Origin of the sequence: Streptomyces sp. NRRL S-118, assembly GCF_000716335.1 — a bacterium.
Taxonomy (GTDB): domain Bacteria; phylum Actinomycetota; class Actinomycetes; order Streptomycetales; family Streptomycetaceae; genus Streptomyces.
The window spans coordinates 129630-173555 of record NZ_KL591013.1 but is presented as its reverse complement, the minus strand read 5'-3'; the positions used below and the strand labels follow the sequence as shown (position 1 = coordinate 173555).

Sequence of the window (43926 nt, the reverse complement as noted above, 5' to 3'; positions counted from 1 at the left end):
ACTGAGCTAGCGGCGCCTGCTGACCTGCACAACTCTACCGGACGCCCGGGGGTGGTCCTGACCATCGACGGCGGCATTCCGGCCTGTCAGGTGGTCGTTTTTTCCCTTTCAACCGCCAAAATGCGACATGCCGGGACGGTTGAGACACTGACGCCCGTACCGCAGTGAGGAGAAGATCGTGACGAGTGTGGAGGGGAACCGCATGGCCGCCGCCCTGGTCTTCGAGGAGTACGAGCCCGCCGCCGACTGCCCCTGCCCGGGCTGTGCCCGCCACCGGCGCGAGCTGGTCCTCGGGCTCGCCGTGCGCGCCGGCGGCCACCCCGCCGCGCACGGCGCCCGCCGCGCCCTGGTCCTGGCCACCGCCGCGGGCGTGGCTCTCGGTACGGGCACGGCCCACCAGGCCGCCGCCGTCCCCGCCGCCCACCCCGCGGGCCCGGCCGGCGCCACGGTCCGGGACGAGCCCGGGCGGGACACGCCGCAGGGGCAGGCGGGCCCCCTGCACGGCCGGCCGCTGCCCGGGCCGACGGCCAGTCAGGCCGGGCTGTCCGCCCCGTCGCTGCGCCGGACGACCCGCGCCGACATCATCAACCGGGCCGAGCGCTGGGTCGCGGCCAAGGTCCCGTACTCGTTGGAGGCGTACTGGACCGACGGCTACCGGCAGGACTGCTCGGGGTTCGTCTCGATGGCCTGGGGCCTGCCCGGCAACGAATGGACGGGCACCCTCCACCGGTACGGCACCGCCCTGAGCCGCGCGGAGCTCCAGCCCGGCGACATCCTGCTCTTCCACAACCCGGAGGACCCGAACAAGGGCTCCCACGTCACCATCTTCGGCGGCTGGACCGACGACACGCACACCTACTACACGGCTTACGAGCAGGCCCGGCCGCACGCCCGCCGGCAGGCCACGCCCATGGCGTACTGGAACAACTCCAGCCGGTACGTCGCCTACCGCTACAAGGGCCTGAGCGCCGCCCCCGTTCCCGCCGCGGGCTCCACGGGCAGCCGGGAGTCCTCGCCCTTCCCGGGGCCGGGGTCCTTCGGGCCCGGGGCCGACAACCGGTACATCACCCAGCTCGGGCGGATGCTCGTGACCCGGGGCGGCGAGCGGTTCTACCGGTCGGGGCCGGGGCCGCGGTGGAGCGACGCCGACCGCGGCGCCACCCGGGCGTTCCAGCGGGCGCAGGGCTGGACCGGTCGGGAGGCCGACGGGCTGCCGGGGCCGGACACCTGGCGGCTGCTGGTGGCGGGGCAGGGCCGGGACATCCCGGGCGGGGGCCGCGCCGCCGCGTCGGCGCCCGCGTTCCCGGGGCGCGGGCACTTCCGGCCGGGCCGGTCCAACGCCCACGTCGAGAAGCTCGGCCGCCGGCTGGTGCAGCGCGGGTTCGGCACGCACTACCGGTCGGGTCCCGACCCGCGCTGGACGGAGGCGGACCGGCGCAACGTCCAGGAGTTCCAGCGGGCGCAGGGCTGGCGTGGCGGCGAGGCCGACGGCTACCCGGGCCCCGAGACCTGGCGGCGGCTGTTCCGATGACCCATCGTGATCACGAGGAGCGAGTGGTGAGTACGGCGACGCCGGAAGGCGGGGCGGCGGGGCGGCGCGTCCCGGTGATCGGCAACGAGACGACCGGTCCCATCCCCGTCCACCTGCTGTTCCGGGACGACGGCGACGACACGGTCCCGGGGGTGGCGGGCGGCATCGGGGTGGTCGGCGGTCCTGTGGCGGCCGTGCGGGAGGGGACGCGCGAGGGGGGCAGGGAAGCGGGGCGCGAGGGGACGCTGCCCCGTCCGGCCGGGTCCGGGCCGCAGGCCCTGCCGGCGCCCGTGCGGGCGCGGCCCGTCCCCTCCGGTGGCCCGGCACTCGTCGAGCGGCCCGGTCCGGTGTTCCCCGGCTGGGCGGGGGTGGCCGTGGGGGCCGCCGCGCTCGCCGGGTGCGCGGCGGTGCTGTGGTGGGTGGGTGTGGTGCCACCCGTGGTGCAGCTGGTGCTGGGGCTGCCCGTCCTGCCGTACAACGGCATCGCGCTCGGCTGGTGGGCGCTGCTCGCGCTCGGCGTGCTCGTGGGGCTGTTCGCCTTCGGCGGGCTGGCGCGCGGGCGCGTCGGGTACGCGTGGGTGCTGACGCTCTTCGGCGACTACCGGGGCAGCGTGCGGCGCACGGGCCTGGTGTGGGTGAGCCCGCTGATGCTGCGGCGCCGTGTCGACGTACGGCTGCGGCACTGGCGCAGCGAACCGCTGGCGGCCGTCGACGCCAACGGCACCGCGCTGCGGGTCGTGGTGCTGGTGGTGTGGCGGATCCGGGACACCGTGCTGGCGGCGCTCGGGGTGGCGGACCACGAGCAGTACCTGCGGGAGCAGGTGGAGGCGGTGATGGCCCGGGTGCTCTCGCAGCTTCCGGCCGACGCGCCCCCTGCCTACGGCGGCGGGGCTCCCCTCCACGAGGACGCGCCGATGACCCTGCGGGACGCCGAGGTGGTGGGGGACGCGCTGACGCGGATGCTGTCGGCGGAGTGCGCGCCCGTGGGGATCGACGTCTTCTCGGCGCAGCCGACGCGGATCGAGTACGCGCCGGAGATCGCTGCCGCGATGCAGCGACGGCGGGTGGCGGCGATCGACGCCAAGCACCGGGACATGGTGCTGACGTCCGTGGTCGACGCGGTGGACGACATGGTCCACCGGCTGACCACGCGTGGTCTGGTCGAGCTGGACGACTACGACCGCAAGGCGCTGGTCAAGGACCTGACGGTGGCCTTCTACACGGGTCGCACCGGTCCGGTCGAAGGCGCGTGATTGGTATGGACATGTTCAACCGGCGTCCATACATTGGTACTTGGTCTAGACCGGAACCAGTACCACCGCAGCACTGAGTACCACCCGCACCACCACGCGCGCGTGCAGCACGGCTCACGGAAGATCCCCCACGTTCACCAGGAGCACCAGCATGCGAAATCGCAGGATCGGCGCGGCCGTGGTGGCCCTCGGCGTCGCCGGCGTCTCCCTCCTCGCCACCAGCAGCGCCAGCAGCCACGGCTACACCGACAGTCCCATCAGCCGCCAGAAACTCTGCGCCAACGGCACCGTCACCAACTGCGGCAACATCCAGTGGGAGCCGCAGTCGGTCGAAGGCCCCAAGGGCTTCCCGTCCGGCGGCCCCGCCGACGGGCGGATATGCGCCGGAGGCAACCCGCAGTTCGCCCAGCTCGACGACCCGCGGGGCGGCACCTGGCCGGCCACCAGGGTGACGGGCGGCCAGAGCTTCACCTTCCGCTGGCAGTTCACCGCCCGGCACCGTACGACCGACTTCAAGTACTACATCACCAGGAACGGCTGGAACAGCAGCGCTCCGCTCACCCGCGCCGCCCTGGACCCCCAGCCGTTCCTCACGGTCCCGTACAACGCCCAGCAGCCGCCGTCCACCCTCTCGCACCAGGGGACGATCCCCAGCGGCAAGACGGGCAAGCACCTCATCCTGGCGGTCTGGACGATCGCGGACACGGCGAACGCCTTCTACGCCTGCTCCGACGTCCAGTTCTGACGGGTGGTCGACGAAGGGACGGTGACCGTCCGCCCACCGCGCAGGTGGGGCTGGCCATACCGGTCGTACGCCCGCCCGGGAGATGGTGGCGCCCGGAGCCCCGCGCCTACCGTGACCCCATGGATCCCCGTACGCCCCGGACCCCCTGGCAGGCCCTGACCAGGGGCGACTACCTGCGCGGCGGCTGGCCCTGGCGGTCGGCCGGGTACCTGGCGAGCGGTGTGCTCGTCGGCGTGCCCGTGCTGGCCGCCCTCCTGGTGTCGGCCGCGTTCTCGCTCCTGCTCGTCGGCGTGCCGCCGCTGCTGTTCGCCGGGGTGGCCCTCGGCGGCCTGGAGCGCCGGCGGCTGCGGCTCGCCGACACCGAACCGGCCCCCGATCCGCACCGGGTGCCCGCCGAGCCGGGACTCGCCGCCTGGCTGCGCCTGCGGGTGCGGGAGCAGGCCACCTGGCGGGAGCTGGCGTACGCGCTGCTGCACGGGTTCGTGCTGTGGCCGCTGGAACTGCTGGCGCTGGCCGTCGTGCTCGGCGTTCCGCTGGCGATGGCGGCCGCCCCCGTGCAGCTCGCGCTGGACGGACAGGAGGTGCGGGTGCTCAAGGGACCCCTCGTCACCACCTACCCGGTGGCCTTCGCGGTGGCGCTCGGCGGGCTCCTGCTGCTGCCCGCGCTGCTGTACCCGCTCGGGGCGCTGGCCGGTGCGCGGGCCGCGCTGACGCGGGTGCTCCTCGCGCCGCGCGAGGCGGAGCTGCGCGACCGGATCGGCGAGGTCACCCGCTCCCGTGCCCGGCTGGTGGCCGCCTTCGAGGCCGAGCGCCGCCGCATCGAGCGGGACCTGCACGACGGGGCCCAGCAGCGGTTGGTCGCGCTGACCATGGCCCTGGGCCTGGCCCGGCTGGACGCGCCGCCCGGCCCCCTGGCCGATCAGCTCGACAGGGCGCACGACGAGGCGGGCCGGGCCCTGACGGAGCTGCGCGAGCTGATCCACGGCATCCACCCGCGGGTCCTCGCCGACTACGGTCTGGGCGCCGCGCTCACCGACGCCGCCGACCGGTCGGCCGTGCCCGTGGACACCGGCATCGAGCTGCCGCGCCTCCCGCCCGCCGTCGAGAGCGCCGCGTACTTCGCGGTCTGCGAGGCCCTCGCCAACGCCGGCAAGCACAGCGGCGCCACCCGTGTGCGGCTCACCGCCCGGCACGCGCACGACCGCCTGCGGGTCGAGGTGGAGGACGACGGCAGGGGCGGCGCGGCGGCTTCGGCGGGCACCGGCCTGACCGGCCTGGCCGACCGGCTCGCCGTCCTCGATGGCACACTGACGATCATCAGCCCGACGGGCGGGCCGACCGTGCTTCGAGTGGAGATCCCGTGCCGACCGCACCAGACAGCTCCCTCCGGATAGTCCTGGCCGAGGACAGCGTGCTCCTGCGCGAGGGCCTCATCGGCCTCCTCGCCCGCTTCGGCCACGAGGTCGTCGCGGCCGTCGGCGACGCGGACGCGCTGCGGGACGCCGTCGGGGAGCACGATCCGGACATCGTCGTCACCGATGTGCGGATGCCGCCCGGCTTCCAGGACGAGGGGCTGCGCGCGGCGGTCGCGCTGCGCGCCGAGCGGCCCGCGCTGCCGGTGCTGGTACTGAGCCAGTACGTGCAGCGCGCGTACGCCGCCGAGCTGCTGGACGCCGGCGACGGCACCGGTGTCGGCTATCTGCTCAAGGACCGGGTGGGCCGGGTCGGCGAGTTCCTGGACGCCCTGACCCGGGTGGCGGCGGGCGGCACGGTCGTCGATCCGGAGGTCGTACGGCAGTTGCTGCGCCGGCGCCGCGATCCGCTGGAGGCGCTCACCCCGCGCGAGCGGGAGGTCCTGGGGCTGGTCGCGGAGGGGCATTCGAACGGCGCGATCGCACGGCGGCTGGTGGTGACCGAGGCGGCGGTGGGCAAGCACATCGGCAACATCCTGGCGAAGCTGAACCTGCCGCCGGCCGAGGACACCCACCGCCGCGTCCTCGCGGTGCTCACCTACCTGCGGGCCTGACCCGCTCGGGTACGGACACGAAGAAGGCCCCCCGCTCGCGCGAGGGGCCTTCTTGTCGTCTGTGCGCCGCCAGGGACTCGAACCCCGGACCCGCTGATTAAGAGTCAGCTGCTCTAACCAACTGAGCTAGCGGCGCCTGCTGACAGAGTTAATACTACCTGGTCCGGGGGCTGCTCCCGACCACCGGCGCGTGAGCCGGGTCACATTCGGGCGGTGGAGGTTTAGAGCGCCAGCGACAGGACGACCGGAGCCGCTCTGCGGTTGAGGGCGTCGGCCGCCGAGCGCAGCCGGTGCGCGTGCTCGATCGGCAGGGAGAGCGCCAGGCAGCCCACGGCCGAGCCGGCCGTCAGCGGCACGGCCGCGCAGACCGTGCCCACGGCGTACTCCTGGAGGTCCAGCACCGGGACGGTCGGCGGCTGGCTGTCCCGCTTGGAGAACAGCACCTTCTCGCTGGTGATCGTCCGCGAGGTGAGCCGCGCGATCTTGTGACGGGAGAGGTGGTCCTTGCGGCTGTTCACGTCCAGCTGCGTCAGCAGGCACTTGCCGACCGCGCTGGCGTGCGCGGCGGAACGGAAGTCGACCCACTCGTTGACCTTGGGCGTGTGCGGACCGTCGGCCATCTGCGTGATCTTGACCTCGCCGTCGATGTAGCGGCTGATGTAGACCGCGGCGCCGACGGTGTCCCGCAGCTCGGTGAGGGTCTCCTGCAGTTTGTTCTGCAGGGCTTCGCGGCGGGTGGCGCCGGAGCCCAGCAGGACGAGGGAGTCGCCGACGACGTACGCCCCGTCCGAGACCTGCTCCACGTAACCCTCGCGGCGCAGCATGCGGAGCAAGGGGGCCAGATGGCCGGTGGGGAGCCCGGTCTCACGCGCGATCTGGACGTCGGTGACGCCACCGCCGTGCCGCGAGATCGTTTCGAGGACGCGCAGGGCGTACTGCACCGAATGGAACGGCGCGGTCGGCTCGGGCTTCAGCGCCACGGTTTCCCCCTACCAGGTTGTGACCGCATGCTTCTGTACCACGATAGCCGCCAAGAACCGTTTCAGGGGGCCCCGTTGACAGAAAAGTGTCCCGTCCCCCGGTCATACGCTGGGACGGGACACTCTGGCATATGCCAATGGCACACTTACCCGGAAGAGTGAGAGGTCAGAGCACTGCACCGAGGAAGTCGCGCGTGCGTTCGTGCTCGGGTGCGGAGAAGATTTTCTCCGGCGCGCCGGACTCGATGACCTTACCGGAATCGAACATGAAGACCTCGTCCGAGATGTCGCGCGCGAAGTTCATCTCGTGCGTGACGCACAGCATGGTGATGTCGGTACTCCGGGCGATGTCCCGGAGGAGATCCAGCACCCCGGCCACCAGCTCCGGGTCGAGCGCGGACGTCACCTCGTCCAGCAGCAGCACCTGCGGCCGCATCGCCAGTGCCCGGGCGATCGCCACCCGCTGCTGCTGACCGCCCGAGAGCTGCGCCGGCCGGGCGTCGCACTTGTCCGCGAGCCCCACCAGGTCCAGCAGCTCCCGCGCGCGCTGCTCCGCCTCGTCCTTGTCCAGGCCGAGGACCCGCACGGGAGCCTCCGTGATGTTGCGCAGCACGGACATGTTGGGGAACAGGTTGAAGTGCTGGAAGACCATCCCGATCTTCTTGCGCACCTCGCGCCGGTGCTTCTCGCCGGCCGGGAAGAGCCGGGCCCCGTTGACGCTGATGGTGCCGGCGTCCGGCTTCTCCAATGTCATCAGCATCCGCAGGATCGTGGTCTTGCCGGATCCGGACGGGCCGATGAGCGTGACGTGCTTGCCCGCCTCCACCGAGAAGCACAGGTCGTCCAGGACGGTGTTCCCACCGAAGCGCTTGGTCACGTTCTCGAAGCGGATGAGTTCAGTGGGCAAGGCGGCGCTCCAGGGCTCGGACGAGAAGGGATGCCGGATAGGCGATGAGGACGAAGGCGACACCGACGACCGTCAGCGGCTCGGTGTACTGGAAGGTCGCCGCGCTCTCCAGCCGGGACTGCTGGAGCAGCTCCAGCACGCTGATCGCGGCCAGCAGCGGCGTGTCCTTCAGCATCGCGATGACGTAGTTGCCGAGCGCCGGTGCGATCCGGCGCAGCGCCTGCGGCAGGATCACCGCGAGCCAGGTGCGGTGCCTGGGCAGGCTCAGCGCGGTGGCGGCCTCCCACTGCCCGGCCGGGACGGCGTCGATGCCGGCCCGGTACACCTGGGCGGTGTACGTCGAGTAGTGCAGCCCGATCGCGAGCGTGCCGGTGGTCAGCGCGGAGAACTGCACCCCCCACTCCGGCAGGACGAAGAAGAGGAAGAAGAGCTGCACCAGCAGCGGCGTGTTGCGGATGAACTCGGTCACCGCGTTCACCGGCCACCGCACGAACCTGCTCGGCGCGCGCAGCCCGGCCGCCCAGACCAGGCCGAGGCTGAACGAGATCAGCGAGCCGAGGACGAGGATCTGCAGCGTGACCAGCAGACCGTCCCAGAAGCGCGGCATGAAGTCCGCCACCGCGGACCAGTCCCAGGTCATGCGGCCACCACCCCTATGTTGGCCTTGGTCTTCCGTTCGAGGGCCTTCATGGAGCGGGTGATGACGAACGCGATCACGAAGTAGACCACCAGGATGACCGAGTAGATCTGCGCGCTCTCCTGCGTCGCCAGCCTCACCAGATAGGCGGCGAACGACACGTCCCCGACGCCCAGCAGCGACACCAGCGCCGTCCCCTTGAGCAGCTCCACGAGGAGGTTGCAGAAGGACGGGATCATCTCGGGCACCGCCTGCGGCAGCACGATCAGCCGCATCCGCTGCCCGGGCGTGAAGCTGAGCGCCACGCCCGCCTCGCGCTGCGCCGGGGGTACGGCGTTGACCGCGCCGCGGACGATCTCGGCCCCGTACGCCCCGTACGACAGACCGAGCGCGAGAACGGCCGCCCATATGGGCACCAACTGCCAGCCCAGCAGCGGCGGCACCACGAAGAACAGCCAGAACATCAGCACCAGTGCCGACATGCCACGGAAGATCTCCGTGTACGCGCCCGCCACGAAGCGGACGAACATCGAGCGGTGCGTACGGGCGAGGCCGACCGTGAAGGCGACGAGCGCGCCGAGCACGGCGCTGCAGACGAGCAGTACGAGGGTCGTCCAGATGCCGGGGAGCACCCAGTTCTGCCAGAGTCCCGCGGTCATCGGCACAGCTCCTCGGCGGTCAGCGTGGTCATCTCGGCCTGCGTGAAGCCGAAGCGGCGCATGATGCGGAAGAGTTCGCCGCTCTTCTTCATCCGGTGGATCTCGGCGTTGAACGCGTCTCGCAGGGCGTGGTCGGTGGCGCGGAAGGCGAAGCCACCGCCGTCGACCTTCCTCCTGCCGTCGACGACGGGTGCGAAGGGCACGGTCGCCTCGGCCCTGCCGCTCTTCTCCACCACCAGGCGGGCGGTGAGCGCGGTCGCCGCGAAGACGTCCACGCGGCCGGACTCGACGGCGTTCAGCCCGGCCACCTGGTCCTGGAGAATGACGGCGTCCTTCTCGGGGTACCCGGCCGCCACCGCGTAGTCGAGCTGCGCGTAGCCGGTGCCGGTGGCGAACCGCGCCCCGGCGCGCACCACGTCCTCGTACGACCGCAGGTTGCGGGGGTTGCCCTTGCGCACGACGAAGGAGTCGAGCATCTGGTACTCGGGGTCGGAGAAGATGACCTGCTCGCAGCGCTCCTTGTTGATGTACATCCCGGCCGAGACGACGTCGAACTGCTGCGAGTTGAGGCCGGGGATGAGCGAGGCGAAGTCGGTGGCGACCGGCTGGACCCGGTCGATGCCGAGCCGCCGGAAGACCGCCTTGGCCAGCTCCGGCGCCTCCCCGGTGAACTCGCCGTCGTCGTCGACGTATCCGTAGGGCACCTCGCCGGCGATGCCGAGGCGCACGACGCCCTGGGATCTGAGCCGGTCGAGGGCGTCGCCGGAGGCGACCCTGGCGCAGCCGGCGGCGCCCAGGGCGGCCGCGGCCGAGCCGAGCAGCAGGGTGCGCCGCCGCAGCGGTCCCGTTCTGTGTCGACGATCAGTTCGAGCCATGGGCGCGCCGCTACCCGTCTCGGGGCGGGGTATGCCTGTGCGAGGTGTATTCGACGTGAGCCCGGGCAGCCGTCACGGGCCGGTGCCGCATACAGGAGGGTGTGACATGACCACTGTCGGACTGCTCTACCCCGGGCACTCCGCCGAGGACGACTACCCCCGCGTCGAGGCGCTCCTCAACGGCCTCAACCTCCCCATCGTCCACACCGACATCGGCGAGGACGCCCACCGTGTCGACGTGCTCCAGGAGATGGGCTCCCGGGAACGGCTCGCGGCCGGCGTCGAGGAACTGCGGCTCTCCGGGGCGGAGTCCGTGGTGTGGGCCTGCACCAGCGGTTCCTTCGTGTACGGCTGGGAGGGCGCGCACGAGCAGATCCGCGCCCTCGCGGCCGCGGCCGGACTGCCCGCGTCCAGCACCGCGTTCGGCTTCGTCCACGCGGCGCGCGCGGTGGGCGCGGAGCGGGTGGCGGTCGCCGCCACCTATCCGGGTGACGTGACCGAGCTCTTCGTGCGGTTCCTGGAGGCGGCGGGGCTGGAGGTCGTCGGGAACCGGTCGAGCGAGATCGTGACCGCGGCCGAGGTCGCCGCGTGGGACCGCGAGCAGGTGGTGCAGCTGGTGCGCACGGGCGACCATCCGCAGGCCGAGGCGGTGCTGGTGCCGGACACCGCGCTGCACACGGTGGCGTACCTGCCCGAGCTGGAGGCGGCGGTGGGCAAGCCGGTGCTCACGGCGAACCAGGTGACGGTGTGGGAGGGCCTGCGCCTGGCGGAGCGGCGCGGCGCCTGGTCCACGGACCTGGGCCGGCTGTTCGCCCGCGAAGCCTGACGGCCCCTGGCCGGTCGGCCGCCCGGCCCGTGGGGTCGTGGGGCCTGACGCCTGGTCGGCGGGGCTGTGGTCCGACCGCGGCGTGCGGGTCGGCCCGTCGGGGCCTGATGTCCGGGGCAGCCCCGGGGCGGTGAGCCGGCCCGCGAGGGACCGGCCCGCGAGGAACCGGCGGCGCGGGCCGGGGCGGTCCGGTGGGTCCCGCGGTGGTCGGGGGCGGCTGCCGGGGTCTCAGGTGGGTCCCGCGGGGGTCGGGGGCGTCCGGTGGGTCCCGCAGCGGTCCGGGGCGGGTGCCGGGGCCTCCGGTGGGGGCGGCCGGACTCTCGTTCACCGCGCTTCGCGCGAGTTCGGTCGTCTTACGTCCGGCCACCCCCCCACGCTCCGGCCCCGTCCCCCTCACGTGGGCGTCGTGTCGGCGGGGGCCGGTCGGGCTTCCGGTTCCGTCGCGTGGGCGTCGTGCCGGCGCCGCGGGAATAAGCGGAGAGTGCCTCCTGTTGCTGTGTCGGCTGTACGCAAGCACATGTAGTGGAGGTTCCGACGGTGAACGACGACGCGATACGAGGCACGGCGCTCGGATCCGCACCCGTACCCCTGTCCGTGCTGGACCTGGTCACCGTCGGCAGTGGCCGTACCGCCGCCGACGCGCTGGGGACCAGCGTCGCCCTGGCCCGGCTGGCCGAGCGGCGCGGCTACCACCGGCACTGGGTCGCCGAGCACCACTCCATGCCGGGTGTCGCCTCGTCGTCGCCGGCCGTGATCCTCGCGCACCTCGCCGCCCACACCGGGCGCATCCGCCTCGGCTCGGGCGGCGTCATGCTGCCCAACCACGCGCCGCTGGTCATCGCCGAGCAGTTCGGCACCCTGGAGGCCATGGCCCCCGGTCGCATCGACCTCGGTCTCGGGCGGGCGCCCGGCACGGACGGCGCCACGGCCGCGGCCCTGCGCCGCACGGACCGCCTCCAGGAGGGCGCGGACGACTTCCCGCAGCAGCTCGCCGAGCTCGTCCGGTTCCTGGACGACGACTTCCCCGACGGGCATCCGTACGCGCGGATCCACGCCGTGCCCGGTCCGGTGCAGGGCCCGTCGGCCCGGCCGCCGATCTGGCTCCTCGGCTCCTCCGGGTTCAGCGCCCGGCTGGCGGGGGCGCTGGGCCTGCCCTTCGCCTTCGCCCACCACTTCTCGGCGCGGAACACGATTCCCGCGCTGGAGCTGTACCGGGACTCGTTCCGCCCCTCGGCCGTGCTGGACGCCCCGTACACGCTCATCGGCGTCTCCGCGCTCGCCGCGGACGAGGAGCGCGAGGCGCGCCGGCAGGTGCTGACCGGCGCGCTGTCGATGGTCCGGCTGCGGACCGGACGCCCCGGTCTCATCCCGACCCCGGAGGAGGCGGAGGCGTACGCCTTCACCTCCGTCGAGCGCGACTTCGTCGACGAGTGGCTGTCGAACGTCGTCCACGGCACGCCGGACGCGGTCCGGGACGGACTGGACGGCCTGCAGAAGCGCACGGGCGCGGACGAGCTCATGATCACGGCCAACGCCCACGGCGCGGAGGCGCGCCTGCGCTCGTACGAGCTGATCGCCGACGCGTACGACCTGCCGGGCGGCGGCGCGCGGTGACCCGCGCGGGCGCCGTGTGTGGTTCTTCCTCGGGAACGGCCGCACAAGCTCCCTAAGAGAGTCTTAAACCGCTCGTCACGCAGGTGACGGGCGGTTCTTTTCTGCCCTTGTACGCCTCTGACGAGGGCTTTCGGTGCGAAATTGGTCTAGTCCTCATTTGGTCCGGACCATTGACGCGCCGTTCACGCGGCGGCTATCACTGCTCCAACTCCCGTACCGCGCACCCCTCTCGGAGGCCGCACGTGCTCCACCGCAAACCCCTCGTCGCCGCGCTCACGAGCGCGGCGCTCGCCGCCGGCGCGCTCGTCGCGTCCGCCGGCGCCGGCACGGCCACCGCACAGGCCCCCGCCGCAGCCGCCGCCCCCTCCTCCGGCGGGGTGAAGATCGCGTACTACGACCAGTGGAGCGTCTACGGCAACGCCTTCTACCCCAAGCACCTCGACACCCGGGGCATCGCCGGCAAGCTGGACGTCCTCAACTACTCGTTCGGCAACATCCACCCGACCGACCTGACCTGCTTCATGGCGAACAAGGCGGCGGGCGACGACGCCAACCCCAACGCCGGTGACGGCGCGGGCGACTCGTACGCCGACTACCAGCGCGGCTTCAGCGCGGCGGACAGCGTCGACGGCGTCGCCGACAAGTGGGACCAGCCGATCGTGGGCGTCTTCAACCAGTTCAAGGAGCTGAAGGCGAAGCACCCCCATCTGAAGATCAACATCTCGCTGGGCGGCTGGACGTACTCCAAGTACTTCCACGACGCGGCCAGGACGGACGCGAGCCGCAAGAAGCTCGTGTCGTCGTGCATCAAGCAGTACATCGCCGGTGACCTGCCGGTCGAGGGCGGCTACGGCGGGCCGGGCACCGCCGCCGGCATCTTCGACGGCATCGACATCGACTGGGAGTACCCCGGCTCGCCCGACGGCCACCTGGGCAACCACTACGGGCCCGAGGACAAGCAGAACTTCACCCTGCTGCTCGCCGAGTTCCGCAAGCAGCTCGACGCCTGGGGCGCGGCCCACGGCGGCAAGAAGTACCTGCTGACCGCGGCTCTCCCGGCCGGCCAGGACAAGATCAAGCACATCGAGACGGACAAGATCGGCGCGTACCTGGACTACGCGAACATCATGACGTACGACATGCACGGCGCCTGGGACGGCGACGGGCCGACGTACCACCAGTCCCCGCTGTACTCGGGCGCGGACGACCCGACCGACGCGATCAAGCCGGGCACCGAGAAGTACTCGGTCGACAACGCCATCGACTCCTGGATCGACGGCAAGCCGGCGTACGGCATCGCGGGCGGCTTCCCCGCGCACAAGCTGACGCTCGGGTACGAGTTCTACTACCGCGGCTGGAAGGGCGTCCCGGCCGGGACGAAGAACGGCCTCGCGCAGCCGGCGACCGGCGCGTCGGCGGCCCGTCCGGTCAGCCAGCAGGCGGGCATCGCGCACTACAAGGAGCTCGGCGGCATCGTCGACAACGCGGCGACCACCTTCTGGGACGACGCGGCGAAGGCGTCGTACTTCTACAAGGACGGCGAGTTCTTCACCGGTCTGGACAAGCGGTCGATCCAGGCCCGGGCGGACTACGCCCGCAACCGCGGCCTGGCGGGCGCGATGATGTACTCGCTGCTGGGTCTGGACGAGGGCACCACGCTGCTGAACCACATCGTGGCGGCGGTCGGCCCGTCCCCGGTGGACCCGGACCCGACGCCCACCCCCACGCCGACCCCGACCCCCACGCCGACTCCCACCCCGACCCCGACCCCGACGCCCGGCGGCTGCGCGGCGGCGGCCTGGTCCGCGACCACGGAGTACACCGGTGGGGCGCAGGTCTCCCACAAGGGCCGTACGTACAAGGCCAAGTGGTGGACGAAGGGTGAGGAGCCCGGCACCACCGGCGAGTGGGGTGTGTGGCAGGACCTCGGCGCCTGCTGATCCCGCCTCTCGCGCCACCCCCCACGACCACCGCCCCTGCCCGGCGAACACACCCGGGCAGGGGCGGTTCTCACGATCTCGCCCCGGCCGTGGCCACGTCGATCAGCTCGGCGATGCGCTCCGGGGTCACCGCCCGCGAGTACAGCCAGCCCTGCCCGGTGTCACAGCCGATGCGCCGCAGCCGGGCCGCCTGTCCGGACGTCTCCACGCACTCGGCCGTCACGGTCAGCCCGAGCCGGTGCGCCAGTTGCACCAGCGCCTCGACGATCACCTCGTCGGCCGGATTGGGGTGCTCCTCGTCCTGGAAGCCGCGTACGAACGAACCGTCCAGCTTCAGCACGGAGACCGGCAGCCGGCTGAGGTAGGCGAGGTTCGAGTACCCGGTGCCGAAGTCGTCGATGGCGATCTGCACGCCCATGTCGCTGAGCGCCTGCAACGCCTGGAGCGGCCGTCCGGCCGAGCCCATCACCGCCGACTCGGTGAGCTCCAGCTGGAGCAGGTGCGGCGCCAGCCCCGTCTCGGCGAGGATCTCGGCGACGTCCGCCACCAGGTCCGAGTCCCACACCTGCCGTACCGCGACGTTGACGCTCACGAACAGCGGGCGCTCACCCGGGTGGTCCTTCTGCCACTGCCGGGCCTGGCGGCAGGCGGTGCGCAGCACCCACCGGCCGAGCTGGACGATCGAGCCGTCCTCTTCAGCAATTCCGATGAACCGATTCGGCGCCAGTGAGCCGAACTGCGGGTGGTTCCAGCGCACCAGCGCCTCCACCCCCCGGACCGTCCCGTCCTCCATGCACACCAACGGCTGGTACTCCAGCGCGAACTCGCCGCGTTCGACGGCCGGCCGCAGGGTGGAGGAGAGCGACTGGCGGGTCATCCGGTGGGCGTTGCGCTCGGGGTCGAAGAGCGTCCAGCGGGCCTTGCCGTCGGCCTTGGCCCAGTACAGCGTCGTGTCGGCGGCCTGCATCAGGCCGGTCACGGTGGTGCCGGCGGCGGCCCGCTCCACGACACCGATGGAGGCCGACACCGACAGGCGCTGCCCGGCGAGGTCGAACGGCCGCTGGACGGCGGCCAGCACGGAGCGGGCGAGGTCGGCGAGCTGTTCGGTGCCGGTCGAGTCCTCGACCAGGATGGCGAACTCGTCGCCGCCGAGCCGGGCGACGAGATGACCGCCGCTGCGCGTGTAACCGTCGCTGTCGGCGCACTCGGTGAGCCGGGAGGCCACGGCGGCCAGCAGCCGGTCGCCGACCCGGTGGCCGAGGGTGTCGTTGACGGCCTTGAAGCCGTCGAGGTCGAGGTAGCAGAGGCCGATACGCCCTGATCCGCCATCGCCGTACCCGTCCGTGTACGCCTCCCCGTACGGCGGCCCCCCGTACGAGTCGCCGCCCGCGTCGTACGCGGCGTTCTCCAGCGCCGAGGCGAGGCGCTCGAAGAACAGCGTGCGGTTGGGCAGCCGGGTGACCGGGTCGTGCATCTGGAGGTGGCGCAGGCGTGCCTGGAGCTCCCGCCGGTCGCTGATGTCCGCGATGGACAGCAGCACGCGGCGGCTGTGCGGCACCGGCGCGACGGTCACCTCGGCCCACAGCGAGCGCCCGTCGGGGTGCTTGAGGCGGCGGGTGCAGCGGAACCGGGAGCGGCGGCCGCGCAGGACCTCGCGGTACGCGTGCCAGGTCCGGCTGTCGGAGGCGAGGTCGACGAGGTCGGCGGCGGCCTGCTCGCGCAGGGAGGCGGCGTCGGTGCCGAGGAGGGTGGCGAGGGCGTCGTTGGCGTTGACGACGAGGCCCTCGGGGTCGATGACGGCCATGGCGAGGTGGGCGGCGTTGAACGCGGCGCGGTAGTCGCGCAGTTCGGCGTCGCTCGGGCCGCCGTCTTCGTGACTCTGCGTGATCATGGGCCGGGCGGTGTCGGTCGGTGAGACTGTCGCAGCTCCCGGTCCTTCGGGGGTTCCGCTGGAGGTTCCGCTCACCGCTCGCTCCCGCAGGGCAGTTGTGACGCACAGATGTGGTCGGAATGGTCAGCCATCGAAAGTGTGCCGATCATAGAGGCTGTCGCGGTGACCGTTCCAGCGTTGCCACTGGGCGAGACGGGCGCGGAGGGTGTGAAGCGTCCCACCCCGCGCGCCGTCCACACCCCCGGACGATCGTTTCTGCACGGGTCTGGCAGGGGTGTGGTGGGGCCCGCCCTGCCCTGATCGGTTGTGACTGTCCGTGAACTACCGGTACGGGTGCGGCGCGTCGCGTCTCTCACCCATGTGGGGCAGCGGAACAGGGCGTATCACCATAAAACGTCACAGGGTGGTGGGACGTTCCGCATCCCCGCACCCCGGAGGTCGACGTGGAGAGTCAGCAGACACCCGAGGGAGTGGACCGCGCCCGCCTGCGGTCCGCCGCCGCGGGCTTCTTCTCTCTCCTGGCGCTCGCCGCGACGGGCCTGGTGGCCGGCCCCGCGGCCGCCGCGCCGGAGGCGGGGCCGTGCGCCCTGCCCCGTACCGGCGCCCACCACTCGCTGGGCCTGGACACCTGGAACGGCGCCTACCCGCGGCCGGTGCGCGACCTCGACGCGGTCATGCTCTTCCTGTCCTTCCCGGACGCCCAGCCGCTGACCCACCCGGACGAGATCGCCGCCGACCACTTCCCGGCCACCAGCCGGTTCTTCCAGCGGGCCTCGTACGGCAAGTTCACGCTCCGCCCCCACCTGCGGCGCGAGTGGATCCCGATGCCGCGTGCCTCCACCGCTTACGCCATACGGCGCGACTGGGCGCCGCAGCGGCGCATGAACTACCTGCGCGACGCGCTCGCCGCGGCCGATCCGCTGGTGGACTTCTCGCGGTACGACATCGTCTACCTCGTCGCCGACCCGGACGCGCCGGGGGTGGACTCCGACGCGACGAAGGTCGTCAACCTCGACTCCCCGCTGCACGCAGACGGCACGGAGATCCGCAGGGTCGTCACGGTGTTCGAGCGGCATCCGCCGGACCGCAACGTGCTGGCCCATGAGACCGGGCACGTCTTCGACCTCCCCGACCTGTACCGCCGCCCGATGGACGGAAAGGGCGACTGGGACACCCATGTGGGTGACTGGGACGTCATGGGCAGCCAGTTCGCGCTGGCCCCGGAGCTCTTCGGCTGGCACAAGTGGAAGCTGGGCTGGCTCGGAGCGCACCAGGTGCGGTGCGTGCCGGAGGGCGACCCCAGCATGCTCACGCTGGAACCGCTCGCCGCCGCGCCCGCATGGGGCGTCTCGGTCGGCACCCGGCTGGCCGTCGTCCGGACGGGCGAGCACAGCGCACTGGCGATCGAGGCGCGGGGTGCCACCGGCAACGACGTGGACACCTGCACCGAAGGCGTGCTGATCTACCGCGTCCGGGGCGAGGCGTCCTCCGGTGCCGGACCGGTCGAGGTGGTGGACACCCACCCGGGCACCGGCGCCTGCGTGGGCCGCTCGGTGTACGCGCCGCTCGCCGACGCGCCGCTGGGGGTGGGGGAGACCTTCACGGTGCCGGGGGAGGGCACGCGGGTGGAGGTGCGGGACCGGACGCCCACGGGCGCGTGGACCGTCCGGATCACCCCGCGGTGAGCCGTACCGGCAGCACGAAAGAGGCCCCTCGCTTCCGCGAGGGGCCTCTTTCCGTCTGTGCGCCGCCAGGGACTCGAACCCCGGACCCGCTGATTAAGAGTCAGCTGCTCTAACCAACTGAGCTAGCGGCGCCTGCTGACGTCGTAGACCTTAGCACCCTGTTCGGCGCGAGGAGAAATCGATAACGCCGCACCGCCCACAGCAGCACCTCGGGCCCCGGCAGCCAGGGGTGCCGGGAGTCCGGCGCCACCACCCAGCGCGTCCCGTCCGCCACGGCCGCCGGGGCGGGGGGCGGCACCGTCACCGCGTCACCCGGGCCGTGGCAGAGCACCGGCGGCACGGTGCCGCCCCACTCCTCCCAGCGCAGCAGGGACGGCAGCCGCTGGGCGGTGCCGGGCGCGGTGAACAGCAGCATCCGCCCCCGGTGGACGGCGACCGGCCCGGAACCGGGCCCTTCCTCCCACAGCCGGTCCAGCAGCCGGCGCCCGAAGACGGCCTGCACGCTCACCACGTCGAAGGCGCCGCCGCACGGCAGGACGGCGGGCGCGGAGGGGCGGGTCTCCCACAGGTCGAGCGTGTCCCGGGGGTAGGGGGCGGCCGACGCCAGCCACCGGGCGCCGTCGGAAGTGACGTGGCTTACGTTGCATGCGTCCATACCCATAGACCTACGCCTTGTGACGGCCCGGTCTCCCAGAGTTGCCGAAAACCGGGACGCTCGGGCGCGTGCGGGAGTATGGTTCGCCCGCTCGGCATATGCCGCATGACTGATGCCCGGGTGTTCTCCGCAGGGAAGCGGGCCCGGGTCTCACCGCGGCGGGCAGACCGGACCGTCCACCTTCCGGCCTTCGAGGTACATCGTCCGCTCCGTGGGCGTGAAGTCCCGGTGCAGGGCCCGACAAATACGGCGGATCGCCCCGGCGGGGTCGGGGGAGCTCAAACGCCACAGCCGGATCGTGCCGTCATCGCTGCCCGAGGCGAAGTTGCGGCCGTCCGGGCTCACGGTCAGTGCGTACACGCCGTACTCGTGGCCGATGAGCATCTTGTGCGGCCGTCCCGTGGCCATGTCCCAGAGGTAGACCTGGCCCTCCTTGGTACTGCTGATGAGCGTGCGGCCGTCGCGGCTGAAGGCCGCTGCGACCACGTACCCGTCGTGTCGCGCCAGAGTTCTGCGGGGTGCCCCGGTGGCGGCGTCCCACACGCCCACCGCCGAGTCCACCACGCTCCCGGTGGCGAGGCTGCGGCCGTCCGGGGCGAAGGCCAGCGAGGTCACGCCCGGCGTGCGCACCGTGATGGTGCGCCGCACCCTGGCGGAGTCGGGGTCCCACAGGCGGACGGTCCTGTCCATGACACCGCCGGTGGCGAGGGTCCGGCCGTCGGGGCTGTAGGCCACGGAGAGGACACCGCCGCGGATGGTCAGCATTGTGCGGACGCGTCCGGTGGCGACATCCCACAGCCGCAGGGTGTCGTCGATGCCGCCCGTCACGAGGGTCCGGCCGTCGGGCGAGAACGCCACGGCCGAGAGTTGGTCGGTATGCCCCTTCAAGATCCGCACGGTCCGGCCGGTGGCCGTGTCCCACAGCCGGACGGTCCTGTCGCTGCTGCCCGTGGCGACGGTCCGGCCGTCCGGGCTGAAGGCCACCGAGCTCACCAGGGTGCTATGGCCGGTCAGCCGCCGCAGGGCCCGGCCCGTGGAAGGGTTCCACAGCCGCACGGTGCCGTCGCCGCCGCCCGTGGCGAGCGTGGTGCCGTCCGGGCTGTACGCCGCCGCCCGCACCACCCCGGAGGGTTCGGTCAGGACCCGCACGGGATCGTTGCTCCTGGTGTCCCACAGGCGGGCGGAGTGGTCCTGGCCGCCGGTGACGAGGGTCCGGCCGTCCGGGGCGAACGCCACCGTCTGGACGTAGTCCGTGTGCCCGTGCCAGGAGTCGTGGAGTCCGCCGGTGGTCGTGTCGTACAGGGTGACGGCGTTGTCGTTGCTTCCCACCGCGAGAAACCGGTCGTCCCGCCCGAAGTCCAGAGCGTTGACGAAGAGGAAGTCGGTGGTGATCGACTTCTTGACCTTCCCCGAGGCCAGGTCCCAGACGAGGATCGTGCCGCTGTCGCCCCCCGCGGCGAGGGTCCGGCCGTCCGGGCTGACGGCCGAGGCGTAGAACGGTCCGTCGGCGCGGAGTGTCCTGCGCGCCCGGCCCGTGGCCGCGTCCCACACCCGGACCGTCGCGTCGTGGGCGGCGGTGGTGACGGTATGGCCGTCCGGTGTGAAAGCCACCGAGCGCACCGCTTCCGTGTGCCCCGCCAGTACCGCCCGGATCCGCCAGGTCGCCGTGTCCCACAGACGCGCGGTACGGTCCCCGCTCCCGCTCGCCAGAGTGCGTCCGTCGGCGCTGAAGGCCACCGAGCCCACGCCTCCTCCGTGACCGGTCAGAGTCGCTCGCAGGTCACCCGTCTGCGCGTCCCGGATGCGGATCGCCCCGTCGTCGCTGGACGAGGCCAGGAGGTTCCCGTCAGGGCTGAAGGCCACCGATCCGACGATCTTGCCGTGACGCGTGAACGTCCGGCGCAGCGTCCCGTCCGAGGAATTCCACAGGCGCACCGTGCCGTCGAACCCGCCGGTGGCGACGGTCCGTCCGTCGGGGCTGAAGGCGGCCGTGTACACCGGGGCACTGTGACCGGTGAGGACGCCGCGCAGTTCGCCCGCGGCAGCGGCGTGCAGGGTGGCGACCGCTTCGGCGGTGGGACTGATGCGGTACGCCTGGACGGCGAGCAGCGCCGCGAGGTCGGGGTCGCTGTTCTTGATCGCGGCATACTGCGCCGCCATTTCCTGTGACTGGGCGACCCGCTGGGCCGTGAGAGCCCTCTGTCGTTGCCAGAAGGCGATTCCGGCGGCGACCAGTGCCAGCACCAGCAGGCAGGACAGAGCGACGTTCACCCGGCGCGTGCGGCGCAGCTCGGCTTGCTGGTGCCGCCGGCTCAGCGTGAGGAATGAGGAGACGGCACTCGGCAGGCCCCGTTCCTTCGACCAGTTGGTGCCCTCGGCCAGGTCGGTGCCGTCCAGCAGGTCGCCGGGGTCGGAACTCCTGGCGTAACGCTCGTACTGCTTGCCGGCACGGTCCAGCCAGTCCTGGAACCGGTGATCGGCGGCGATCCAGCTCCGCAGGTCGCCCCACTCGCGGATGAGGGCTTCGTGCATGAGCTCGGCTGCTGCGGGGCCGGGCGTCCCGTCGGGCCGCCGGACAGTCCTGGTCGTCACGATGCGCCGGTGGGTCAGGGCTGCGAACACCCTGTCGAACTCCTCGTCCCCGGCGCGGCCGGGGGCCAGGGCGTCTCTGGCCAGTGCGCGCAGATCGGTGAGAAACACCTGCCGGCGGGTCGCGGGGATGGCGTGCGTGGCATCGGCCGGGCGTACGAGAGCGGTGAGGAGGCGCCGGGCGACGGGTCGGCGCGGGGCGGGCAACCGGTCCATTGCCGTGTCGCACCAGGTGGTGAGGGATCCGGTGACGCCGCCGATCCTGTCGTACGCGCGGTGCGTCAGCCGGCCGTCATCACGGCGTTCCCACAACTGGCTGAGCGTCAGCTGCAGGAGGGGCAAGAGGGTGACGGGTGCCTGGCGGGTGGTGGCCGAGGAGGGATCGGCCGCCAGGACGTCGGAGACGATGCGCTCCGCGAGGCCGGCCTCCACGTGGAGCCTGGCCGCCTGGGCCGGTTCGGTGATGATGGCGTGCAGATCCGGCACGCTCAAGGTGGCCGGCACGTTGAACAGCCCGGGCGTGGCCTCCTTCAGCAGGTGCGGGGCCCGGGCGGCCAGCAAGGGGTAGAAGTCGTCACGCATGACGAGGATCACGGTCGCCGCCGTCCGGGCGCGGATCAGGTCCACCAGTTGCGCCTCGGCGGCGCCCAGACGCGTGTCCGCCTGTTCTCCTGAGTCGGTGAGGAGCTCCTCGAACTGGTCGATGACGACGACCGGACGCCGGCCGTCCGGCCCAGCCGCGGACCACCGCCGTACCGCGGGCAGGATGCCGTCGGTCGACGCCCCGGTCAGCCCCGCCTGTTCAAGCTCGGCCGCCAGGTGCCGGCCGGGCCGCGCCAGCAGTGGCTCCCACCGGTCGCTGCCGGGCAGCCCGCCGTCCGCCAGAGCCGGCAGCAGCCCCGCCCGGACGAGCGAGGACTTGCCGGACCCGGAAGGCCCCAGCAGCAACAGCACCTGCTGGTGCCGGCGGAGCTGGGCCAGCGTCTCCGCCACGGCTGCCCGCCGTCCGCGGAACCAGCCGACGTGCCGCTCCGTGAACGGTTCGAGCGCGCGGTACGGGCAGCAGTCGTGCTCCGCGAGATCCGGCCGGACGGCGCGAAGAATGTGTGCCGGTGTGGCGTAGGCGATGTTCAGGCCGCGGCTCTGCCCGTCCGGAGGGGTGATCGAGGTGACCATGCCGATCACCAGGCCGGTGACATCGTCCACGAGCGGCCCGCCGCTGAAGCCGGTCGTCAGGTCGTTGGCTTCGGTCAGCTGCAGGACGGCTTCCGGTCCGCTCGCGGCAGGCAGCAGATCGCCGGCCCGCCCGTAGCCGAAGTGCCCGCCGCGGGGCGCCTGGGCGGGGAAGCCGAAGGAACGCACCCGGTGCCCGCGGACCCCTGCCGCGGAACCCAGTCTCACCGGTTGACCGCCGGGCGGGCCGTTCCGCTCCAGACGCAGAACCGCCACGTCCTCGGCGTCCGGGGCCCGCCATCCCTCGGGCAGGACGTGCGCTCTCGTGTGCGGTATGCCAGGAAGGTGCGGGAAGACCAGCCGGAGCGTGCCGCCAGGGCCCTCCCCGGCCAGGTCCACCACGTGGGCGCAGGTGAGGACCGTGTCCGGCGCGACGAGGAACCCGGTCCCCGCGGTGCGGCCGTCCTCCGTCTCGATCCGTGCGACGGAGGCCGCGACGCCGTCCGCGCCGCCGGGGTCCGCCGGCCGGCGGACCTGCGGTGGTTCCCAGCCCGCACCGCCCCCCGGCGGGCGGCTGTCTTCCGGTACGCCGTCTTCCGGTATCCCGATCACCGGCCTGCTCTCCGGCTCGCCGTCCGGCAGGCCGCCACGGTCCGCGGCGCCGGATCCCGGCCCTCCTGCGTTGCCCATGCCGCGGCCCGGGCCTCAGACGGTGTTGCCCGCGGGCTCCTGCCGCTGCCACAGCACTCTCACCTTGAAGTGGACGGCCGACTCCCCCTTGGCGATGACGGCGCCCGCCTGAGCCGAGAGGTCCACCCCGAATTCCACCTCGACCTCGTCAGGGCCGGCCTGCCGCAGCTGGTCCAGGACCGCCGCGGACGCGTCCCGGACAGGTTGCAGCACCTGCTGCAGGGTGTGCGGCAGGTCGCGTACGGAGTCCGCGAGCCGCCCCGCCTTCACCGGCCCCTCGGAGGGCGGCTGCGGTGCCGCCTCGAAGAGGATCGTGCCGCCACCCTCGATCGGAACACGCGCAAGTACTGTCACCGGACCCCCACCCCGACCGGCTGTATCCAGCCCGTCACGCAGCGAACAAGGCGTAAGGCAGGCTATCCACAGCCATGAGCGCCCGTGGCCGGAAACCGGTATTTCGTCAGGCCCCGTCGTTCTCGACGCCCCGCAGCAGGTCCCGCCCGAACTCGACCATGCGTTTGGCGTAGTCCTCGGTCCAGTCGGCGCGCTCCGCGATGTCCGCGGCGGTGAGCCGGTCGAAGCGCCGGGGGTCGGCGAGCTGCGCGGCCGCGATCGCCTGGAACTCCACGGCCCGGTCGGTGGCCGCCCGGAACGCCAGCGCCAGCTCGGTGGAGCGGGCGAGGAGCTCGCGTGGATCGTCCATCGACTCCAGGTCGAAGAAGTGCTCGGGGTCAGCGGCGGCCTCCGCAGGCTCGAAGAGCAGGGGCGCCGGCTTCAGCCGCCGCTGCTCGCTCCGCTCGGTCTCCGCCATGTCCGTCTCCTCCGCTTCCCGGCCCCCCGCCCTCCGGTCGGCCACCGTCCATTGTCCCGCCCCGCGCAACCCCGCGGGCGCGGCCGGGTCCCGCGCCCGCCCGGAAACCGCTCACGGCTGCCAGACCACCCGGTGTTCCGCCAGGTGGGACAGCACCGCGTGGTTCGCCTCCCAGCCGTCCGGGAACTTCACCGTCACGCCGAGCCGGACCGGCTCCGTCGAGGGGTGCTCGTCCAGCAGGTCCGCGACCCCGGCGCGGCACACCACGATGCACGCGTGCCGGTGGCGGGACGCCAGCACGCACAGGCGGCCCGTCTCCAGGTGGAACGCCGTCGCGTCCGGGCGCCCCGACAACGGATGGAGCACCACGGTCACGTCGTACTCCCGCCCCTGGAGGCGGTTCGCCGTGTCCACCGTCACGCCCGCCACGCCCAGTTCCGCCAGCGCCGCCCGTACCGCCGCCGCCTGGTCGCGGTGGGCCGTGCCGACGGCGATCCGGTCGGGAGTCAGCGGCACCGGCCCGGCGGACCGCTCCGAGACCGCCGCCCCGCCGCGGTCCAGCAGGCGCCGTACCACCAGCGCCACCGCCCGTACCGCCTCCGGATCGGTACGGGGGGTGCGCCGGGCCGGCAGTTCCAGCAGCCCCCATCCGGACTCCGCCGCCTCGTCCAGCACCCGGTCCGGCCCCGACCCGTCCGACGGCACGCCGAAGGCCAGCCGCCGGTCGTCGTGCCCGGTGCCGCTGCGGAACGGCGTGTACGGGTAGAACGCGTCCGACACCAGGGGCGCGGCCGACGCGGGCAGCCGCCACGACACGGGCAGCCGGTGCTGCGGCAGGTCCGGGTTGTGCGCCAGCAGGGTCGACACCGCGCTCGCCGACGGGTCGTACGACAGCCCCGCCCACTGCTCGGCCCCCACCACCGAGAACGGGTCCAGCTGCCCGGGGTCCCCCACGAACAGCGCCCGCTCGAAGAGTCCCGCCACCGTCAGCAGCGCGTCGGAGCGCATCTGGTACGCCTCGTCCACGATGGCGTGCCCCCACGGCTCGACGCCCTTCACGTGCGCCCACTTCGCGGCCGTCGAGATCACCACGTCCAGGCCGGCCAGGTCCGCCGCCTTCGCCGACTTCCGCACGTTCTCCAGCCCGTCGAGCGCCTTGTCGTACGGGTCGGAGTCATTGCTGTGCAGCCGCCCCACCGGCAGGCCGGGCTCCTTCTCGGCGAGCCGCAGCACCAGGTCGTCGACCTGCGCGTTGGTCTGGGCGACCACCATCAGCGGCCGGCCCGCGTTCGCCAGCTCCAGCGCGGCGCGCACCACGAGCGTCGACTTCCCCGCGCCGGGCGGCGAGTCCACGACGACGCCCCGCGCGTCGCCGTGCAGCGTGTCGTCGAGGATCTCGCGGGTCGCCCGGGCGGCCTCCGCGGAAGGATCGAACGTCACAGCAGGTCCTCCGGCGTCACGGGGTCGGGGTTCTCGGCGGCGTCGGTACGCGGCGGACCGCCGTGGGTCCACGGCGTCTCCTCAGGGTCCGGCAGCTTCGGGCCCACCCGCTGGTCGTGCTCGAACAGCGTCCAGGCGATCCGGTCGCCCTTCTCCGGCACGGAGCCCTCCGCGGGCTCCTTGCCCCTCCCCATCCGGTCCAGCACCCGCAACACCAGCGTCCCGTCCTCCTCGTACCGCACGAACTGCGCCGTCTGCGGCTTGCCGTCCAGCGAGCGGTACGCCTTCGTCCCCTCGCCCAGGTGCGGCCGGTCGTCGGTGCGCACGGTCAGCAGCGGCCGCGGCGCCGGCCGTCTGGCCTCCGACCACGCCATCGTCACGTCCACCACCTCGGCGACGAACGCCTCACCCGCGAGCCGACGCCCCGCCAGCACCAGCGGGTCGTCCAGCGCCTCCTGAGCCTCCAGCTGCGCCTGCGCGCTCTCCCGCGCGGCGAGCTTCTGCGCCGCCGTCACGGCGTCGTCGCGGCGCGGCTGCGGCGGCTCCCCGGCCCGCACCCGGTCCCGGTGGCCGGTGAACGACCAGCGGTCCCGCGTCCACCGGTCCGCCACGCGGGCGCCCGGCGGCAGCGCGCGCACCAGCTCGATCGCCCGCCACACCGCCTCCCACGTGGGGCGCAGCTGGGTGAGGAGCAGCCGCCGGATCTCCCCTTCGGCGCGGTGCAGTTCACCGAGCCGCTCGTCCGCCGTCCCGCCGTCCTCCGCCGCCGCGAGCGCCTGCCGGGCCCGGTCGTACCGCTCGATCGCGGGGGCCAGCAGCCGGTTGTCGAACGCCGGGTCGGTCGCCGGGCCGGCCGGCGGGCACAGCAGCTGCCCCTCCCGGTCCCGCGCGAGCTCGGCCCGCAGCGCGGCCTCGGCGGCCGCCTGTCCCGTCCCCGCCGGGGGGTCGATCCAGGCGAGCAGCGCCCCCAAGTGCTGGTCCTCCAGGGACGACTGGCCGGTCGCCCAGTGCCGGTTCAGCAGGTCGGTGGCCGCCAGCAGCAGCGAGGAGCCCGGCACGCGGGCCCGCTCGCCGTAGTGCGTCAGCCACCGCCCCAGCAGCGGCACCCGGGGCGGTGCCGGGAAGGGCGTCTCCGGGTCCTGCTCGGCGGTGCGCCGGAACCGCATGGACCGGCCCAGCAGCCGGACGTACTCGATGCCCGCGCGGCTCGGCACGATCAGCTGCGGCGCGTCCGCGCACAGTTCGACCTCCACCTTGACCTTCTTGCCGGTCTCCGGGTCGGTCTCGCTGCGCTCGGCCGCCTCGACGTCGTCGGCGTACGCGTCGAGGTACGGGATGACCACCTCGGCCAGGTCCGCGAGGAACGCGAACCTCAGGTCCCGGTCGCGCGGCTGCGGCACGACCAGCAGCCGCGGCTCCTCCGGATCCGTCCCGACGAGCGCCCCGAGCGGCGCACCGGCCTCACCGGCGGTCGTCAGCGGTACGAGGACGAGGGGCCGCCGCGACAGGTGGCGGTGCCGCACCGTGGTGAGCGGCTGGGCCCGCCCCGACTCCATGGCCTCCAGCCGCGCCAGCGTGGCGATCAGCGACACGCGCCCGCCTCCTCCAGGGACTCCGCCCGCAGCGCCGCGGCCCGCCGCAGCGCGGCCACCGCCGGGTCGTCCGGGTCGCCGGTCTCGCCGCGCGCCGCGGACAGCACCGCGCCGACCGTCGTCAGCCCGCCCAGCTCGCCGCGCAGCGACCGCCCGAGCGCCTCCACCGCGCCCGCCGACCGCGCCCGGTCGCGGCAGTGGAACGCCAGCTCGCACGCGGCGAGGCACTCGGGCGCGTACGCGTGCGGCACCGCGTCCACCGCGGCGGACAACTGGTCCGCCGAGCAGGTCTCGACATCGAAGGTGACCCCCTCCGGCAGGGCGGCCGCGATGTCCTCGATGCGCGTCAGCCGCGCGAGCTGCCGCCGCGTCACCGACAGCTGCTTGCGCACGTCGACGACCGACCCCGTCGGCTGGTTGGAGAAGTCCCGGGGGCAGACCAGCAGCACGGAGTGCGCCACCTCGGCGCCCTGCGTGAGCGCGGCGACCCGCTCCAGCGCCAGCACGTACACGGCGGCCTGCCGGGCGGCGGCGCCCACCTTCGCGGCATCGGCGGAGCCGTCGATCATCGGGAACGACTTGATCTCGACGACCGTCCACCGCCCGTCGGGGCTCACCACGACCGCGTCCGGTTCCAGGTACGCGGGCGACCCGGCGACCTCCAGGGCCAGCATCGGGTGGTCGAGCAGCGACCAGGCGCCCTCGCCGCCCGCCTCGGTCGCCTCGCGCAGCGCCAGCGCCGTACGCGCCGCGCGGCCCTGGGGCCCGGCCGCCGCCAGGTCCGGTACGCGTACGTCCTCCCGGCCGTCCACGCCCAGCAGCCGCAGCAGCTCCGCGCCGCCGTCGGCCTTGACCTTCGCCTCGAAGGCGTTGCCGCGCATGAACGCGAACTGCGACTGGCCGAAGCCCGACGGCGCCCCGAGCGCGGACGCCAGAGCGGCCTTGTCGACCCCCGCGCCGTCGAGCAGCGCGCGGCGCCGGCAGCCGGGGTTCGCGGCCAGCGCGGCCAGCGCGCGGGCATCCAGCGGATGCGGCGCGGCGGCGGGACCCCGCAGCTCAGCGAGCCGCTGCCGGAGTGTCGTCTGCGGACGCCGATCGGGCCCGCTGCCCAGGTATTCGCTCACCCGCGGAAGTCTCGCATCCGCCACTGACAATCGGGGACGCGCCCGTGGTACCGGCCCCGGCGAAACGTCCGCCGAAATGTCCGCCGAAACGTTCCCGCGCCAGACCCCGCAACCGGTCCGCGCCCCGCGTCGCGGGCCGCGCGAGCACCAGTCCGAGGCCCATCACGGCGCACCCCGCCACGGCGTCGAGGAAGTAGTGGTTGGCCGTCCCCATGACCACGACGACCGTCAGCAGCGGGTACGCGACCCCCAGCGCCTTCAGCAGCGGCGTACGCCCGTACCGCCACACCATCACCCCGCACCACAGCGCCCAGCCGACGTGCAGGCTCGGCATCGCCGCGTACTGGTTGGTCATGCCGCCGAGCCCGCGCGGGGCGCTCGCCTCGCCGCCCCACCAGCCGTACGAGCTGAACTGCGCCATCGTGTCGACGAAACCGTGCCCGGCGTCGAGCAACCGGGGCGGGCAGGTCGGCATCAGGGTGAAACCCACGAGCCCGAGCAGCGTGGACACCATCAGCCAGGTGCGGGCGGCCCGGTAGCGCAGCGGCCGGCGGCGGAAGAGCCAGACCAGGACCGCCGGGGTGACCAGGTAGTGCAGCGTGGCGTACGCGAAGTCGGCGGGTATGCCGAGCGCGGGGGTGCCGGTGAACAGCCGGTTCAGCGGGTGCTCGGCGTCCAGGTGGAGGAGCTGCTCCAGCCGCAGGATCGCCAGCCCGTGGTCGACGGCGGTCGTGACGTCGCCGCGGGCGAGCAGCCGGCCGCCGGAGTAGGCCGCGTACACCACCGCGATGAGCAGCAGCTCGGGCCACCAGCGCGGGCGACGGGCCGTGGCGGTGTACGGCATCCGGACATCCCCCTGTGCGCTCCCGTGGCCGCTCGCCGACCCCCTGTCATGGACGCGGAGATGGTGGCCGGGGTTGCCTCCCGGCCGCCTCGTGTTCACGTACGGGATGATGAAGGGGCAACGCTTCGAACCTCAGGGAGAGCCCCCATGGCACCGCGCATCCTGCTCGCCCGGCACGGCCAGACCGAGTGGTCACTGCTGGGCAAGCACACCGGCAGGACGGACATACCCCTCCTCGAGGAGGGCCGCCGGGGCGCGAAACTGCTGGGCGAACGCCTCCACCGCGGCCCCTGGGGCGGCCTGGACGGCGTCGAGATCCGTACGAGCCCGCTGGCACGCGCGCGGGAGACCTGCGAGCTCGCCGGGTTCGGCGACCGCGCCGAGCGGTGGGACACGCTCATGGAGTGGGACTACGGCGCGTACGAGGGCATGACCCCGGCTGAGATCAAGGCGATCCGGCCGGACTGGTTCATCTGGCGCGACGGCGTGCCCGAGGGGGAGACCCTGCGGCAGCTGTCCGACCGCGCCGACGAGGTCGTGGAGTGGGCCCGCTCGGCCGACCGCGACGTCCTGGTCTTCGCGCACGGCCACATCCTGCGCTCCATCGGCGCCCGCTGGCTCGGCGAGGACGTCTCCTTCGCCGCCCGCATCCACCTCAACCCCACGAGCCTGTCGGTCCTGGGCTGGGCGTACGGGGACCCGGCGATCTCCCGCTGGAACGACACGGGGCACCTGGAGGGCTGAGGCGCGGCATCAATGCCTGGTGGACCGCATCCCCCCGCCCGGCAGCTCCCGAAGGGCCAGGGCGATACCTTCTCTGACCGGTGAAGGGAGTTCCGCCTCGTCGACAAGGTGACGACCGCCTTCTCCCCTGCCTGCACTGAGCAGAGCCAAGGATCGGCCCAGTTCGTGCCCACTGACATCGACGAGGAGTTCGTCTTCCGCAGCACGCCGCAAGGCGGTAAGGGATCGATCGTCCTGCCAGTTGGTGAGGTCGATAATGGCCTCACAACGGACTTCGAAGTCGGCAGATTCGTCGAGCAGCACCGCAGACAGGCGTTCCGCTCGCCAATCCCAAACCAATTCCCCAGGATGCATCAAGCTCTCCCGGAATGGCATGGGCAGGCGATAGTCGTGCGCATCGACATAATGAACGACCATCATGGGTGCCGCATAAGTCTGGCCATCCGGCATGTAGTACCGGTATTCGCCGTTGCCCTCGAACCAGTAATCATCCGGGCAGAACTCACAGTCGTGGGTTCCGAGCATGACGGCGCTGAGGCGGCGGGAGGCGGACTTGAATCTTTCGTAGGTCCGAAGATCCATGGGCGGATTTTGAGAGGACTGCATCCCGTGCTCTTGGCCGAGCCACCCGATGCAGCGCATAGGGATCGGGAAGTCTGTGTACTCGTAGGGGGACAGGTCGAGGTACTCCATCGTTTTCTCCCGTGGTTGCCATGGGCCTGGGCCCGGCATGTACGCCGGGCCCAGGTTCTCTGTCGTCGTGGCCGATTGTAGTTCTGTACTTTATCGGCGGGTCTTGTTGCCGCGGCAAGCGGCCCAGTGGCAGACCCCCATGTTCGGCTTCAGCAGGTCACTGAGCGGAGTCCGTTGGTCCACAACCGTGGAGCCGTTCCGGAAGAAGAACCCGGGTCCCAGCGGGGCGAGGGTGTAGTTCGGAATCTCGTCGCCGGGCTTGGCGATCTGCCATGGTGTATTGCGATGGCCGCCGGGTCCGGAGATCGACATCCCCTTCTGGCGGGTGATGGTGTACCCATGCTCCTCGTAGAGGTGCAGCCAGGTCCCTGGAGGAACGACCGTGGTGCCGTTCTCGGGACGCCACGATCCGTGTCCATGGAAGACCGTCTGGCCGTCACCACGGAACGGCATGTCCGTCCGATGCGCTCCACCCGAGGTGTTCAGGCCGTCATCGGCGAGGTTCTTTCCGCTGCTTGTACCACCCTTCAGGAGTTTCTTGGCAACCGACTTCAGTGCACCGGCAAGGCTGAACAGCCCTGCTACCTCGACGACAGCGTCACCTGCGTCCCATGCCTCGGTCTTCTTGTCGACGCCCTGTTCCGTGACGAAATCGTCGTACTGCTTCGTGGCGCCACTGCAGTCCTCGATCCAGCACCACGGGCTGAAGTTGCTCATCGCCTCGCCGGAGGCTGCCAGGTTGTGACCGAGTCCACCGAGGAAATCGCCGAAGCTACCCTGCGCCTTGGCGTTCTCGGGTTCCTTGTTGTTGCAGATCCCATAGTTGCGCTGTATCGCGGGACAGCTGTCAGCAGAAGCACTGGCGTGGTTTGCGCTTCCGGCGGCGGAGATACCGGTACGAGACCCGTTCCGTGACGCGCGCTGGCTGGACTGCTGGCGGTAGCCGGTATGGGCGGCCGCAGCCACGTACCGAATGATCGCCTTGATGAGCCTGATCAGCGCGAACAGGAACGACAGGAAGAACTTCCCGTCCGGGTCGGCGAAAGTGATGGGGTTGTTGTTGCTGTAGGCGTATCCGTTGACCTGTTGCGGGTCCTTCAGATCCGCCACCGGGTCGGCGCTGATGAAACGGCCCGTCGTCGCGTCGTACTCGCGTGCGCCGAGGTGGGTGAGGCCCGTGGGGTCCTCCGTTCCCCCCACGAAGCCCTTGTCGCCGGCCCACGTGGTGGGCTGCGTACCACGTGTCTCACCGAACGGCTGTATGTGCCGGCGGGTGACCACCTGCGTCGCCGCGTCGATCTGCACGTTGGCCGTGCCATTGTGATCGGCGCTCATCCAGGTGAGCGACTGAGGGGTGCGCACCGCGACGACCTGGCTGCCGTGCGTGTAGTACCGGGTCGCCTCGACCTTGCCGGTCGCCTTGTCATGCCGCAGCTCGGTCTCGCCGAGGTACAGCGTCGTGCCCGTGGCGTCGCGCCGGATGAGCCGGTTGCCGTCGGCGTCGTTGAGGAACGAGGTCTCGGAACTGTTCGCCTCGGTCACCTTGGCGAGATTGTTCTCCGGGCCCCATTCGAAGTTCTGGGTCTTGCCTCCGATCGTGCGCGTCGTGGTGTTGCCCGACGCGTCATACGTGTAACCCGTGGCCGGCTTCGCCGGGTCCGCGGGGCTGGTCGTGGTCGAGGACAGCAGGTGCGGACGGAGCTTGCCGCCGGTGGTCTGGTCGTACGTGTAGGTCGTGGTGGCGGCGCCGTTTGCGGCCAGATGGTCCGTGACCGTCTTCCGGTTGCCAGCGCTGTCGTACGTATACGACTTCCAGTACGGCGCGAGGCCTCCGACGCCTGCCGCGGTGGGCGCCGTCGCGCAGTCGGTCTTGGCGGTCCACGCGCTCTTCAGACGCCGGTGCCCGTCATAGGTGAAGCACTGCTTGTCACCCGCGGCGGTGGAACGGTCGTCGATCTCGACCGGATTGCCGGCCGGGTCGTAGCGGTAGTACGTGTCGGCGTCCGTGCCACTGTTGGACTCCGACACGACGGTCTGGCGTGCCAGCCGCTTCGTGCCGTCCTCGTAGGAGGTGTTGATCTCCGTCCACTTGGAGGTGGAGGAGACACCCAGCGTGAGGCGGATGCGCTCACCGGCCGGCAGGTAGTCCGTGCCTCGGACGATGCCGGTCAGGCCCTGGAGTGTGGTGGGCTGGCGCTGCGCGTTGTACCCGTAGGTGAGCACCTCCTGCGCGAGACCGCCCATGGCCGGGATGGTCCTCTTCTGCAGCGTGCCGTCCAGGTTGTAGGCGTTGGTGATGGCGTACGTGCCGGTGCCCGCCACCGCGCCCTCGGCGGTGCTGATGGTGTACTGCTCCTTCAGCACCCGGTAGAGCGGGTCGTAAGCGGCGTTGGTGGTCGCGTAGACCTTGCCGCTCTTGCCACCCTCGTAACGGATCGAGGAAGTGGGCCGGCCGACAGCGATCGTGTCGTACGACCAGCGGGCCAGGTACTTGGACTCATCGATCGTCGGAACGCCGTTGACGACCGGGATCCGGCCCGAGAGCCGTCCGGTCGGCCGCCCCAGTGCGTCGTAGGTGTGACTGAGGATGTTGCCCCGGGCGTCCTCGGTGACGCTGACCTGGTCCAGCTGGTTGTATTCCGTCCTCGACGTACCTGCGTCAGGGTCGGTGATGCTCGTCCGGCGCCCCAGGAAGTCGTGCTCGTACTCCCACGCGTTGCCGTCGTTGTCCTGCACCTTTGTCAGTTGGTCGGTCCGGCCGTAGGAGTAGGTGAAGCGGGTATAGGCCCCCGTCGCCTTGTTGCCTTCGTATTCCCTCTTCTCGGCGAGGCGGCCCCGGCCGTCGACCTCCTCGCGCACGGCGGACGCACCGGCCGGTGGTTCGACCGTCGTCGCGTTGCCCTCGTACGTCGTGGTGGTGCGGGAGTGCTCCTTCTCCAGGGCGAGGGTGATCTCGATCGTCGGCCGGCCGGCTCCGTCGTAGACCTTCCGAGTGCTGGCGGGAGAGGCGGTCAGCAATGTGGCCAGCTGGCCGGAGGGAGCGGTGGCGTCGATGTAGTCCGCCGAGGACTCCACTTCCAGGCCACGGGTGTCGTACTTGGTCTCCGTGATGACACGGCCACCACCGACCACCGCCGGCGCCTGGGACTGGCGTGGCCTGAGCAGGGCATCGTAGATGGCGTACGAGGTCTGATACGTGCTGCCGTCGTTGTTGAGCGACTTGGTGGCCACCCACGAGGCCGCACTACGCTGGATCTTGTACTCGAACTTGCGGCTCGGGGTGTCCCCGTTGGCCCGGTTGCGGTCAGCGAGCCAGACGTCCGTCAGGCGGCCGAGGGCGTCATAGGCCATCTCGGTACGCTTGTTGTTCGGGTCGGTGCTTGCCTTGTTGACGCCCCAGTCCGGGATCACTTCGGTCGTGACGGAGTGACCGAGCGCGTTGGACTCCTTGGTGGCCGTCAGAGGTCCGCCGGATGCGGGCGTGTAGTCCGTGTGCTTGACCTGTGTGCCGGCGGCGTCCCATTCGTCGGTCGCCCGGCCAAGCGCGTCGTACTGCGCCGTGCTTACCTTCTGGAGCTGCGCGATGCCGCTGTTGTATCCAGTCACACGCTCGACGGCGGTCTTGTCCCCCTTCGTGGGCGCCACACCCCACGCCTGGCCGTCGTAGGACGTGCGCACGTCGGAGACGACGTGCGTGGTGGCCGGGTCGCCGGTGCGGTTCGGCGTGACGCCGCACCCGACCGACACCTTCTCGACGCGCTTCACGGCCGTGAGCAGCCAGGCGGTGGTGTTCTTCGCGTACTCGGTCCGCGTGCAGTCCTTGACCCCACCGCCCTCGGTCTCCACCGTCAGCGGCTGGCCGCTCTGCGTGTCGTACGTCGTGGACGTCGTGGAGGTGATCGGCGTGCCGCCCGTGACGGGGGTCCGCTTGACCTCCTTGCCCGTACGCGTCATCCAGGCACGGACAGTGCCGTACGAGTGCGTCGCCGTCGCGGTGTTCTGCGACCACGGCGTGGTGATCGTGCCCGAGACCTCGCCGCCGGTCGTGCCGTTGTACGTGATGGCCTCGCGCACCTGCCCGGCGTACTGCTCCTCGTCGTTCACCGCGGTGCCCGTGGAGTCGGTGACCGTCTCCGTGCGGGTGGTGCCGTCGAGCTGCTTGTCGCCGTGCATGCCCCGGTAGAACAGGGAGGTCGACCTGGAGCGGACGCCCGCGGCCTCACCGGTATGGGTGGTGACCTTCTGGAAGCCGCGCCAGATGCCCCACGTCCGGTACTTGGCCGGGGTGATGGGCGACTGGTCGTCGTACGCCCAGGCACCGCCGCCGTGGTACGTGTAGTCCGTCTGCTTCAGCGGGGCCCCGCCCGTCGGGTCGGACTCGGTGACCTGCGTGACGACGTACTTGTGGAACCAGTCCGTGCGCGGCTGCGGGTCGGTGCCCGCCGTGGGGTTGGACGGCGGGATCCACTTGACCGGGTAGCAGCGCTTGGTGTTCTTGTCGAGCGCGGCCGGGATGTTCGTGTCGGCGACGCACTCGGGGTCGGAGTAGTTGACGTTGAGGACCGACCCGGTCTCGGAGGTCACCGTGCGGACGCGCCACTTGATGAAGGGCGGAACGTCGTCGCCGGTCTTGTCGACACGGTTGTGGAGCTGGACGCCGGAGAAGGTGATGGCCGGAAGGGCGACGGGGGTGCCCACCTTGCCGGTGTGCTGGATGGACTTCAGCCACAGGCCGGCGTTCGACCCGTCACCCGGGTCCGGGAAGGACTGGTCCAGGGCCCAGTGGTTGACGTCCCGGTAGTCGGTGTCCGCGCCGGTGCCCGTGCCTTTGTAGACCTGGGTGGTGACACCGGTGAGGCGCTTGCGGGAGAAGAAGGACGGGGCCGGCTGGTCGGTGCAGACGGTGTCCTTCTTGCAGATCTGGTCGTACGGGACGTCCGGCCAGGCGTTGCGGTTGGTCTCGGTCAGCGTGGTGCACGTCTCCCCGCCGCTCACCGGGACGCAGCGCTCGGCGACGGTGAACTTCACCCGGGCGGCCGCCGGCTGAGTGGTGGAGAAGATCGTGTCGGTGCGCTGGCCGTAGTCGATGCGCTTCAGGTGGCCGCCGCGGACGTACTCCACGCCGTTGCCGGTGGTGCCGTTCCTGGCGTAGTAGTTGAGCTCCTTGTCGTACCAGTACGTCATGACGTTGCCGTGCGGGTCCACGACGTAGTCGAGGTTCCAGCGCCAGGCCTGGTTCTTGGAGCGGGCGGAGAAGCTGGTGCCGGCGTCGTAGCCGGGTTCGCCGGAGTCGTCACCGAAGACCGGGACCGTCCACACCGAGTTGGTCTCGGCCTTGCCGGCGGCCCAGCCGGGCAGCCGGTTCTTGCCGAAGACGTACTGGGTGCCGTCGGTGGTCGTGACGGTCCAGTGCTCGCCGTCGTCGTCGCCGTTGACGGCGCCGGTGGTGCGCACGACGCGCTCGCCGTCGTCGCCCTGGAGGCGCCAGGTGCCCTTGGTCCTGTCGAGCAGGATCAGGCTGCTGGATTTGCCGTTGAGGACGATGGAGGCGTTGTCCTCCTTCCAGCACTGGTCGTACTTCTTGTCCTGGCCGTCGTCGTCGCAGGAGCCGTAGGAGCGCTCGATGTACGAGGTCGGCAGGTCGAAGCCCTCACCGATCCAGGAGGGCTGGGCGCTGGTGGAGGAGGTGCGGCCGTCGACGCTCTGCGCCGAGTAGCCGATCGCCACCGACGGCGCCGGACCGGCGGGGGCCGGTACGACGTCCATGGGGTACGACCAGGTGAAGTCGCCATTGGAGCCGCCGCCGGACCAGGTCGCCGACGGCGACAGCGGGGTGGCCTCGTACGTGCCCTGGTCCGAGGAGGTGCCGGCCGAGGCGGCGAGGACCGTGAAGGCGCTCGCGCTGCGGGCCTGCGCCGTGGTGGCCTTCGGCGTGGTCACCTGGGCGGTGAGGGTCCGGTCCGCCGTGTCGTTCGAGGACGGGACCGGCGTGGTCGTGCGGCACGCGGGCTTCTCGGGGGTGGTGAGCGCACAGGCGGGGAGCTGCACCAGCCGGAGCCGGGAAGCCCAGTTGCCGCTGTAGGCGTGGGCGAAGCCGCTGTAGTCGAGGCCGACGGAGAGCCCGGCCGGATCGGCCTTGCCGTCCGCGCGGCGCACGGTGAGCACCACGCCCTCGATACCGAGCTTCGCCGTCCTGGCCCGGTCGAGGATCCGTACCTCGGCCTTGGCCGGCGCCGGCTTCGGCAGGCGGTTCGCGGCGGCCGCGCGGGCCGCGGCGGACTTGCCCGCCTTCGCGGGCACCGGCCGGCCGAGGGAGACCGGCAGGCGGCCGGCCCTGGTTTCGGCGTCCGGCCGGGAGGGTACCGCGACGCTCGCGGTACCCGCCTCGGGCCAGGCGACCTTGCGGGCGGCCTTCTCCCGGGTCTTCGCCGCCGCCCGCCGCGTCGGGTCGGAGACCGGCTTGTGCTTGGCCCTGAAAGGCTCCGCCTTGCCGAAGTCGGGCTTCTCCAGGGCGCTGGGATCGCGCTCGTACTGCTGTGCCGGGGCCGCGCCCAACAGGGTGGTGACGATGGCCGTGGTCACGGGCAGGGCGACCGCCGCTATGCGGCGGCGGCTCGCTTTCCTCCATGACCACGACGGCACGCGTGGTGTGCCGGACAAAAGGGTTTCTCGCATTCTTGACAGCGGTGGTGGGCCGGGAGTGCCCGGCCCACCACCGCGGATGGATGAAACAGTGTGGGGAGAGGGGTGAAGGGAGTGGGGCGTCAGCCGATGTCGACCGGTGGCTCGTCCACGGTCGCCAGCTGCGTGATCTCCGCCTCCGACAGGACGCCCGCGTACACGCGCAGGTCGTCGAGCTGACCCATCAGACGGTTGCCCCAGGCCCCGGTGTCGTGGCGCCGGGCTCCGGCGACCATCAGGGGCTGGTCGGACTGGAAGATGCTCTCGACGAAGACGCCGTCCTCCGCGCCCTCCCGTACGCCCGCGAGGTAGAGCTTGGCCGACTGGTTCGCGGAGTCGAACACGCCGACCACGTGGATCCAGTTGCCGGGCGGGTTGACCTGCTCCGAGGTGATGGTGGCCGCGGGGCCGTTGAGCACGTCGGTCTGGTAGACACCGAAGTTCCAGTCACCGACCGCCTCGCCGACTTCCTGCCGGTACCACAGGCGGAAGGCGTTGCGCTGCAGGCCCGGGTGGGCGAACACGGTCGGCGAGTGGGCGCCGGTGGTGTTCTCCAGTACGTCGGGGTTCAGGTTGACCCAGCCGGCCACGGTGAAGCTGCCGGATTCGTCCAGCGTCACCGGAGCGCTGGCGGTACCCGTGGCGGTGGCCGGCAGGTTCAGCACGGTGCCGTGCGCGGGGTCGTCGGCCAGGGTGAAGCCGGCGCCGGAGGCCAGGGTGAGCAGGTTGCCGCGGCCGGACTCGTCGGGGGCCGTGGTGCCCGAGGCGTTGTCCATGTTCCAGTGCGCCAGCAGCGCGGGCTGGGGCTGACCCGTCTCGGGGCTCTCCAGGTTGGACTGGGCCCACATCTCGTCGGGGAAAACGACCCGGTTCCACGCCTGGACCTGGTCCAGGTCACCCTTGAAGTAGCTGCCGAGGGCGCCGCCGCTGGGGCTCTTCATCCGGCCGATCTCGAACGGACCGGTCGCCGCCCACGGGGTGGTGTACGCCGTGGTCGCCTCCAGACGGCCGTTGACGTACAGGCGGATCTGCTGGGCGTCACGGTCGTAGACCGCCAGCAGGTGCGTCCAGGCGCCGATGACACCGGGGCGCGTCGAGATCGCGCGCACCAGGCTCGCGCCGTCGGAGCTGTAGCGGTTGAACACCCAGCGGTCGTACGACGAGGAGTAGTACAGCTGGAAGGCACCGACCTGCGTGCCCTGCTGGCTGGCGACGGTGCTGATCTGGCTGCGGGAGCCGAGCCTGGTCCACGCCGCGACGGAGAAGCTGCCCGTGGTGTCCACCACCGGGCCGGGGGCCGCCGCGTACGCGCCGGTGCCGTTGAGGGACAGGCCCGTTCCCAGGCGTGCCGCTGAGCTCCACGCCGCGCCGCCGCCGGGCGTCAGGATGTGGGCGGTGCCGGCCGCGTTGGTGCCGGATCCGTCCAGCTTCCACTGGGCGACGGGGTTGGACGCCTTGGCGACCTTGAACAGGTAGTCCTTGGTGGCGCTCGGGTTTCCCGCGGCGTCGAAGGTCTGCACCCGGAGGGTGTTGGTCAGGCGCTTGGTCGGCGTGACCTTGCGCTCGTAGCTGGCGGTTCCGGTGGTGAACGTCTTGCTCTCCAGCAGCACGCCGTTGAGCCAGATGTCGTAGCGCCGGACGTCGGTGGCGCCCGCGCTGATCCTGAACGCGCCGGTCTGGCCGACGCTTCCCGTCTCCGGCGAGGCGTCGCACGTGGTGCCGGCGCACTCCGGGTACTCCACGGACGTCACCGTGGGCTGCGGCGGGGCGGTGGCGTCCACCTTGAAGTAACAGTACGAGGACCAGGGGCCGTACAGGTAGCTCGTGGTGCCCGACCAGGTGTACCGGTACTGGGTACGGGCGCGGAACTTGTACGTCGTACCGCTCGTCAGGGTCGGTGTCGGGTCCGACCCGGCGATCCCGCTGGCCGTCCAGGTGTCCGGGCTCAGGTTGATCGGGGTGGTGCTGGAGCCCGCGTACAGCTCGAAGTTCGGCCGGAGGCTGGCGTTCGAGCCGTCCGCCGACGTGGGCGTGGCCGTCACCCGCGGGGTGGTGTCGCGGATCAGCGCCGGAGCGGTGGACGCGGAGCAGGCCACGTTCGGCTCCGACAGCTTGACCGCGGACGGCGCGGCGGTCGGCGGAGAGACGTAGGTGATGGACAGTCGCGGCTTGCGGTCCGAGGTCGCCCGGTCGTCCGCCGGCGACATGAACTGCTTCCACGCGATGGGGTCGCTTGCGCTGGCCGTCAGACCCAGGGTCGTGGTCGTCGACTTCGCCTTGGCCGTGTACGCGACGGCAGGCGTGGCGTTGAACTCGACGTCACCGTCGGGGCAGGCCGAGGAGTGGCCCTTCGCCGCCAGCGTCTTGCTGACGTACGTCCAGCCGGTCGGGGGGTTGTTCCACGTGGTGGAGCCCGAGATCGGGTTGGTGCGGTAGAGGTTGACATCCCTCTTGTCGCAGTTGGCCGACCAGATCTCGTACGCCGTGAAAGTGGCGTTCAGGATCTTCTTGCCCGCGACCTTGCGGGTGTCGAACTGGAAGAGGGACTTCGCCTGCTTGTTGTCCACGTACGCGTCGTAACCGACGCCGAGGGCATGGGAGGTCCGCCAGAAGGAGGTGCCACCCGAGTTCGACCAGATCGTCGTCCAGCCGGTCAGCGTGGCGCTGACTGCCGGCGGGTCGATGACCACCGGATAGGCGGTGTCGGCCGCGGTCAGGAAGGCCCGGTCGGGCGTGAGCGACAGAGCGCCGCCCGCCATGGAGACGTCCGCGACGGCCGTGCGCGAGCCCGGCTCGGCCAGCACGGCCTTTTCGGCCTCGGTGGCGGCCGGCGCGGGGCCGGCGGCCGCGAGCGGAGCCCGCCGGGCGGTACGCGGGGCGGTGGACGCCGTCCCGGCGGGAGTCGCCGAGGGGGCACCGGCGGTGTCCCACATCAGCGCGGCGCTGCTGGAGAACACCGCGCGCCCGCCTGCGTCCACGAGGGACACGCTGCCGCTGTCGGAGGTCCTGACCGAGAGACCGGTCGTCCGGACGGGGAAACGTATCGCCGCCAGCGCCGGGTCGGTTGCGGCCTTGCGCGTGTGCACCACGAGGTTCTGGGTGAAGCCGTCGGGACGGACCTGCACCACCAGGTCGACGTCCGGGCGCACCGACTCGTAGACGGCCGTCGAGCCGGACACCTTCGGTGCGGGAAGCTTCCACGGCGAGCCCAGCTCGTACGTCCTGCCCTCCCGGCTGATGGTGGCCAGCGGAGCGGAGCCGCCGCCGGAGAGCACCACGTCCTGGGCCGCCCGGGGTGCCAGCGTGCCGTCCGCGCGGGTCACGAGCGTGGTGTCGATCGGTACCCAGGTCCCGTCCTTGCGGACACGCTCGGGAACGGGCGACGACTCGACCGTGAACGTCCCGTCGCTGTTGGCGAAGACCTGGTTGGTCTCGTTGGTCAGCGACGCGACCTCGACCCGCTCTCCCTTGGCCACGGCCTGCCGGGAGGCCTTCTGCTCGTCCGACGCGGCCGGCAGTACGTCGTCCTGCCAGAATGCCTTGCCCCGCGCCGCGTCGTCGGCGCGGACGCTCGACGTCTTCTCGGGGGACTCGGCGCCCCCGTCGGGCGTGGTGGCGGCCCATGCGTCGGAGAGGGCCGCGTTGAACACACCCCCGGCGGCCAACAGCGCCACCGCTGTGGCCGCTACCCCCCGCACCGCTCCACCGCGGTGCCTACGTCTCGTCACTTCGCCGCACTCACAATCTGAGAATTTCGTAAAGATCAAGTAAGCGGAGTGACCTTATGAGACCGGTAGTTACTGGTCTAGACCCAGATGTGCGTTCAAGCGGAACATTCCCTCCTCAGCCGGGCAAACAACAGCGTGATAGACACCACCTCCAAGAGTGTTGTCCTGTCGGCCCCCGGCGGTGTATTGGCTCGTCGGCCTCATGCCTCCCCGAGTGCCGCCCTCCGCTCCAGGAACGCCGCCACCGCCGGGATGCCCCGCTCCGGGGCGAGGAGGTGCACCGTGCCCGTGAGCATTGTGCGGATGCGGGAGGACTGCACCTCGCCCAGGAGGTCCAGGACCCGCTCGCCGGCCGCCGCGGCTTCCTCCAGGGCGCCGGCGCGGGCCAGGTCCGTGGAGAGCTGGGCGCGGTACAGCGCGAGGTTGCGGGCGAAGTGGGGGCTCTGGAGGACCGTCGCCCGGTGCGCGTGGCGGGCCGCCCGGGGCCAGTCGCCGAGCGCGGACCAGCACTGCGCCTCCAGAGCCTGCAGTTCCGGCTCGCCGAAGAAGGACATCCACTCGGGGTCCGCGTCGCACGGGCCGCGCCCGAAGTACGTGTGCGCGCGGCCCAGGGCCTCCTCGCACGCCGGGCGGTCGCCGAGGCCCGCCCACGCGCACGCCTCCCGCAGGGCCAGCAGCGAGAGCAGGCGCGGCGAGGCGAGCCGCCGTGCCGCGTGCTGGCCGGCCTGCGCCGCGCGCACCGCCTCCCGGTACCGGCCCGCGTCCCTGGCCAGGAAGGACGTGTTGGAGAAGGCGTGCGCCTCCAGACCCGGGTCGCCCGCCACCCGCGCGGTGGCCAGCGCCTCCGCGTAGTGCGAGCGGGCGTCCTCCAGACGGCCCGAGTCATGCGCCAGCCATCCCACCGAGAGGGCCAGCTCCCCGGCACCCGCCTGCATCCGGTCGGCGATCGTCCGGCGGGCGGGGGTTCCCGCGTCCAGCAGCGCGTAGGCGGTGCGCAGCGGTTCGGTGGCTCTGCGGTACAGCCCGTCCGCTCCGTACCGGTCGTCGAGCAGCCGGATCCGGCGCACCGCCTCCTCGACGGCCGCGACCTCGGTGTCGCCGAACGTGCCGCCCGCGCGGGGCGAGGGGATGGAGCCGGGACCCGTCAGGGCCCCGAGACCGAGCGAGGCGGCCGCCACCGTGGCGGTGCCGCTCGTCATGAATGCGCGACGCAGCACGTCGCTCTCCTCATCGTTCCGGGTGGTGATGTGTGCCGCCGGCCCGGCGGCGACGGCGGCGCGGGCCGCCCGTCCGCGCACCTGCTCGCGGGAGGCGAAGCCCAGGTCCGCCAGGGAGAGGCCGGGGAACATGTGCAGGAACACCCGCTCGTACGCGTAGTTGGGGCAGCGGATCTCGCCCGACTCCACGCGCCCGATGTAGCGGGCGTCGCACGCCACCTGTTCGCCGATCTCCCGGGCGGCGCGGCGGACAGCGGCCGCGAACTCCGCGGGGGAGCGCCGGCCGCGCAGGCGGCGGAAGGCGAGATTGGGAACTGCCCGAGACGACGCCATGGCCGAGCCCTCTCCTGCGTGCTGCCGTTGGTCCGGCGGAGGAAGAACGTACCTGCTGTGACGGGTCGTGCACGCAGGGTTTGGCTACAAAGCGGATATCTCTCCCGTGATCCGCCATGAAATGCCATCCTTTGCGGCGGCGTGCCGCCGTAGCCGTTGACGCCCGCCCGCGTTGAACCGTGCGGAGAGACGGAACGTGTCTCCACACGGGGACTCGAGCGAGGAGGGGATCCCTTGTTGGAGGTCGGCATGGCGTCACGGCAGTCGCAGCAGCATCCGGAATCGCACACCACCGCACAGCACCGGCCGACACAGGACTCGAGCGCCCCGCCCCCGGACACGGTCGGCGGGCCGTGCGACCTGGTCACCGTGCCCACCCGGCAGGGCCTGGAGGCGGTCGACATCCTGCGCCGCGGCGGCGCCCCCGTCGTCGGACCCGTCCTCCACGACGGCGACTGCGACACCCTGGGCTTCCTCGTACCGCCCGGTACCGCCGCCGCCTGGGACGTTCCGGGCAGCGCCTGCACGCAGACGGCGGGGCGCGGCCTGCGGATCGCCGGAGCCGAGGCCCCGCAGGGCGGCGCCGAGCCGCCGGTCGCCGGATCCGGCTGGCTGCTGCCCCCCGCCGACACCGGACCGGTCACCGACCCGGTGGTGCTGCGCGCGGCACTGGGCGAGGCCGCCCGCCTCATCGAGGCCGCCGACAACTGCCGGTAGGCCCTCGCGCCGGTCCGGTCGGCGGGCCCCCGTGCCGATCCGCCGATAATGGGCGGATGGCGAGGAAAGCACGGCAGAAGCAGCGCGGACGGCAGGCCCCCGGGACCGTGGCCGAGCCCGTGGACGGCGGCCTCGCCGAACTCGTACCCGACCCGGAGCGCGCCCGCGCCTGGACCCTGCTCATCGACGGCGCCCCCCAGTCGCACGTCGACCTCGACGACCCCGCCCGCCTGAGCTTCTCGTACCAGCGCCGCCTGGGGCACGTGGCCGATCTCGCCGCCCCGCCCGGGCGGCCCGTGAACGCCCTCCACCTCGGCGGCGGCGCCTTCACCCTCGCCCGCTACATCGCCGCCACCCGGCCCCGCTCCACCCAGCAGATCGTCGAGCTCGACGCGCCCCTGGTGCAGCTGGTGCGCCGCGAGCTGCCGCTCGATCCGGGCGCCCGGATACGCGTCCGGGGCGCCGACGCCCGCGCCGGGCTCGCCAGGATCCCGGACGGCTGGGCCGACCTCGTCATCGCGGACGTCTTCAGCGGCGCCCGCACGCCCGCGCACCTCACCAGTACCGAGTTCCTCGCCGAGGTGCGGCGGGTCCTCAGGCCCGGCGGGCACTACGCCGCCAACCTGGCCGACGGACCGCCGCTCGCCCATCTGCGCGGACAGATCGCCACCGCCGCCGCCCTCTTCCCCGAGCTCGCCCTCGCCGCCGATCCGGCCGTGCTGCGCGGGCGCCTCTTCGGCAACGCCGTGCTCGTCGCGTCGGACACCCCGCTGCCGGTCGCCGAGCTCACCCGCCGGGTCGCCACCGACCCGCACCCGGGCCGGGTCGAGCACGGCCGGGCGCTGACCGACTTCACGGGCGGTGCCGCGGCCGTCACCGACGCGAGCGCCCGGCCCTCGCCCGCCCCGCCCGCCTCCGCCTTCGGGTGAGGGGAACCCGTCCGCATGGTGGGCGGGTGTTGCCCGGCGCGACGAGCGGCGGACAGAATCGGGCAATTGTTCCCGATCGAGGAAAGAGGGCCGTCATGGGCAAGCATGTCCATGTCCGTGTCCACCAGGGCATGGGTGTCTCCGACGCCGGTGAGCTCGTCGAGCACTACCGCTGCCGCTGCGGCGAGACCTGGACGAAGTCGTACCGGGTCGGGGACGGCGACGCCGAGTAGCGCCGGGACCCGCGGGCCGGGTGCTCCGGGTCGATACGCCTGGGGTCTGTCGTGTGGTTCAGGCTGGATCGCGGAGTGGCGTCCGTCGCCGTGCATCGCAGGGCGGAGGAGGGAGCCGCCGCGGAGCATGGGCGACCGACGACAACGCCGCGAGGTGCGGTGTC

The 43926-nt window shown here is 72.1% G+C and carries 29 protein-coding genes, 2 tRNA genes and 2 pseudogenes; 13 read left to right on the top strand and 20 right to left on the bottom strand.

The window, feature by feature from the left end:
- Nucleotides 1-202: 202 nt before the first annotated feature.
- The 5 genes and pseudogenes from IH00_RS43435 (at nt 203) to IH00_RS0122090 (ending at nt 5555) form a co-directional block, all read left to right on the top strand.
- Entirely contained in the window at nt 203-1531 is a 1329-nt protein-coding gene (locus IH00_RS43435) for a peptidoglycan-binding protein (RefSeq protein WP_031076233.1), read from the top strand.
- Nucleotides 1423-2784 (top strand): annotated as a pseudogene (locus IH00_RS43430) (SPFH domain-containing protein); the annotation flags it as partial. The gene IH00_RS43435 and the pseudogene IH00_RS43430, both read left to right, overlap by 109 nt.
- Nucleotides 2785-2935: 151 nt before the next feature.
- Nucleotides 2936-3529, top strand: a complete 594-nt coding sequence (locus IH00_RS0122100) for a lytic polysaccharide monooxygenase auxiliary activity family 9 protein (RefSeq protein ID WP_031076230.1) — start codon at nt 2936-2938, stop codon at nt 3527-3529.
- Between the two features lie 119 nt (nt 3530-3648).
- Nucleotides 3649-4923, top strand: a complete 1275-nt coding sequence (locus tag IH00_RS0122095; RefSeq protein ID WP_031076228.1) for a sensor histidine kinase — start codon at nt 3649-3651, stop codon at nt 4921-4923.
- Nucleotides 4890-5555, top strand: coding sequence for a response regulator (locus tag IH00_RS0122090; RefSeq protein WP_031076226.1), 666 nt, complete (start codon nt 4890-4892; stop codon nt 5553-5555). The genes IH00_RS0122095 and IH00_RS0122090 overlap by 34 nt, the downstream gene beginning before the upstream one ends.
- A gap of 62 nt (nt 5556-5617) precedes the next feature.
- Here the strand turns inward: IH00_RS0122090 and IH00_RS0122085 are convergent.
- The 6 genes from IH00_RS0122085 to ehuB form a co-directional block, all read right to left on the bottom strand.
- Nucleotides 5618-5691: transfer RNA gene (locus IH00_RS0122085), tRNA-Lys, on the bottom strand.
- 85 nt (nt 5692-5776) lie between these two features.
- The gene (locus IH00_RS0122080; protein WP_031076224.1) at nt 5777-6535 is read right to left on the bottom strand and encodes an IclR family transcriptional regulator; all 759 of its coding nucleotides are present in this window, start codon (nt 6533-6535) and stop codon (nt 5777-5779) included.
- 166 nt (nt 6536-6701) lie between these two features.
- The gene (gene ehuA / locus IH00_RS0122075; RefSeq protein WP_031076222.1) at nt 6702-7481 is read right to left on the bottom strand and encodes an ectoine/hydroxyectoine ABC transporter ATP-binding protein EhuA; all 780 of its coding nucleotides are present in this window, start codon (nt 7479-7481) and stop codon (nt 6702-6704) included.
- Entirely contained in the window at nt 7432-8082 is a 651-nt protein-coding gene (ehuD, locus tag IH00_RS0122070; RefSeq protein ID WP_031076221.1) for an ectoine/hydroxyectoine ABC transporter permease subunit EhuD, read from the bottom strand. Before ehuD ends, ehuA begins: the two co-directional genes overlap by 50 nt.
- On the bottom strand, nt 8079-8738 hold the full coding sequence (ehuC, locus tag IH00_RS0122065) for an ectoine/hydroxyectoine ABC transporter permease subunit EhuC (protein ID WP_031076219.1): 660 nt from the start codon (nt 8736-8738) through the stop codon (nt 8079-8081). Before ehuC ends, ehuD begins: the two co-directional genes overlap by 4 nt.
- The gene (gene ehuB / locus IH00_RS0122060; protein WP_031076217.1) at nt 8735-9613 is read right to left on the bottom strand and encodes an ectoine/hydroxyectoine ABC transporter substrate-binding protein EhuB; all 879 of its coding nucleotides are present in this window, start codon (nt 9611-9613) and stop codon (nt 8735-8737) included. The genes ehuC and ehuB overlap by 4 nt, the downstream gene beginning before the upstream one ends.
- 106 nt (nt 9614-9719) lie before the next feature.
- On the opposite strand from ehuB, the gene IH00_RS0122055 reads away from it, so the two are divergent.
- The 3 genes from IH00_RS0122055 to IH00_RS0122045 all read left to right on the top strand — a co-directional run bounded on the left by IH00_RS0122055 (nt 9720) and on the right by IH00_RS0122045 (nt 13993).
- A complete protein-coding gene (locus IH00_RS0122055; RefSeq protein ID WP_031076216.1) occupies nt 9720-10439 on the top strand; it encodes a maleate cis-trans isomerase family protein in 720 nt (239 codons plus the stop codon).
- Nucleotides 10440-10976: 537 nt separating this feature from the next.
- Nucleotides 10977-12053: an LLM class flavin-dependent oxidoreductase gene (locus IH00_RS0122050; RefSeq protein WP_031076215.1), complete on the top strand. Its 1077-nt coding sequence runs from the start codon at nt 10977-10979 to the stop codon at nt 12051-12053.
- Between the two features lie 242 nt (nt 12054-12295).
- Complete coding sequence (locus tag IH00_RS0122045) at nt 12296-13993, top strand: glycosyl hydrolase family 18 protein (RefSeq protein WP_031076214.1); 1698 nt, start codon at nt 12296-12298, stop codon at nt 13991-13993.
- A 70-nt stretch (nt 13994-14063) separates the two neighbouring features.
- On the opposite strand, the gene IH00_RS0122040 is transcribed toward IH00_RS0122045, so the two are convergent.
- Nucleotides 14064-15884, bottom strand: a complete 1821-nt coding sequence (locus IH00_RS0122040; RefSeq protein ID WP_078887896.1) for a putative bifunctional diguanylate cyclase/phosphodiesterase — start codon at nt 15882-15884, stop codon at nt 14064-14066.
- Nucleotides 15885-16327: 443 nt separating this feature from the next.
- Between IH00_RS0122040 and IH00_RS0122035 the strand changes: the two genes are divergently transcribed.
- Entirely contained in the window at nt 16328-17569 is a 1242-nt protein-coding gene (locus IH00_RS0122035) for a M6 family metalloprotease domain-containing protein (RefSeq protein ID WP_031076210.1), read from the top strand.
- Between the two features lie 58 nt (nt 17570-17627).
- Here the strand turns inward: IH00_RS0122035 and IH00_RS0122030 are convergent.
- The 9 genes and pseudogenes from IH00_RS0122030 to IH00_RS0121990 all read right to left on the bottom strand — a co-directional run bounded on the left by IH00_RS0122030 (nt 17628) and on the right by IH00_RS0121990 (nt 28487).
- Nucleotides 17628-17701 (bottom strand) — tRNA-Lys (locus tag IH00_RS0122030).
- Nucleotides 17692-18230, bottom strand: a pseudogene (locus tag IH00_RS39560) (hypothetical protein). Before IH00_RS39560 ends, IH00_RS0122030 begins: the two are co-directional and overlap by 10 nt.
- 144 nt (nt 18231-18374) lie before the next feature.
- The gene (locus tag IH00_RS37590; protein WP_052411554.1) at nt 18375-22676 is read right to left on the bottom strand and encodes an nSTAND1 domain-containing NTPase; all 4302 of its coding nucleotides are present in this window, start codon (nt 22674-22676) and stop codon (nt 18375-18377) included.
- A gap of 15 nt (nt 22677-22691) precedes the next feature.
- Nucleotides 22692-23030 (bottom strand): CU044_2847 family protein, encoded by a 339-nt coding sequence (locus IH00_RS0122015; RefSeq protein WP_031076206.1) that lies wholly within the window; start codon nt 23028-23030, stop codon nt 22692-22694.
- A gap of 106 nt (nt 23031-23136) precedes the next feature.
- Nucleotides 23137-23487 carry a hypothetical protein gene (locus tag IH00_RS0122010; RefSeq protein WP_031076204.1) on the bottom strand — a complete coding sequence of 117 codons (351 nt, stop codon included), beginning with the start codon at nt 23485-23487 and terminating at the stop codon, nt 23137-23139.
- Nucleotides 23488-23598: 111 nt separating this feature from the next.
- Nucleotides 23599-24927, bottom strand: a complete 1329-nt coding sequence (locus tag IH00_RS0122005) for an AAA domain-containing protein (protein ID WP_031076202.1) — start codon at nt 24925-24927, stop codon at nt 23599-23601.
- Nucleotides 24924-26519 carry a hypothetical protein gene (locus tag IH00_RS0122000; RefSeq protein ID WP_031076200.1) on the bottom strand — a complete coding sequence of 532 codons (1596 nt, stop codon included), beginning with the start codon at nt 26517-26519 and terminating at the stop codon, nt 24924-24926. The genes IH00_RS0122005 and IH00_RS0122000 overlap by 4 nt, the downstream gene beginning before the upstream one ends.
- Entirely contained in the window at nt 26510-27643 is a 1134-nt protein-coding gene (locus IH00_RS0121995) for a hypothetical protein (protein WP_031076199.1), read from the bottom strand. The genes IH00_RS0122000 and IH00_RS0121995 overlap by 10 nt, the downstream gene beginning before the upstream one ends.
- Nucleotides 27576-28487, bottom strand: a complete 912-nt coding sequence (locus IH00_RS0121990) for a phosphatase PAP2 family protein (protein ID WP_031076197.1) — start codon at nt 28485-28487, stop codon at nt 27576-27578. Before IH00_RS0121990 ends, IH00_RS0121995 begins: the two co-directional genes overlap by 68 nt.
- Nucleotides 28488-28634: 147 nt before the next feature.
- Between IH00_RS0121990 and IH00_RS0121985 the strand changes: the two genes are divergently transcribed.
- The gene (locus IH00_RS0121985; protein WP_031076195.1) at nt 28635-29231 is read left to right on the top strand and encodes a histidine phosphatase family protein; all 597 of its coding nucleotides are present in this window, start codon (nt 28635-28637) and stop codon (nt 29229-29231) included.
- Between the two features lie 9 nt (nt 29232-29240).
- Here IH00_RS0121985 and IH00_RS39005 read toward each other — a convergent pair whose 3' ends face one another.
- From IH00_RS39005 to IH00_RS0121965, 4 genes are all read right to left on the bottom strand, one after another.
- A complete protein-coding gene (locus tag IH00_RS39005; RefSeq protein WP_052411553.1) occupies nt 29241-29924 on the bottom strand; it encodes a HEAT repeat domain-containing protein in 684 nt (227 codons plus the stop codon).
- A gap of 90 nt (nt 29925-30014) precedes the next feature.
- The gene (locus IH00_RS0121975; protein WP_234334925.1) at nt 30015-36506 is read right to left on the bottom strand and encodes a putative adhesin; all 6492 of its coding nucleotides are present in this window, start codon (nt 36504-36506) and stop codon (nt 30015-30017) included.
- A gap of 182 nt (nt 36507-36688) precedes the next feature.
- A complete protein-coding gene (locus tag IH00_RS37585; RefSeq protein ID WP_234334924.1) occupies nt 36689-40303 on the bottom strand; it encodes a LamG-like jellyroll fold domain-containing protein in 3615 nt (1204 codons plus the stop codon).
- 230 nt (nt 40304-40533) lie between these two features.
- Nucleotides 40534-41883 carry an NsdA family TPR-like regulatory protein gene (locus tag IH00_RS0121965; RefSeq protein ID WP_031076188.1) on the bottom strand — a complete coding sequence of 450 codons (1350 nt, stop codon included), beginning with the start codon at nt 41881-41883 and terminating at the stop codon, nt 40534-40536.
- 249 nt (nt 41884-42132) lie between these two features.
- On the opposite strand from IH00_RS0121965, the gene IH00_RS0121960 reads away from it, so the two are divergent.
- The 3 genes from IH00_RS0121960 (at nt 42133) to IH00_RS43425 (ending at nt 43762) form a co-directional block, all read left to right on the top strand.
- Nucleotides 42133-42600, top strand: a complete 468-nt coding sequence (locus IH00_RS0121960) for a hypothetical protein (RefSeq protein ID WP_031076186.1) — start codon at nt 42133-42135, stop codon at nt 42598-42600.
- A 56-nt stretch (nt 42601-42656) separates the two neighbouring features.
- The gene (locus tag IH00_RS0121955; RefSeq protein WP_031076184.1) at nt 42657-43529 is read left to right on the top strand and encodes a spermidine synthase; all 873 of its coding nucleotides are present in this window, start codon (nt 42657-42659) and stop codon (nt 43527-43529) included.
- Between the two features lie 95 nt (nt 43530-43624).
- Complete coding sequence (locus tag IH00_RS43425) at nt 43625-43762, top strand: hypothetical protein (protein WP_199819793.1); 138 nt, start codon at nt 43625-43627, stop codon at nt 43760-43762.
- The last annotated feature ends 164 nt before the right edge of the window (nt 43763-43926 follow it).

Excerpts from the sequence above, each read along its gene's own strand:
- IH00_RS43435 (WP_031076233.1), top strand. The coding sequence starts at position 203 with ATGGCCGCCGCCCTGGTCTTCGAGGAGTACGAGCCCGCCGCCGACTGC.
- IH00_RS0121955 (WP_031076184.1), top strand. The coding sequence starts at position 42,657 with ATGGCGAGGAAAGCACGGCAGAAGCAGCGCGGACGGCAGGCCCCCGGG.
- IH00_RS0122040 (WP_078887896.1), bottom strand. The coding sequence starts at position 15,884 with ATGATCACGCAGAGTCACGAAGACGGCGGCCCGAGCGACGCCGAACTG.
- IH00_RS0121990 (WP_031076197.1), bottom strand. The coding sequence starts at position 28,487 with ATGCCGTACACCGCCACGGCCCGTCGCCCGCGCTGGTGGCCCGAGCTG.
- IH00_RS0122055 (WP_031076216.1), top strand. The coding sequence starts at position 9,720 with ATGACCACTGTCGGACTGCTCTACCCCGGGCACTCCGCCGAGGACGAC.
- IH00_RS0122095 (WP_031076228.1), top strand. The coding sequence starts at position 3,649 with ATGGATCCCCGTACGCCCCGGACCCCCTGGCAGGCCCTGACCAGGGGC.
- IH00_RS0122100 (WP_031076230.1), top strand. The coding sequence starts at position 2,936 with ATGCGAAATCGCAGGATCGGCGCGGCCGTGGTGGCCCTCGGCGTCGCC.
- IH00_RS0122010 (WP_031076204.1), bottom strand. The coding sequence starts at position 23,487 with ATGGCGGAGACCGAGCGGAGCGAGCAGCGGCGGCTGAAGCCGGCGCCC.
- IH00_RS43425 (WP_199819793.1), top strand. The coding sequence starts at position 43,625 with ATGGGCAAGCATGTCCATGTCCGTGTCCACCAGGGCATGGGTGTCTCC.
- ehuC (WP_031076219.1), bottom strand. The coding sequence starts at position 8,738 with ATGACCGCGGGACTCTGGCAGAACTGGGTGCTCCCCGGCATCTGGACG.
- ehuB (WP_031076217.1), bottom strand. The coding sequence starts at position 9,613 with ATGGCTCGAACTGATCGTCGACACAGAACGGGACCGCTGCGGCGGCGC.
- IH00_RS0121960 (WP_031076186.1), top strand. The coding sequence starts at position 42,133 with ATGGCGTCACGGCAGTCGCAGCAGCATCCGGAATCGCACACCACCGCA.
- ehuD (WP_031076221.1), bottom strand. The coding sequence starts at position 8,082 with ATGACCTGGGACTGGTCCGCGGTGGCGGACTTCATGCCGCGCTTCTGG.
- IH00_RS39005 (WP_052411553.1), bottom strand. The coding sequence starts at position 29,924 with ATGGAGTACCTCGACCTGTCCCCCTACGAGTACACAGACTTCCCGATC.
- IH00_RS37590 (WP_052411554.1), bottom strand. The coding sequence starts at position 22,676 with ATGGGCAACGCAGGAGGGCCGGGATCCGGCGCCGCGGACCGTGGCGGC.
- IH00_RS0121965 (WP_031076188.1), bottom strand. The coding sequence starts at position 41,883 with ATGGCGTCGTCTCGGGCAGTTCCCAATCTCGCCTTCCGCCGCCTGCGC.
- IH00_RS0121985 (WP_031076195.1), top strand. The coding sequence starts at position 28,635 with ATGGCACCGCGCATCCTGCTCGCCCGGCACGGCCAGACCGAGTGGTCA.